Source organism: Cytobacillus sp. SAFR-174 (assembly GCF_051964675.1).
GTDB lineage: Bacteria > Bacillota > Bacilli > Bacillales > Cytobacillaceae > Cytobacillus.
In genome coordinates, this window is sequence record NZ_JBQCMZ010000015.1 from 56,237 (window position 1) to 112,682 (window position 56,446).

A 56,446-nucleotide genomic window follows, 5' to 3' on the forward strand; every position below is an offset into this window, starting at 1 on the left:
TTACCCTATTGGGTATATATATAATCAAAAAAATTTATTTCTTATAACTTTTAAAATGAATCCAAATACCTCACAGGGTATATACTAGAGCATATTTGACTTTCTGTCAACACCTGTTCTTGGCCTTTGCAGTTCAATAATCTAATGGTCCTTCCCAGTTCATCATACCGCCAAGCATGTTAATGACTCTATACCCCTGTCCTTCAAGGAATCGTGCAGCTAATCCGCTGCGGTTTCCTGATCGGCAAACCATAACATATTCCTGATTCTTATCCAGCTCATGCATACGAAATTCAATTAATCCAAGCGGAATATGAATAGCTGAAGCTATCTTTCCTTCTTTTACTTCATCTGCTTCCCGCACATCAACGATATTTAATTTTACTCCGGCGGCTAGCTGCTGCTCTACTTCATTCACATTCATTGTTTTCATTTAATATTCTCCCCTTTATCTCCAGGCGCTTACTCCGCCTTTGATGTTTGTAATGTTCTTATATCCGGCTTTTTTTAGAATTTTACTTGCTTTGCTGCTTCTCATTCCGCTTTGACAGATAACAACTACTTCCTTATCTCTTGATAGCTGTCCCATATTCTGGTGAAGCTGATGAAGAGGCATGTTCTTAAATCCTGGAATATGGAAGCTTTTAAATTCAGCTGTTGTTCTTACATCAATGTATTGCTTTGTTTTGTCCTTCATTTCATTCTTCAGCTGAGCAGCTGTCATCTGCTTTACGCCCTTTACCGGAATCAGCTTCTGAAGGAGAAAAATAATAACCAGGGCGATAATGATTCCATTTGCAATAGTCATTTGCTTACCTCCAAATTTATGTGATAACGCTTTTGTTTTATACCTCATGGGGTATATTATAACTAAATAAAAAAAGGAAGTCAACTGACCATCATCTGCTTTTAACAAGTAAGTTGACAGCCTCTTCAATCATGATGGAACTCTCAATTCCCTTTTCAGCGTTTTCAACAATACATTGTTCAAGATTGGAACTGACAATAACTGCAATTGCTTTATCAATTGCTGATCTTGAAGCTGTTAGCTGGGTAATGACAGATTTGCAATCTTTTTCATCCTCCATCATTTTTAAAATCCCTCTAAGCTGGCCCTCTGCCCTTTTGATTCGATTTTTAGTTTTTGCATCGTATAACACAAGCTTCACCCCATTTTAGTTTTATTTTACACAGTGACAATCAGGCATTGAAAAACCAACTATTTTAAACCCTTTTTTTCGCAGCATCCTTACCCCAAAATTTTTCTCTAATGAGCTGGAGGCAACTAAATGGATTTGGTTATATGGTATATCGTTTATATGCCGATTTATATATGGAATGGGCAGATTGATCGCTCCGGGTATTTCACAATGACAGGAATCATTATAATCCCTGACATCCAGCAGAGCTATGCCTTCCTTGGGCAGGCATTGATCTAAATGATAACAAGGGATATTTCTAATAGGATAATACCTTTTAAATAATGGGAAACTAACTAGCAGCAAGGTTAAAAAAATCAGCAGCATATTTCTCTCCTCTGCGTAAATAATTCAATTACAATTCATATAATATACCCTATTGGGTATATAGTCAATACTTTTTTTACAAATAGAAAAACACCCGCGTGGGTGTTTTTGATTAGCAGCAGCCGCTGTCATTGCCTAACAGAACCAGTCTTTCATTTTCCTGATCATGGTCAAGAATCATACTTTCTGTATGCGGCTTGATCTCCGGGTCGACTGCCACCTGGATTCCATTTATAGTTTCGATTATATCATCTGCTTCCGGCTCATCCAGAGCCAGTCCAATTTGATGGCCTCCTCAGCCAAAGCCTGCAAAATAAACTCTAATTCCGCCAGTATTTTTCTCTTGAAGAATCTGTTTCAATAGATCCCGAGCTGAATCTGTAATTTTCAAGATCATCATCCTTTCCTCAGTTTATCCATGGCTGTAAAGAAAATATTAATATCCGGGAGTCATCTAGTTACCTTTTCAATACCCCCGCCTGTACACGTTAATATTACTTCAATACTCCTTGAGAAGGAAAGTATTTAGTTTTATTCTGTCCATTTTTAAAAAACCTGTTTGCAGCCCGGCCAAAAAAAGACGAACCACAATATATTTTGGTTCGTCCGTCATTTTTACAAATATTTCCTGTGAATGCTCTTCCCATCGTAAGTGAAAAGCATGTTCTTGCCTTCAACAATGGTTTCCATATGGACGCCTCTGCCCCAAAGCTGGTGTACATATGGGAGTACTTTTTCAAGATATTTTAGATCAAGCTCCACACCTTCAAACCAGTGCTTTAAGTATAGTTCACCATTCTTCATATAATCTCCGTCATTAACCGTCAAATATGGGAATCCTCCATTTACACGCATGCTGACAAGCTGATCGCGCACATGCTCCCACTGTTTATCCACTACCTTATAATCCTTACCTTGTTTTTGGAACAGATACATATCTTCTCTCATGACAAGGTCTTTTGTTAAATAATTTCTTAAAAATGATATATCTGACTCGATTTCACGAACCTCGAACATTTTTTCCCGGCCTGAATTTGGCACTGCACCGCGCCTCTTCATTTCCTCAGTCGGATTGTTATATCGTTCTTCAATATCTTCAAAAATCTTCAGACCCAGATAATATGGATTGATTCCGGTTCTGGACGGCTGCACAACCCCTGCATTCAACTTTGCAAATTCCAGCGCTTCAGCAGATGTCAAATCCATTTCCCTTAAGATGCGCTGATGCCAATAAGATGCCCAGCCTTCGTTCATAATTTTAGTTTCCAGCTGCGGCCAAAAATAGAGCATTTCTTCCCGCATCATCGTTAATATATCCCGCTGCCAGTCGGTTAGCTCCCTGCTGTAGCTCTCTATAAACAGCAGTAAATCTTTTTCTGGTTTCGGAGGGAACTTCTTATTTTTTTTCTTTGGTTCATGCTTCTTGTTTCTTTCATCCAAATCCCATAAATCATCATAAGGGCTGGCCGCTGCTGTTTCACCGCTGCTTTCATATTCATCATCCGAACTCCAGGCTAGCTTCGGCCTCATTAGAGACGGATCAATATGTTCTTCAATTGCCAGCACGGCATCAAGGAAAGTTTCCACTTCCTTTTTCCCAAACTCAATTTCATACCGCCTTATTCTTTCAGCGGTGGCAGCCATGCTCTCTACCATGTCCCTCTTTGTGTTTTGAAAACGGACATTATTTTTAAAGAAATCACAATGTGCTAAAACATGCGCTACAATTAATTTGTTTTGGATAAGGGTATTGGAATCAAGCAGAAACGCATAGCAGGGATCCGAGTTGATTACAAGCTCATAAATTTTTGATAACCCTAAATCATAATGCAGCTTCATTTTATGAAACTGTTTTCCAAAACTCCAATGCGAAAACCTGGTCGGCATGCCATAAGCTCCAAATGTATAAATGATTTCCGCAGGGCAAATTTCATACCTCATAGGGTAATAGTCCAAGCCAAATCCATTTGCAATTTCAGTAATTTCCTGAATGGCATATTCCAATGATTTATTTTCTTCCTCCCGCATTGCCACTCCCCCTTTTAGTCCTTACCATAATCTATGAACCAACAAGAGGATTGATGAGTAGTCTCTTCATAAGCTTGTAACAAATCACAGCAAAAAGCGGAGCATTTCGCCCCGCTTTCCATATGGCATTAGTCATCCAATTCGACTGTTGCTACTTTACCTGTTTCAGCGTCAATATCGACATCTGCTTCGCCTTTATTTGTCTGCAGTTCAACTTCATATAGGATTTTTCCATCGTCCTTATCTATTTCGATTTCTTTCATTATTCCATTAACTTCTTTTTCAGCTATCTCAATAGCTTTTTGTTCGGAGATTATATTTTCCCCATTTATCTCTTTTTCTGACTGATCATTGTCATCATCGTCATCCCGCTCTTTATTAATTGAAATGACTTTACCATCTAAGGCGCTAATTTTAATATCGATATCTTCTTTCCCGTTATCAATATCAATTTCATAATACTGATTGCCTTTTACTCTTTCCAATTCAATGCTCTCAACGCTTCCCTCTGCTTCAGAAAGAGCAATCTTCTTCGCCTCTTCAACAGTAATAAAATCCTGCACAGCTTCTTTCTTACTCCCAGCACTTCCTTTTTCATTCGTATCTGCGGCACCAGCTGCAACAGCACCACCCAGCAATAAAGCTCCTGCCAATGAAATAACTGTAAATTTTTTGTTCATTATATTTTTCCTCCTTTTTCTTTTCTACATGTTCAATATAACCGGTGAAAATGAGAGAAAAAGGATAAGAAAATTAAAATTTGATGAGAAAGGAATTAATCATCCCATGTAACCGACATTACTTTTCCTGTTATAGCATGGATTTGGACAGCGGCCTCCCTGCCGTCATTCTTTTCTATCTCCACAAGATAATAAGATCCGCTGTCTGTTTTCTCAAAGCTTATATCATCCACCTCTCCAGGTTCAATTTTTAGAGCAATTTGAATAGCTTCCTCTTCGGTTAGATTTTTAACAGGGACTTTTGTTTCCTCGGCATAACGGGATAGAACTTCTCCAGTCAGGGCATCAACAGTAATCTTTATCTTTGCTTCACCTTTCTGAACGATTGCCTCAAAGGCTGGTTTTTCTTTATAAGTCACTTTTTTCATGGAGAGTAATTCACCAGATTCTTCTGCCCGAATAATTTCCTTTATTTTTTCTTCATCAAGCTGATTCTGTTCACCGTTAGGAATGTGTTCCTTTTTTTCAAAAAAAAGAATATCTCCTCCGTTTTCACTCAGCTTTATTTGATAAAACGCTTCGTCTTTTTTCATTTCAATCAAATAAGTGCTGTTTACTTTTTTCACATTCAGAATTTCTCCCTGATATCTGTCTTTTATTAATTCCCTGGCTTTACCTTCAGTAATTGATTCAGAAGCAGAGACATCAGTGAATTGAATTGCAGCAAATACAAGGAGCGCAGCCAGCAGAAGCCCCGAAGCTGCAATTATAAGTTTATGCTTCATTCCTTACACCTCCCACTTAGCTTATTTCTCCATTATCTATTAATAAAATGAGAAAAAGATGAGAATGGTTATGTCACTTTGATTATGATGGATGCTGCAGTTCCTACTCCTTCAGTACTTTCGAGCCTGATTTCAACTCCCAGCGCTTCTGCTATTTCTTTGGCAAGGGACAGTCCCAGTCCTGATCCCCCTGTTTTTCTATTTCTAGCCTCATCAACCCGGTAAAAACGATCAAATACTCTTGGCAGATCCTTCATAGGTATACCCATGCCGCGATCTTCAATCCGTATATAGACTTCTTGTTTCTCTGTTCCAGCAGTAACCTTTATGACATCATCACTGTATTTCCTGGCATTATCCAGAAAAATAAACAGGAGCTGCTTTAATTTATTTTCATCAGTTTGAATAAGTGTATTTTCAGACAAATCCAAATGCACAGTCCTATTAAAAGCATCTTCATATGTCCGAGTGACTTGGGTTAAAAAACTGTTTAGTTCCACCATTTTCAAATCAATCATCCAATGGTCATCATGCCGTGCAAGCAAAAGAAGCTGTTCTGTCATCTCCTTCATTCTTAGCGCCTCTGAGTGAATGGCTTCTATGGATTCATTAAATAATTCAGGTTCTTTCAGCCCCCTTCTCTTAAGCAGGCTTGAATAACTTTCTATAACAGTTAATGGAGTTTTTAATTCATGGGAAGCATTTGAAATAAAGAGTTTTTGCTTCTCATAATTGGATTCAAGAAGATCTATCATATGGTTGAAGGTTTCACCCATTTGCTGCAGCTCATCATGAGATTTCCCTTCCAGCTTAAGACGCTTGAATTGGCCGCTTTTTCTAATTTCTTTCATGGTGGCTGTCATAGTCGCTACAGGCCTTGTAATAAACTTGCTAAGGACCGCACTGGAAATCAAAACCGGAATCATTGCCGCGACTGTCACAATCCCCAGAACGAAGCGAAGAGTCTTTAATATTTTTTCCGCACTTTCCATGCTTCTGGTCAGCTGAAAACTTCCTATTTCACCATCCGGCAGAATCACAGGTGCCGACGCAAACATATAGACCCTATTATCACGTTCCATTGTTTTTATTAATTCACTGCTGATGTACTCTGCAGGAATTTCACTGAGCGCCTTTTCATCCGGGGATGTGGAGGTTACTGCCTTTTTATCCGGCTGAACAAGTCTTACCATTCCATTTGAAGGAACAAAGGCCCTAAGCAGTTCAGCTTCCGGAACATTCCCGATGGATCTTTGGGCAATCTTTGTCATATTTTCCATTTCATTCGAAATAGCGGCCCGCTCATTTTCATATACCAATTTGCTGAATACAGCATAAACAGCGAAATTCATTATAAGCAGAAGGACTGCAAAAAGAACGGTTGTATACAAATAAATTTTCTTCCTAAGATTCATTTCGTCTCCTTTAATACATACCCTACTCCGCGGATAGTGTGAATAAGAGAAGGCATCTCAGGCAAGTCTATTTTTTTGCGCAAATACCTGATGTAGACATCAACAACATTTGTGTCCCCCAAAAAGTCATATCCCCAGACAGCCTCCAAAATCTGTTCCCTGTTCAGGACCTGTTTTTTATTGGTCATTAAATAAACCAGTAAATCAAATTCTCTGGGCGTCAGTTCTATGGACTGATCTCCCCGGCTGACTTCCCTTGTTTTCTCATTGAGCTTTAAATCTGACACTTCAAGACAGTCAATAGCCGTAGTTTCTTGAACAGCTGCTGTTTTAACCCTTAGTGCCGCTCGAATCCTCGCAAGCAGTTCCTCAATCTGAAAAGGTTTTGTTATGTAATCGTTCGCCCCCAGATCTAAGCCAGATACTTTATCTTCCACTGAGCTTTTAGCCGTCAGCAGCAAAATGGGGGTCTGTTTATCCTTACTGCGAATTCTTCGCAGAATTTCAATTCCGCTAAAGCCTGGAAGCATGATATCCAGAATGATTAGGTCCCAGCTTCCAGTCCTGTATAACTCCATTGCCTGAAAACCATCCATTGCCTTTGTTACTTGATAGCCCTCAAATTCAAGCTCAATTTCCAGAAGCCTGGCGATTTTAGCTTCATCCTCCGCAACAAGAATTGATTCCCTCAAAAAACTCACTCCCCATATTTGACAGTTATATTCATAATCCAAGGTTATCAGAAAGATATGTTTTTATCATTATTTTGAATAAGGAGACAATGAAAAAAGCCCCCGAAGGAGCTTACTGAGTTTTTCTCTCTACAGATAGGCTAACCGCTTTGTTATCCTTGAGGTTATGTGTGACCATCACCAATATGGTTACCGGATTCCCGTCTTCTTTTACTGTAAATGTGAAGGTGTCTGTTACGTCTGTTTCAGTAACTTTCTTTCTTCCTCCATACTGATAATCCACTACTTCTTCCCCAGGGTAGTCTTCTTTTACAACTGCAATGGCAATTCTCCCATACTTTTCATAATCCGGTTTTTGTACAGCTCCTGCCAATGAACCTCCCCCGGCTAATAAACAAATCAGCATAAATATGGATAAATACTTTTTCATTTTTCCCTCCAAAGCATATGTCGTTACTTATATTCTTGACCCAGGCATTGATTTTATGTAACCGAATTTCCTGTAAATGAATGTGGCCAATATATACAGGTAAATGATGAAAACCCATGTATATCAACAAGTCCAAGATTTACTTTGAAATAAAATGCCGCATCATCATAAACTATAATCAACTCCTGGAAGAGGAGGAGAGGACAAATGAATAAAGTGGATTATGACCGTGCGTTATATTATACACACCGGTCTGAATGGGATAACCTGCTGATCCTGATGGTCAGGACAGAAGATCAATTTCTTTCGAAGAAAATCGAACATTTTCTTCATGCCTACAATTTCGAAAAAGACTATTCTGTCATTGAGAAACATTTATACTCACTGCTTAGATATATTGACCATGCCAATGAATTATCGGAAAAACAGCTGCCAAACACTGTATTTTATGAACTAACCTGACAAAAGAATTCCACCAATAATAAAACACGGATTTTTTGGTCCGTGTTTTTGTTTTCTTATTGTTTTAATTCCTGCTTAATTTGACCATATGCCTTCATATATATCTGAAGTTCGTTTATTAAGCCCTCAACCAATTGAGCTGGTTCTTCATAAAGGCCATCATTTTCATAATCAAAACAATGCGGGTCCAGGACAAGCTGTTTAGGTATAACATTGGCATATACGCCTCTGCCGGCAATTCTTAAATTATTCAGCGCATTGATCCCGCCTTTTCCGCCTCCTGCCACAACCAGCAGGCCGACTGGCTTATGGGCAAATTGCTCACTCCCCAGAAAATCCAGCGCATTCTTTAATGCTCCGCTCATGGCACTGTGGTACTCAGGGGATGCCAGAATAACTCCATCAGAGTCAGCAATCTGCTGGCGCAGTTTTTTAACAGCAGGCAGCCCATATTGATCTTCTGTTCCATTGTATAAAGGAATTTCTCCAAGGCTTAAGTCGATCAGTTCAGCATTATATTTTCTTGCAATATAACGGGAGGCTATTCCCGTGCGTCCTTTCATTCTCGGACTTCCATTAATAATTGTAAGCTTCATTTTTAAACTCTCCTTTAAGTTCCTATATTATTTAGTATATAGAAACATGCGCTTTTACACATCGTCAGGATGGCTGAGTTTTATAAAGCTTGTTTTAGTACTAATTCAGTAAATATTCCCTCAGACTTTTGGATGAGTTTTTATTTTGTCTCTGCAATCCCATGACGCACGGCATAAAGTGCTGCCTGAGTCCTGTCTGCCAGCTCTAACTTGGAAAGCAGGTTGGAAACATGGGTTTTGACTGTCTTTTCTGTGATAAAAAGAGAGGAAGCTATTTCTTTATTGCTTTTTCCTTTTGCGATCTCTCTCAAAACCTCGAGCTCTCTCTTTGTCAGCTCTTCAAGCGGATGTCTTTCCGTACTGTTTTTATTCGTTAAATGTGTAAGCAGATGAGAGGTGGCTTTTGGATGAAGCTGATTCTCCCCTTTCATCAGCTGGATTATTGCCTGAACAAGGATATCCGGCTCAATATCCTTCAGCTGATATCCTGATGCGCCCGCCTCAATGGCGGGTATTACATGATCCTGGTCTGAAAAACTTGTGAGTATCATGATTTTTACATTAGGATAATTCTGTTTAATCTGCCGTGTGGCTTCAATCCCATTCATTACTGGCATATCCAGGTCCATTAATACAACATCCGGCTGGTGTGTTTGCATCATCTCAACAGCTTCAAGGCCGTTTTTTGCCTCCCCGATAATTTCGATTTCCTGCTGAGTTTTGAGAAAAAATAAAAGTCCTCTTCTTACAACATGATGATCATCCGCTATTAAAACCTTGATGGCCATTTATTTCCCTCCCTTTTCCAAAGGAATGATAATTTCAATATTCGTTCCTTTGTTTGGCTCTGTTATTAATTTGAATATACCATTCAGTGCTTCTGTCCTTTTCTTCATGCTTTTGAGACCTAGAGAAGGGATATCGTTTTCACGATAGTGAAACCCCCTGCCGCAATCGGAAATCATCATGGCAACTTTTCTTTCCTCCACAGTCAGTACTACATCAGCTGTTGACTCACCGGAATGTTTCTTGCAGTTTGCCAGAGCTTCCTGGCCAATTCTCCAAAGTGTTTCTTCAACTTTCCCAGGAAGACAAATTACTCCCTTAACTTTTGAGTTTAGCTTCAGGCCAAGCATTTGACTGTAAGTCTGCATAGCACATATAATTCCATTTTCCAGTCCTCGCGGTTTGAGCTGCCAAATAAGCGCTCTCATCTCACTTAATGCTTCCTGTGCGAGATCCTGCATGTAGGAAAAGGTTTCTTTCATTTCTGGGTTATCAGTCATTTCCGCTCCTCCTCTCGCCGTCAAGCTTAAAGAGAACAAAAGCTGGTTGACAGAATCATGCAGGTCCCTTGCCAGCCGGTTTCTTTCCGCAGCAAGTGCCGTCTCCTGTTCGAGCTGTGTGAGCTTGATCCGTTTTATAGCCGTTCCAATTTGGAAAGCAACAGATTCCAGCAAAGCCAATTCTTCCGGTGAAAAATGGGTTTTAGCAGGTGAACCAACATTAAGAATACCAAACTTTTCCTCTCCCGCCCTCAGAGGTACGGAGGCATGATGGGTTAGCCCGTTAGTATCTTTTCTTTGCTCGGCAATTGCATCTTCTATTCTTTTGCATTCAATTATATTTGAAGCTTTGTTTAATCTGCCGTCATTATAGCGGTCAATGCACCAGCAATCTCCCTTGCACATCGGCCTGCAGTTATCCGCGGAAAGGGCAGGAGGCAGTTTCTCTTCTGCTGCAAGGCGGAACTCCCCATGGCTATCGATCAGAAATACCCATCCCGTTTCCAGACCGGTGATGTGAAGCAGTTTTTGCAGCACCTCTTTAAGAAGCGAATCTATTTCTGTTCCTTCATTCAATAGCTCTGCTATTTCTTTTAAAATTCCGATTTCTGATTGTCTGTTTTTCCCCAACACCCGGATCCCCCTTAGTCCTTGTCATATATGTACTTATATTATATAACTTATTTTCCCTTACTTCCTTGGCATTTGGGAGGAAGCAGCCTGCGACTAAAGATGTAGAACGAAGAAGCCAACATAAAAACACCGAAGAGCAATTCTCTTCGGTGCAGATTTTCTATCGCAGTCTAACGGGCAGTAAGACCCCCACTTCAAGACTTAGAGGAATCAAAGGAGGATAGTGGGGGTCAAAACTGCCCGATCTAGCTGCGGCTCCTAGGGGCTCGAGGTCATAAGCCAATCAGCTGATGGGAAGAAAAGCACTCACCACCATCTGCTCGACTTATGCTTGTCACCCCAAGGCAAGTCGCCTCGCTTTATAATGTAAAGGCCCGATTGGTGAGATACAGTGAAACTTGCCGACGCGCAGGCAGAGGCTTAGTTGAACCAATCGGGTTCGTAGTGTCGATTGATCGAAACGCTAGCGGAGATCTTAGCGACACGCGACTAACAATCAGTGGGGATAAGGAAAACCCCACTGATTGAAGTTTCACTTTATGCTATTGGATAATTTTGAACAAATGGATGAAGAACGATTTCGTCTATCATCATGTGTTTCGGTGCTGATGCCATGTAAACAACAGCATTTGCGATATCCTCGACCTGCAGCCAATCTTTTTTCTCTTCGAGTCCCTGCTTGGATTCTGCAAAAAACGTATCAACCATTCCAGGATTTATGGTTCCGACACGGATACCATATTCTCTGACTTCCTGAGCTAAAGATCCCGAGAAGCCTTGAACTGCATATTTTGTTGCCGTATAGGCTGATCCATTCGGGATAGTATACCTGGCTACATCTGATGAAATGGTAATGATTGTACCAGATTTCCGCTCTTTCATATGCGGCAGTACTGCCCTGCTTCCGAGAAAAACTCCCTGCACATTTACTTCAAAGACTTTTTTCCACTCATCCAGTGTCGTTTCATCAACCTGTTTAAAAAAGCCCATACCTGCATTGTTCACAAGAAGGTCAAGCTGCTGCCCGTATGTCTGAAGAGTTTTTTCAACTGCTGCCTTTACTTGTGCTTCATTTGAGATATCCGCCTGAATGGGCATTACATCTGAAAATCCCATTTTATTGAGGTCTTCTGCTGATTGATGTATTTCCTCTGAACTTCCAATCAGGGTTAGCTTCATGCCCTGCTGAGCCAGCTTAACAGCGATTTCCTTGCCGATCCCTCTGGATGCACCTGTTACTATTGCCGTTTGTCCCTTTAACATTGAATCTTCCTTTCTGTTGACACTTCTGGGTGTGAGAATTTATTTTGATACTGAAATCCCCATTCTTTCTTCGACGATGCCCATAAATGCTTTTTGAACGGAATCCAGTTTTTCTTTGCTGCCGGCTAATGAAGAGTCATTAATTCCAAAGTAAAATTTAATTTTCGGTTCTGTACCTGATGGCCTTAGGCAGATCCAGTTCCCTTCTTCGAAGAAATACTTAATAACATTGGACTTTGGCAGGCCGATATTTTCCTCTGTTCCATCTGCTTCCGTTCTGATTCCTGTTAAGTAATCTTCAACAGCCTGAACTTTCATGCCTTCAAGTTCCTTTATCGGATTAGTGCGGAAAGATGCCAGTGTCTGCTGGATTTTTTCAGCTCCTTCAATTCCTTTGAGAGTCATTGAATTCAATCCTTCAAGGAAATAGCCAAACTCATCAAATAAGCTGAGCAATGCCTCATAAAGGGACATGCCTTTCTTTTTATAATAAGCCGCCATTTCAGTTGCAAGCAGGGCTGCCTGGATAGCATCCTTGTCCCTTGCAAAGTCGCCGATTAGATATCCATAGCTTTCCTCATAGCCAAACAGGAAGCTGTATTCACCCGACTCTTCATATTCCTTGATTTTTTCTGCAATGAATTTGAAGCCAGTTAAAACATCAATGGTTTCTACTCCAAAAGACGAGGCAACCCTGCGGCCAAATTCAGATGTAACAATCGTTTTTAGCATGATGCCATTGTCAGGCAGTGTATTCTTTTCTTTCTTCTGAGAAAGTATGTAGTGAAGCAGCAGCGCCCCTGTCTGATTTCCTGTCAGAAGAACATACTCACCTTCTTTGTTCTTCGCTGCGATTCCAAGCCGATCGGCATCCGGGTCTGTAGCAATTAACAAATCTGCATTGGTTTCTCTTCCATCTCTCATTGCCAGCTCAAAAGCATCTTTTTCCTCTGGATTAGGACTCTTTACTGTTGAGAACTCAGGATCCGGGAGCTCCTGTTCCTTTACCACATGCACATTTACATAGCCCAGCGCTGACAAAGCCTCTCTGACAGGCTTGTTGGCCGTACCGTGAAGAGGCGTAAATACTACGCGCACATCCGCTTCGTTTGCGGCACCGGGATTTTCGGAGATGGTAAGGAGCTGCTTCTGATAGGCCTGATCAACTGTTTTGCCGATCATGGTGATGAGCCCTTTTTCCTTCAACACATCTTCATCCATTACTTCTATCAGCAATTCGTTTTCTAATTCATTTACTTTGCTTATAACAATGTCAGCTTCTGCGGGAGTCAGCTGAGCCCCATCAGATCCATACACCTTATAACCATTGTATTCCGGAGGATTATGGCTGGCTGTTATGACAATACCTGCATACGCATGAAGGTACCGGACTGCGAATGAAAGTTCAGGAGTTGGACGAAGCTCGTCAAATACATACGTCTGTATGCCCCTGCTGGCAAGTGTTTTAGCCGCTTCCATTGCAAATTCCGGAGACATGTGGCGTGAATCATAAGCAATAGCCACTCCCCTGTTTTTTGCTTCCAGTCCTTTTTCCTCTATGTATGCCGCTAATCCTGCAGATGCCTTTCGGACAGTATAGATATTCATGCGGTTTGTTCCCGGGCCAATTTCCCCGCGCATGCCGCCTGTTCCGAATTCCAGTCCCTTATAAAATGCTTCTTCAAGGAGCTTTTCATTTCCCTGCAAACGTTTTAGCTGTTCTAATAATTCATTGTCCAGATCCTCATGGTTTATCCATCGTTCTGCTGCTGTTTTCCATTCCATTGTATGACCTCCTAAAAAAAGCTTCTGCATATCCTTTTCGAGTTCCAAATGGATATTCCTTTTAAAAATATCCGAGTTATTTTGACAATTTCCACCCAGAGATTATGTATGCCCGATAAATGCGTTTGAGCGCCAAGTGAAAGGCGCTCAAGCTGCAACTATATATTACTTCTTATATTTAATGCTGTAAATATCATGCCGGCGGTCTTTTAACTGGCGCACTGTGCCATCCTGCCTCTGGCGGCGAAGGATTTCCAGATCAACATCACCAATCAGAACCATTTCAATATTTGGATTTGTTTCCCCCACAATACCATCCCTTGCAAACTCAAAATCGGATGGTGCAAAAATGGCAGATTGTGCATATTGAATATCCATATTCTCTGTTTGCGGAAGATTGCCGACCGTACCTGAAATAACCGTGTATATTTGATTTTCAACAGCCCGCGCCTGAGCACAATAGCGTACCCGTAAATATCCCTGGCGATCTTCGGTGCAGAAAGGGGTAAATATTATTTTGGCACCTTTATCTGCCGCAATTCTCGCAAGCTCAGGGAATTCGATGTCATAGCAGATTTGAATGGCTATTTTTCCGCAGTCAGTATCAAATACCTTTACTTCATCTCCGCGGCTGATTCCCCACCATTTGCGCTCATTTGGCGTAATATGGAGCTTATACTGCTTTTCAATTGTTCCATCCCGGCGGAACAGGTAAGCAATATTATAAATCTCATCGTCATCTTCTTTCACAAAATGAGAGCCGCCAATGATATTGATATTATATCTGACTGCCAAATCCGTAAATAACTCGATGTATTGCTCAGTGTATTCTGTCAGCTTTCTGACCGCAAGGCTTGGTGAACGTTCTTCCAAAAAGGACATCAGCTGGGTGGTAAATAACTCGGGAAAAACCGCAAAGTCGGACCCTGAGTCAGAAGCTACATCTGTAAAATATTCCACCTGATGGGCAAATTCATCGAAGGATTTTATCTGCCGCATTAAATATTGAACCACGCATATACGTACCGGGTAGCTCGTTTTATAAAAGCGTTTGCTCATTGGTCTGTAGTCGACATTATTCCATTCCATCAGGGTTGCATATTTATTTGACTGCACATCGTCAGGCAAATAGTTGGGATTAATCCTCATCAGGGTAAATCCATTCAGGAGCTGAAAGGATAAAACCGGGTCATAGATTTTATGAAGCGACACTTCGTTAACATACTCTCGCGGGTTCATTTCATTGGAGTATTTATGATAGTTTGGAATTCGTCCGCCTATGATGATGCTTTTTAAATTTAAAGACCTGACAAGCTCCTTCCTTTCTTCATACAGGCGATGGCCGATTTTCATTCTGCGGTAATCAGGATGAACCATTACTTCAATTCCATAAAGGTTATAGCCTTCCGGATTATGGTTCGTTATGTATCCTTTATCTGTCACATCATCCCATGAATGACGGTCATCATACTCATCAAAATTTATAATAAGGCTTGAACAGGATCCAATAATTTCCCCGTCATATTCTGCAACAAACTGGCCTTCAGGGAAAATTTCCAGATGGCTTTCAAGCTGATCCTTCTTCCAGGGAACCATGCCGGGAAAACATAACTCCTGAAGGGCAATGATATGATCTATATCTGAATGCCGGGTATTTCTGATAATCATTTTCTTCTCAAATTTCGTTAAATCAAGCTTTGTCAATGGTGGTGCACTCCTTTGGAAATAATAATTATCCTGGGAGCTAAATGGAGCTTAGTCTCTCAGTAATATTCAAGTCTTTTCCCTTTTTTGCTGCATTCGTAACTTCTTAAGTAATTTCCCTCTTATTATCTTGCGTCTTTTCCTTTGTATATATTTCTATAAAGGTGTTAAATGTCTTCTTTTTATTTGTAACCTGTTAATATCTTTGCCACAAAAGCCCCATTTCTGCTGATTGTCTGCACATGTTGATTTACAATGGATGTCCAATAGCTTTATAATTTTAGAGTACATATTAATAAGGAGATTATTATGGAGAAAACACAAACAGACGGGCGGGAGAATTTGCTGTTTATTGCCTGGGCAGCTTCGATTCTTGCTATGTTCGGCAGCCTTTATTTTTCTGAAATCAGGCAATATGAACCGTGCGAGCTTTGCTGGTATCAGAGGATTGTCATGTATCCCTTTGCTGTCATACTAGGATTGGCTGTGGTTAAGAAGGATTATCGCATCAGCTTATATACAATGGTGTTATCTGCTGTTGGAGCCGGCATTTCCATCTACCACTACTCCATTCAGAAGATTTCATTTATGGCTGATCATGCAGCAGCATGCGGGAGAGTTCCCTGTACGGGGCAGTATATTAATTGGCTGGGATTTGTTACAATTCCATTTTTAGCATTAACAGCTTTTATTATTATTTTTATTTGCAGTTATCTTGTCTGGAAGAAAACGAAGGAGGCAGCAGAATAATGAAAAAGGTCATTATATTTCTTGCCATTATCGTTGCATTATTTGCAGCAGTTGGAATGTTAACTAAAATGCAAAACGAAGAAAAAGTGTCAGAGAAAAATCCGTATGGAAAGGATTCGCTTCATCCTGAAACAGTCAAACAGCTTGAAGACCCGAATTATCAAAACCTGATCCTTCCCGAAGAATTGGATAAAAAGTTAGATAAAAAAGAAGATGTAACGGTTTATTTTTATAGCCCGACATGCCCTCATTGCCAAAAGACTACTCCTGTGGTGGCTCCGCTTACAGAAGATATGGGTATTGATCTGGTGCAATTCAATCTGCTTGAATTTGAAGACGGCTGGGACAATTACGGAATTCAGGAAACTCCAACAATCGTTCAATACAAGGACGGCAAAGAGGTTAACAGGATTACCGGTTCTCAGGAAAAAGAAGTTTTTGAACAGTGGTTTAATGAGAATTCCAAATAACCAAAAAACGCCTGCAGCAGCAGGCGTTTTTTCATACAAGCATTTCATTTGCGGCTTTAGCATAAACACTGAATACATCACTCCGGGGCATTCTCTCTCCGCAAAAATGGCTGTAATCAAACGGAAATGATAAGCCGAATTCTTGAAGTATTTGAACATTTTTGAAGAATATCGTTTTATATTTGCCGCTGATTGGGCGGGATTCAAGAATAGCCATAAGCGTCTGCAGCCCTGCTATAACCTGATATGCCTCCTTTAATGTTCCAAAGTATTCAAAGTGTCTGGTAGAAGTATGTAAAATCTTCTGCTGTTCAAAATCTCTTATATCATCGTCTGTGAAATATAGAGGAAACACATTTGAATAGAATCTTCCTATTAATTCTTGAATTTTTTGTTCCTGATCAGGAGTTGATGCAAATACAACCTTCACTGATAACCCACCTTTGTAATCCTTGTAATCAGTTCGTAATATATACTTAAGAATATCATATTCTAAAAGCCCTTTAGGGTGGTAATTATACCCATGGAGCAGGGATTTGCTGGTATTTATTCCTCCTCCGGAAATAGATGGAACAGGAATAATGCAAAATAATTAGTTCTAAAGGTCTATAATAACCTCATTTCCAGTAAAATAAAAGGTGATTTTTAATATTACAATAATTTTCGAGGACCACTATTCCTTTTATCAGCTGTCTTTAAAGGCTAAAATATTATTGTCATTAATTTATATGTAATAAAGGTAAGATTATTCAATCTGGATAAGGAGTAATTTATGGTAAAACTAAAAAGGTTTGGTGAATGGTGTGAAATAGAAGTACCTGCCCACTGGGAAGGATATTCAATCGAATATATTGTCCGGACATTATGGGGAGCACCAAAGAAACAAACACACAATATGAGAATGAAAAAACAGGTATTATCCAATGATGATGCTGCTAATTGGACAAAACCTGTGCATACAGGAGATAAATTAAAGTTTCAATTTTTCGAGGATGAAGATCCAGGCGTTATTCCATCATATTACGAGATTGGTGTTCTTTTTGAAGATGACCATATGCTTGTTTTGAATAAACCTGCCGGCATGGACACGCATCCTAACTCACCGGATCAAACGAATACCCTCGCCAACGCCGCAGCTTTTCATATGCAAATGCACGGGGAATATAGAGGCATAAAACATATACATCGCCTGGATCGTGATACAACCGGTGCCATATTATTTGCGAAGCATGCATTAGCGGGTGCAATTCTGGATAAAGAGCTGGGTGAAAGAAGAATTAAGCGCACCTATTTGGCTTTAGTTCATGGCAAAATTTTAAAGAACAAAGGAACCATAAGGGAACCAATTGGGCGGGACCGGCATCATCCAACCAGGAGAAGAGTATCCCCCGGCGGTCAGCCTGCTTCAACGAACTATGAATTAATTGAGTACTATCCTAAACAAAATCTTTCACTTATTAAGTGCCGTTTGGATACAGGCAGAACACACCAGATCCGTGTTCATCTAAGCCATATTGGACATCCTCTTGCGGGGGATACTTTATATGGCGGGAAACCTGTTTTTGCACGGCAGGCACTGCACGCAGTAAAGCTTGAGATTCCGCACCCATTCTTAGAGGAGCCTATTGTCTGTCATGCGCCTTTCCTGGATGATCCCGGGATTTTCAAGGGAATTGACCCATATCGTTTTTAACTTAGAGCTGCCCTGTCTTAAGGCAGCTTTAGTTTTCTGCTGAAAAGCAGAGTGATTAATGCAAAAAAAGAAGCCCCAAACGGGACTTCTTTGGATTAATTAATTAGTCATGAGATTTACGCATAGCCTTCATGATGAAGCCTACGATGAATACAAGCACGATAGCACCAATTAAAGCAGGAATAATAGCAAAGTCAGCTACGACTGGACCCCAATCACCAAGAATTAATGAACCTAACCATGCACCAATGAAACCAGCAATGATGTTACCAATAATTCCGCCTGGAATATCTCTTCCTAAAATCATACCTGCTAACCAACCAATGATACCACCTATAATTAATGCCCATAAAAAGCTCAACATTGAAAATCACTCCTCGTTATAATTTAATTTAGCTTTTGCTCAGATAAAGAATTTCATTCAGCTGCGCAGCTTTTGGTGATCTTATCTGCTTGTATAATTAAATTACCCAGGATTCATTATCTAAAACCAAAAATTTAAAAACTATTCTTCTGGAAAAATTTTATAAAACAAAAAACACCCGTTAGGATGTTTTTTTCAAGGGGAGTTTAAAAGTTAAAATTGTCCGGATCGGCTCCAAAGCGATGGTTATTATTTAATGCATTCATTTGTCTGATGTCGTCTTCAGTTAATTCAAAATCAAAAATATCTGTGTTTTCCCGCAGTCTCTCTTTTTTCACCGATTTAGGAATGACCATTATGCCGTTTTGGAGATGCCATTTAAGAATAATCTGGGCTGCGGATTTACCGTGCCTTTTGGCAATTTCTTTTATGGTATTGTCCTCGAGCACTCTCCCCCTGGCAATTGGAGACCAGGCCTGTACTTTTATATTGTATTCACCGCAAAATGCCCTCAATTCTTCCTGAGAAAGAAGCGGATGCAGCTCAACCTGATTGACTGCAGGCTTTTCAGAAGAGTTTTCCAGAATGTCCTTTAAATGATGAATTTGAAAGTTGCTCACCCCTATGGCTCTTACCTTTCCATCCTTATAAAGCTTTTCAAGCGCCCTCCAGGTTTCCACGTATTTTCCCTTAACCGGCCAATGAATAAGGTATAAATCTATGTAATCCAAACCCAGCTTTTTCCTACTATTATCAAAGGCATGAAGGGTCTGATTATATCCCTGATCCGTATTCCATACTTTTGTCGTAATGAACAACTCTTCTCTGGGCACTCCGCTTTCTTTTATTGCCTTTCCAACGCCCTCCTCATTTTCATAAAAAGCCGCAGTATCAATCAGCCTGTATCCTATGTTAATGGCATCTTTTACTGTTTTTTCAATCTGCAATCCCTTTTCGACTTTATATACTCCGAGCCCGAATTGAGGCATTTCAACTCCATTGTTTAAGGTTAAAGTGCCGCTGATATCCTTCATCTGATGGAATCATCTCCTTCCATGTTTTAATTCATTTTATCATTTCCAGGAAAAGGAGACCTACTGTTTACACTTCAATACAAAAGCGATTGCCTTAGAGAAGCAATCGCCCATCTATATAAACGGCAGATGCCGGGATTTTTTCATTCCGCATCCCTTTCCATTTTTTCTCATATAAAAATGATTTTCCCGGTGAAAAATTGTCCTAAACAAAGGACAGGATTATTTCCCCCCATAAAAATAAGCAGCTGACAAATCAGCTGCTGAAGTTTTAAACTACTATGAAATTGCCTTGTTTCAATCCAAAAAAATATAATCGGTGAAGAGGCCTTGTCATGGCGACATAAAGCAATTTAATGTCCAGTTCAGAATTTCTGGAAAACTCCTCTTCCATGGACAGAATCATAACGGCATCAAATTCAAGTCCCTTGGCCAAGTATGATGGCACGATGACGATTTCATCCTTCGGTATGCTTTCCTGTTCCTGCAGCAGTTTAAAAGGAAGCCTGGCATGCTTTTCAAAAAGGGTGTGAATGAGCTGACAGTCCTTCATCGTTTTCCCGATCACCGCAAATGTTTTATAATCTTCTTCTTTTAAGGAAATGACCTGTTTTTCAAGCTGTTTTACCAGCTCGCCCCCATCTTTCCTCCTAATAAACTCAGGATTTCTGCCATGGCGGACGACCGGCTCCACCTCGGGAAATGAATAAGGGAGAAGTTTAAGTAATTCATTTGCTTTTTCCATAATTTCCACTGTAGTACGATAGCTTTTTTGAAGCTCTGTATATGTTGCACGGGGAAAAATATAGTCCAGAACCTCCTGCCAGCTTGTGAGCCCCCTGTAGGAGTGAATTCCCTGAGCAAGGTCCCCCACTAGTGTAAACATATCTGTATCAAGTGACTTTTTTAATGAGAGAAGCTCCATAAAGCTGTAGTCCTGGGCTTCATCAATGACGATATTCTTCGCCTTCAGCTCTTTGGGAATGCCAAAAAGGCTTTCCTGCAGGTAAAGCATCAAAGCTAAGTCTTCCCTCTCATACACTTTTTTCCTGAACAACTCCCGGCAATATTCACAAAGTTTATGTGTATCATCAACAGGCAATTTTCCGCCTGATAACCTTGAAAGACGTACAGGATCTTCAAATAGGTCTTTGTAATACCGGACCAGACTTTTCTTCGGGAATTGCTTCATGTATTTTGGCACAGCTGTCCTGAAGCTTCTTTTTAGTTCTTCCATTCTGGATGCTTTTTTATCAAGAGCATCTGAAACATATTGTCTTCTTTTCTCAGGATCCCTGCCTCTATAGAGGGCCCTTTCGATTCTCTCGTCATAATATATTTCGATTTTCTTAATGATATTTTTCTTTTTCTTAGCAAGATCGTTTTGAAGCACAGCCTTTAACTTTTCCAGCCTTCGGTATAGAGGCATGTAATTGTAATCCTCCAAAAAAAGCTGAAAGAATTTTTTGCTGCTGAAAAGCCTGAATTTATCTACCATAAAATCATCACTGGGGGAGAAGCTATTATATATTTCTCTGAGGTAATTAGTAAGAATGGTGTGAAATACAGGCGAACCTTTAATGGACGATGCCCAGGCTGCAAGGTTTACTTCTTCACTTCCCTGGTTTTCAAGCAGGTTCACAAGCTTGCTGTCAGCAGCCATTTTTAGATCCTCGCCAAGACATGCCAGAACATATTCCTGGTAGGTTGTCTGACGGACTCTCTCCACCCCAAGTTCAGGGAGCGCCTCTGAAATATAATCAATGAAAAGCCTGCTCGGCGCCAGTATCATCAGCTGTTCAGGGGCAAAATTTTCTTTGTACTGATAAATGAAATAACTTATTCTATGCAGGGCAATGGTTGTCTTGCCGCTGCCTGCCGCCCCCTGCACAATGATGGGCTTATTCAAATCGGCACGTATTATTTTGTTCTGTTCTTCCTGTATGGTTGAAATAATTTCAGTGAGGCGGTTGCTTGAGCTTTTGGACAATGATTCCTGAAGCAATTCGTCTGTGGTCGTGAGGTCAATATCCCGTATTTCATCCAGAATCCCGTCTTCTATCATATATTGCCTTTTCAACGACAGGTGTCCCGTAAAGCTTTCTTCATAGGAATGGTATTGAACCTCTCCCAGCCTGCCTTCATAGTATAGATTGGCTATCGGAGAACGCCAGTCAACAATAATCTGCTCCTGATTTTCCCTTGAATACAATGAAGTTTTGCCTATGTACAGTATCTCTTCTTCGTTTAAATCCTGCCGCAAAAAATCAATTCTGGCAAAGTAAGGCTTTTTCCGGGCTTTTTTCAGCAGCATTAATTCATCTTTGGACATTTCAAAAAAAAGGGCATTCGTCAGGAGAGAAGAGTAACTTAAACTGGATTCAAGCCAGTCAACGTCCTCGAAAGCTTCTTTCATATTTTCCTGAAACTTATCCTTGCTGGATTCCGATGTTTTAATCACAACATCAATATAACGTTTCGTAAATTCAAGCCGCTGAACTTCCTTTTGAAAATCGGGGTGTTCAAATTCAGATGACATATGTTTCTCCTTTCAAATTTTTTCAGCCGCAATGGAGAAATACATATGAGCGTACGCGTGGGCAGAAAAATATATTATCAGAAAAGTCTGCAAGAATCAAGTGGTGACAGGCACCGCCCGATATTTGTCGAATTGTGCAAGTGTATACATCGGCATTCATTTTAATTTATAATATAAAAAAATACATTTTAGGAGGTGATGGGAATGGCCATTGCAGCTGCAAGGCCTGATAATGCAACGTCTCATGCAAAGCCTGATATTGGTGGCGATACTTTGCATGAGGCGGTAATGGACTAAATATTATCGCCCATTCAGCTAAAACCATTTCTGATATCGGCTTTGCACCTTATTCATTTTTATTATCAAAATAAATAAGGAGCTGGCAGAAATGAGTTATGTAAAAGCTAATGCCGTTTTACCGGAGAATCTAATCGCAGAGATTCAAAAATACGTTCAGGGTGAGGCTATTTATATTCCCAAACCGGAAAAGGACTACCGAAAATGGGGTTCCCGCTCTGGAGCAAGAAAAGCTCTGGATGAAAGGAACCATTCTATAAAAGGCGCCTTTCAGAACGGCAAAACCATCACCCAATTGGCGGAGGAATATTTTCTTTCCGCTGAAACAATCAAAAAAATAGTTTATAAAAAATGAATTTTCCGCACTGAACTTTGTTCAGTGCTTTTTCATATGCCAAGTTCGTTTCCTAATCATTTTATCCATTTACATTTTTATGCCATTCTTATAAAGTGAGGTTGATATATAAAGGTGCTGAAAGTATAGGAGTGTGTATAATGGAACCTTTTATCAGGAATGATCAATATAATTTTATTAAATATCAGACGCAAGTGCTAATTAATGGCCATGCATCTGTCAATGATACAGGGGTGCTGAATGCACTGAAATCACTTTCTGCTGAAAAGGTATTGGGTCTTTTTGCAGAGCTGAGTGAGGAACAAAACCAGCTTCTTTCCCCAGTCAGTGATATTAAAGAAAGAGATCAGGCAGATGCCTTCTTAGCGCATATAAAGGAATATGTAATACCCTTTCCGTCTATAACTGAACAATCGATCAAAAAACTGTTTCCCAAGGCAAAAAAACTAAAAATGCCAGCACCTGAAAATATCGATTTCAGGGAAATAAGTTACTTGGGATGGGACGATAAAGGTACAAACAGGAAATATATGATCAGCCTGCTGGATGGCAAGCTGACAGGAATATATGGAACATTTAAACCGCTAGGCAAAAAAGGAATCTGTGCCATCTGCTACAAACTCGAAGAAACAGGCATGTTCTTAACTGAGACTAAGGGTTCTCAGTTAGGCACCTATACCAAAAAAGGAAATTATATTTGCCAGGACAGCCGCAAATGCAATGAAAATTTGATTACACTTGATAACCTGCATGATTTTATTGGAAGGCTGAAAGGGTAGATTGTCATTCCCCCATAATTAAGGCACCGCCGAGTTTGGCGGTGTCTTTTTTTCAGCTGAAAATAGTCTTTTCGTTTATTCTTATTAAACTAGGGAATATTACTGTAATAAAAAAAACTATCATATTTTGTCGATTTCGTATAAAATAATTACGTTTGATTGAAGTTTTCCTAAAATATTGGGGGTAAAAAAATGGTTTTTAAGAAAAAGGACAAGTTTAACACGCTGTTAAGCAATATTTCCATGAATTTAAAGGATAGTGCAATTTATTTTGCCGACTATAAGATCAACAATGTCAGTGATTTAAAAACCTTTTCAAAAACTATGAAGGATTATGAAACAAAAGGCGATTCCTATGTCCATGAAGTCATTAAGGAGTTAAATAACGCTTTTATTACGCCGATTGAAAGAGAAGATATTCTTCACCTCGCCATGAGCATGGATGATGTGCTGGATGGATTTGAAGAATGTGCTGATTTATTTGAAATGTATTCCATGACACAGGCTGATGAATTCATGCTGAAGTTCGTGGATGCGATTAAGAACTGTGCAATTGAAATTGAAAAATCTGTTGAACTTCTTTCAACTAAGAAATTACTGCAAATAAGAGATCATGCAATCAAAATCAAAGATTACGAATCCAAATGTGATGGAGTCCGCCGCCAGTCAATCAAGCATCTGTTTGCCACAGAAAAAGACCCTATCCGCATCATTCAGTATAAAGAAATTTATGAAACACTTGAAGATATTGCGGACAGCTGTCAGAATGTCGCCAATACGCTTGAAACCATCATCATGAAAAATGCTTAAGGGGCGATAACAATGGATGCAGTTTTAATTATAACAATCCTGATTGTCATTGGAGCTCTGGCATTTGATTTCATCAATGGATTTCATGATACGGCAAACGCAATAGCAACCGCTGTCTCCACTAAGGCGCTTAAACCAAGACATGCAATCATTTTGGCGGCAGTCATGAACTTTGTTGGTGCCATGACATTTACTGGGGTTGCCAAAACCATAACAAAGGATATAGTGGACCCCTTCACTTTGCAGAATGGTTCTCTTGTCATTCTGGCAGCTTTAGTTGCTGCGATATTCTGGAATCTGCTGACTTGGTATTATGGCATTCCAAGCAGCTCTTCCCATGCAATCATTGGTTCGATTGCCGGAGCTGCGATTGCGGCAGCAGGATTTTCAGCTTTAAATTATCAAGGTTTTTTAAAAATTCTGCAAGCACTTATCTTTTCGCCATTAATTGCTTTTGCAGTCGGTTTTATCGTATACAGTATTTTTAAGATTGTCTTTAAACATAACAACCTTACAAAGACAAACCGGAATTTCAGAGTTTTCCAGATTTTCACAGCTGCTCTTCAATCTTATACACATGGAACAAATGATGCGCAGAAAGCCATGGGGATTATTACAATGGCGCTTATTGCAAACAACTATGTCACTACAGATGATATACCATTTTGGGTACAGTTTTCCTGTGCATTAGCAATGGGGCTCGGGACATCCATCGGCGGCTGGAAAATTATTAAAACAGTCGGCGGGAAGATCATGAAAATCCGTCCAATAAATGGAGTTGCAGCAGACTTAACTGGTGCAATGATCATTTTTGGCGCAACCTTTATTCATTTACCAGTAAGTACTACACATGTTATCTCTTCTTCTATCCTGGGTGTAGGATCTGCCCACAGACTTAAAGGTGTTAAATGGGGAACTGCACAGAGAATGCTTATCACATGGGTAATCACATTGCCGATATCAGCAACATTAGCGGGTATTGTATACTTAATCTTGAATGCAATTTTTTAATTTAAGAGGAGCGGGCTTAGCCTGCTCCTTTTTTTATCTGCCGCTTTGCTCCATTATCAGTTCATCAATGGGTATTTCAGAAAATGCCTTGTACCGCATAACCTTCTCATGAAAGGAAAGAAAACGCGTCACATCATTAGGAACAGCCACACAGTGCATTCCTGCCTGAACAGCAGCAATTGACCCATTTACGGAATCTTCGATGGCCAGACTTTCTTCCGGTTCAACGCCCATGTCTTCAAGGGCTTTTATGTAAAGAGCAGGATCAGGCTTTACCTTGTCAACATCCTCTTTTGTTTTGACCGTTCGGAATAAAGCCTCGATTCCAAAATGTTTTAAATAATGCTTAACCCACTCTCTTCCTGAGCTGGACGCGACTCCAAGCTTAAGGCCTTTTTCAATGCATTTGTCTATCAGTTCCTGAATCCCTTCTCTCAGAATTAAAATATCCCTTTGGCTCTGGAATGCTCTTTCTGTTTTTTCCTGTATAGATTTACGATTAACTTTAATACCTAATTTATCATCAATATAATCAAATAGAATATCATCTGTGGTGCCTATGCCCTTCGCAAAATCCTCCAGTCCAAGTTCAAATCCGTAATCTTCAAACAGGATTTGTTTAAAGACCTCATACCATAAAGATTCTGTGTCTACAATAGTTCCATCAAAATCAAAAATTACAGCCTTTATCATTCTGTCACCGCCCCCGAATTCTCTCCATACATTAGACGCCATTTTCCAGTTAAAGTTACTTCTGACTCCAAAGGCGAGAAACTCAATTTCCCGGCTTTTCAAGGATTCTTTTTGTAAGCTTTCGGATAACCTCAGGCAAAATGTCAAATGTATACGGTTTATAGACCCGCTCAGTCCACTTGTGGCCAGCTTTGCCATAAACACCAAGGTTAATTACAGGTATATTCAAATCCCTCATCGCCTTTAATGGAATCGGAAATAGGCTGTTCAATGCCGGAAAATTCTTTTTAAGAGATTGTATGTCCTCATCCGAACCGTCAAAAGATAAAAAGCTTCCATCCGATAAGTAAGGGAAATATTTACGCACCTTGAATGTCTCGCCTGTTTTCTTAGCCTCTTCAGCAAGAACTTCCTCCAGACAACTTTTTAAAAAGATGCCTCTTTCTGCAGTCACATCAATCGTGTTGGCAGGAAGAAAGGGTGTTCCATAGAAAAGAATCACCCTGGGTTTCTTCTCAGGGTCTGATTGGTGGAGAGCTTCTACAATATCAAAAGCAATCATTCTGGCATCAGTTTCATGAAGCGAGCTCTTTTTCCTTGCTTCTTCCATAACACTTGCCGTATCGATGCCCTTTTCTTCAAGATAGACAAGGAATTCATCTAAAGCCGTCACTTCTGTTCCCCAGTCCAGCTGTCTTTCCGGCAGCTTATTGACGGTCCGAAAGTCCTTATAGGCACCTTCCAGTCGGTGCTCAACAGCGATGGCCGCATCTTCTGCAATCATTCTAAGTTCTTTCGAAAGCTGCTTCAGAGGTTTCTCATAGAAAAAGTAATTGAAGTAAACCCTGCAGCCAACTGCCGTCTGAACGTCATATCGTTTTTTATCATCCCTCATATATAAACAGCTTGGCGGAAGCACAAGTTCTCCTTCCAGCTTCTCAGTCAGCTGAAAATTCTGGCTGATACGCGCAGTCAGCTCTGCAGCAATCAATGTAGGATCAATTCCCGCAAGACTTTCACCGGCGTGGGTCTCTCTTCCGAAAATGGAGAAACACGGCAAAATCTTGCCTGCTGTACCCGTGTAGATATACTTAGTGGCATCTCCGTCATACAATGGAGAGATAAAATCATTATTTATGGCAGCCATATATTCCAGGTCCATTTTTTCTTTCAGCCTCAGCAATTCCGAAAGGGCTGCTCTGCTTCCTTTATGCTCACCCTCCTCATCAGCGTTGAACATAACCAGCAAATTCCCGTCCAATTCGCCGGGATTTTCCGAGAAATACAGGAGATTGGCCAGATGGACAGCAATTCCGCTCTGCATATCCAATGCCCCTCTACCAAAAAGCCACTCATTGGACCGGGCATCTTCCTGCACTTCCGGATCAGAGCCGTATTGTTCAAAAAACTCCTGCAGCTTATCGGGATCATGGGCCATGCCTTGAATGGGACCAAAATCCTCTGTGCCAACGGTGTCCAAATGGGCCAGATATATAATGGTCTTTTTGCTCACCTCCCTCCCCTTGAGGAAGGCAAACACATTCTTGCGGCCCAATTCATCTCCGGGGATTTCCTGGGTCCATACTAAATGATCATTATCCTGAAAAGATGGATACGAACAGATGACTTCCTTTAGAAAGTCAGCTTTATGCCCTTCTCCATCTGAATGGTTATAGCTCTCCATCTGTACAAGGGCCTTCGTTAAATATTCGGCCTGCTGACTAAGCTTCATGGTTTTAAGATTTGCAAACATTGGCCAACCCCATTTCGTTGTCGTTTGACCTTAGTGTATAAGTATACTCTATTGATAATCAACACATTTTTATCTCGGAAAGTAAATTTCCGCAGCAGTAATAGGGAAGCTTTTTTCTATATATTAGGATGAAACAGCCAATATATAGAATAATAATATTAAGGTCTTGAAATTTTCATCAAAAACGAATATTATATTATTTGTGCTTTCTAAACGTTCGTATTTATCAATTACACATATAACCTGAAAGAAGTTATAGTTTATGGGGGACTTTTTATGTTCAAATTAAAAGAAAATCAAACAAACGTAAAGACTGAGGTCTTGGCAGGCATCACAACTTTCTTAACTATGGTTTATATTGTGGTTGTAAACCCTGTTATCTTATCTGATGCAGGTGTGCCTTTTGAGCAAGTCTTTTCTGCAACCATTATTGCAACTGTCGCAGGTACTCTATGGATGGCACTGTTCGCCAATTATCCGATTGCCATCGCACCGGGAATGGGCCTGAACGCCTATTTTGCCTACTCTGTTGTCGGCACCCATGGAAATATTGATTACATGACTGCATTCTCAGCAGTATTTATTGCTGGTATTATCTTCATTATATTGTCACTTACGCCTTTCCGGGAAAAGCTGATTATTGCAATACCGGATAATTTAAAGCACGGAATTACTGCCGGAATCGGATTATTTATCGCTTTTATCGGCTTGCGCTTAACCGGGCTGATTACAAGCCACCCAACAAATCTTGTGGCACTCGGAGACTTGCATTCTCCTCAATCCATTCTTGCGCTTATCGGTCTTGCTGTAACATTGATTCTCATGACGCTCGGGATTAACGGAGCTTTATTTTTCGGCATGATTATCACTGCCCTGATTGCCTTCTTTACTGGACAGCTTTCTTTTGAACAAGGATTTGTTTCATTGCCTTCGCTTCCGGATGGAATCATCATTTTAAATCCATTTGAAGCAATTGGAGATGTTATCCAGCACAGTTTATACGCCGTTGTTTTCTCCTTCCTGCTTGTAACGATTTTTGATACGACTGGAACGATGATCGGCGTAGCCCAGCAGGCCGGATTAATGAAAGGCAAAACGATGCCCAGAGCACGTGAGGCCCTTTTGTCGGATTCCATCGCTACTTCTATCGGTGCCATGTTCGGTACAAGTCCGACTTCGGCCTATATTGAATCTTCAACAGGTGTGTCAGTCGGCGGAAGAACTGGATTAACAACCTTAACTGTTGCAGGTTTGTTTCTTCTTTCAGCTTTCTTTGGACCTCTTGTCAGTGCGGTATCAGGTCTTGCGGCCATTACTGCACCTGCCCTGATTATCGTTGGAAGCCTGATGATGGGCAGCATTTCTCATATTAAATGGAATGAACTTGATGAAGCATTCCCTGCATTCCTGATTATCTTAAGCATGCCGCTGACATCCAGCATTGCAACAGGTATTGCACTTGGCTTTATTGCTTATCCGCTTATGAAAGTGGTAAAAGGGAAATGGAGAGACGTTCATCCCCTTGTATATTTATTTGCAGTATTATTCTTTTACCAGCTTGCGTTCCTGCCTCACTAACCGGAAGCCCCAAACTGAACCAGATCAAAAGCTTGTCCAATCCGGACAAGCTTTTTTTGCATGAAACCGCTTCTATTTCATCCCTATCCATTCATATTCTAGAAGTAAAGAATGGACAAGTTAGGGTGATAGGCTTATGTTTGAAAAGCTGCTTGTAACTTTAATAGGAAGTTTATTATTAGGCATTGGCATTAACGGCTTCCTTGTCCCCCACCATTTACTTGACGGGGGCATTATTGGCATAGGGCTGATCCTCCATTATTACTACGAATACCCCACTGGGTTGAGCATGATTGTCCTGAGCATTCCATTATATGTACTTGCCTGGTTTTATGAGAAAAAATACTTCTTCTATAGCCTGCATGGCCTTCTGATTTCATCCTTCATTATTGATTTGCTTTCTTCTTTGCGAGGGCATTTTGAGCTTTCCATATTGCCCAGCTCCATTTTAGGAGGCTGCCTGGTGGGTTTTGGGATCGGTCTTATGCTTCGTTATGAAACCAGCACAGGGGGCACAGACCTGCTGGCACAGCTGATGACAAAGCTCCTTCCTATTAACATCGGCGCTTTAATATTTGCAATTGATGGATTGGTTATTTTAAGCGGAATAAAAATAGTCGGTATTGAAAAATTCCTGTACTCGTTTATAACCATATTATTTGTGGGCGCCATGACCTCCTTAACGGTTATAAAAAAGACGGTCAAATGAAAAAAATCGACAGGTGCCAGGCACCTGTCGATTTTTCTTATGCTTCTGCTTCTATTTTTTCATTCATATCGTTATAAAGGTTTCCATCCATTTCACCTGTGACTCTGCTCGTCAGGATACCGGAGGTCATGGATCCGCTGACATTAAGGGCTGTGCGTCCCATATCGATTAGCGGTTCAATGGAGATCAGCAAGCCAGCCAGTGCAATAGGCAGGTCAAGGGCAGATAATACCAGGATCGCTGCGAATGTCGCACCGCCTCCGACCCCTGCCACACCAAAGGAGCTGATCGCTACAATAAGAATGAGAGTAAAGATAAATCCCGGTGACAGCGGGTTAATGCCCACAGTCGGAGCAATCATTACAGCCAGCATGGCCGGATAGATACCCGCACATCCATTTTGGCCAATGGAAAGGCCGAATGATCCTGCAAAGTTGGCAATTCCTTCTGGAACACCGAGTGACTTTTGCGTTTTAATATTCAAAGGCAACGCACCGGCACTTGTTCTTGACGTAAAAGCAAAGGTCAATACCGGAAATGCTTTTTTCAAATAAGTGATTGGATTTAATCCGCTTAATGTTAAAAGCAGCAGGTGAATCAGGAACATAATGGCAAGTGCGACATAAGAAGCAATAACAAACTTACCTAAATTCAAGATGGAGTCAAAGTCACTCATCGCGACTGTTTTCGTCATAATTGCCAAAACTCCATATGGTGTTAAGCGTAATATTAATGTTACAACTCGCATGATGATTGCATAGAATGCATCCACAATTTTCGCAAAGAGTTCAGCCTGCTCTGGTGATTTCCTTCTCACACCAAGATAAGCAATCCCTAAAAAGGCTGCAAAGATAACGACTGAAATCGTTGATGTTGGTCTTGCCCCTGTAAAATCAAGGAATGGGTTGGCCGGAAGCAAATCAAGCATTTGCTGCGGGAACGTTCTTCCTTCAATGCCCTGATATGTTTCTTCAAGCTGCTGCCCGCGGGCAGTCTCAGCGTCGCCTCCGCTGATTTGGACAGCCTCCAGGTCAAAACCGACAGCTGTTGCAATTCCGACAGCAGCAGCAACTGCAGTGGTACCTACAAGCAGTCCAAGGATTAGCACACTGATTTTCCCAATATTATTTGTTAATTTAAGCTTAGTAAAAGCCCCTAAAATTGAAATGAAGACAAGAGGCATGACGATCATTTGCAGGAACTTCACATAACCTCCGCCAACTAAATTAAACCAGTCTGCAGATTTGGCAATAACCTCAGCACCAGGTCCATATATCAGCTGAAGTGCAAAGCCAAACAGGATCCCTAAACCAAGCGCTGTAAACACACGCTTTGAGAATGAGATATGCTTTTTCTGCATAAAGAACAATGCGCCTAAAAGCAGAAGCATTACAATAATATTTAAAATTAAAAGTCCTGTACTCATCGGACTGAATCCTCCCCAAAAGATGTTATTATAATGACTTACTATAATACATGTATTCCTATGAGTCAAGTCGGAATTAAAATTTAAATTTTCTTATTATATATTCCATTTCGCTGCCGAATGTTCTTGTTTTTCTTTATTTTTGTGCCTAAAACCATTGAAGAACCCGGCATTATAAAAGTGCCGGGTCTGGAAAAATAATTCTTGTCTAATTATTTTTCCGGGAAAGTGCCTTTGTCTTTTCAAAGCATTGTTCCATCGCACTCATGACCGCTGAACGGAACCCTTTTCTCTCCAGTTCTGCAACGGCTTCTATTGTTGCACCTCCCGGAGTACAAACCTCATCCTTCAATTCCGCAGGGTGTCTGCCTGTTTCCAGCACCATCCTGGCTGCCCCCAAAATAGCCTGTGCTGCGAGCTCATAAGATTGATTACGGGGCAGTCCGGCTTTTACACCGCCATCTGCCAATGCTTCAATGAACATATAGGCATAAGCGGGCGAAGAACCGCTGATAGCGGGAATTGCGTCCATCATCTTTTCTTCCATAACCGCTGCTCTGCCAATACATGAAAATATTTTGATTACATCTTCCATCTCCTCAGGAGATAGTGATTCATTCGCTGAAAGAACGCTCATGCCTTCACCCACCAAAGAAGGAGTATTAGGCATGGAACGGACTGCTTTAATCTTTCTGCCAAATGACTTTTCCAGAAAAGAAAGACTTATGCCGGCCGCAATCGTTATGATAATGGCATGTGATTGGATGCAATCTTTAATTTCGTCAATAACTGCAGCATGAGCATCAGGCTTAATAGCCAGAAACAGTATATCAGCTTCCTCCGCTGCCTCACTATTAGAAAAGCGTGTTTGTATATCCCACCTATTTTTAATGTCAACAAGCGTTTTCTCCGTTTTCGCTGAAGCAATAATCTGCCTTGCATTCACCAGATCAGATTTTAATATACCCCCGATTATCGCCTGAGCCATTTTTCCGCTTCCGATAAAACCGATATTTTTATTCATTAATGCACACATCCTGTCTTGTAATCCTTTTGCTATTATACTGCAGGTATGGTTATGAAAAAATAGCACAGGGTAAAAACATAAGACCGAACCTCATAAAATACTTATTGGAGAGATTGACTATGAAAGAGATAACACAATATGCTCCTCTTCCAGACAGCTTTTACCGGCAGCCGACGCTTCTGCTGGCTGAAGCTCTTCTGGGCTGCTTATTGATCAAAGAAACTGAAGAAGGAATTGCCTCAGGCTATATTGTCGAGACGGAAGCTTATATGGGCCCGGAGGATAGAGCAGCACACAGCTTTGGGAACAGGAGAACAAAAAGGACCGAAATCATGTTTAATGAACCAGGTTTTGTCTACACTTATGTGATGCATACCCATTGCCTCGTTAATGTTGTGAGCGGTCAAAAGGAAAAGCCGGAAGCTGTATTGATCAGAGGGATTGAACCTGTCGACGGAATTGAGTTAATGAAGAAAAGACGTAAGATGGAAGATCTTAAAAACCTCACTAATGGGCCAGGTAAATTAACTAAAGCTCTCGATATAACAATAGATGATTATGGCCGCCATTTTACCAGCCCTCCTCTAATGATTGCTAAAGGAATCCCTCCCGGGGAAATCAAACGGGGAACACGAATAGGCATTGATAATTCCGGTGAAGCACGGGATTATCTCTGGAGATTCTGGATGTCCGATAGTCCTTATGTATCACGGAACAGAAAATAACAGCTATATTAAAAACGACCGGAAAGCCCCCTTCTGATTGGGTTTTCCGGTTATTTATCTGCCTTAACCTGCTTAGTTTTTTTATTTTTTCTTAAATTGGATAGGATAGGAATAACTGTGCGCTCTGGGAAGAGGTGAATGGAATGAATGCTCTATATGCTTTTTTGTGGATTTTCGCTCTATGGAAGTGGGGTGACTGGAGAAATTGGAAAATGTATTATCCCACCATCCTTTTTTACATATTAGGGGACTTTTTATATTTATATCTGCTCTCAGACTTTTATCCGATGTGGACATATGATCCACAGGGGGTCGATGAGAAGGTGAATCTTACAAATACCCATGTCAGTTTTTCCATTATGGCTGTAAAGTATCCGGCAACTATTTTGATCTATCTATACAGATTCCCTGGAGGAAAATTTATTAAGAAACTGCTTTATATCTCAGGCTGGGTCCTTCTCTATACGGTAAATGAGGTGGTTGATATCAAATTTAATCTGATAAAGTACGATAATGGCTGGAGTTTAAAATGGTCGATTCTTTTCAATACTGTTATGTTTACCATCCTTTGGGTGCACCACAAGCGGCCAGCTGCCGCATGGGGACTTTCCATTCTTTTCATCCTCTTCCTATGGAGGCAGTTCGATGTGCCATCAGCTGTTTTTAGATAAGTGTCTAATTTCATTGCAATTTGTCGATAAAAAAACAAGCTATTTTACTGGACTTTTTTTATTAAAGCGTTTATTTTACTATAAAAAGGCAATATTCTATGTATAAGTTTCAATAAATTGGAATGGGATGGTGTTACGATGGCAAACAAGAAAAATGTTAAATCTCCCGGCAAAGATCTCAATATTGGTGCGAATGTTTCATTAAACGGCCTGGTAACAGCTGTTTTTGATAATATGGTCCATGTCCAGATTGGCGCTAAGATAGTAACAGTTCATGTTAAAGACCTGTATTCCGGATTAAATAATCCTTTATTTAATAAACAGCAGGCTTAGTATCCACCATCTCTAAACATACTTCAGGAGGGGCAGCTCAAAGGCTTGCCCCTTCTGTTTTTCAGACCGTCTGTACCTGCTTATACTTCCCTGCCGTGACTGCATAATCTCCAAGCACTTGATAAGCCTTCAAATCGGATTTGTCTAATAATGACACAGCCTCTGCAGCTCCCTTAACGATCAGGGCCTGCTCTGACACTTTGCTGACGATTTCAACTCCCTCAAGGAATTCATATCCTTCAACATCACCCAATATAACCCAGAGCTGCTGTTCAGGGACCTTCTCTTCCAATGCAGCTTCCTCATATGCTGAAGGGAAATCGGCTTTGCCCACATGAATTAAATCTTCAATAATCGCACTCGCTGTCGGGAACATGCCTGCTCCAGGTCCCTGCAGACTGATATTCCCGACAATATCCGCATCGATTGAAACGGCATTCTGCACGCCTTCTACTCTGTATAGAGGATGCGATTCACCTGTCAGGACCGGCTTTACTGTACAGCGGACAGAATCTTTTTCCCTATGAATCGATGCTGCATGCTTGAATTTCAACCCCAGCGAATCAGCCAATCGGATTTGCTCAATCGTAATATCAGTAATGCCTTCTCTTACAGAGTATTCCTGTGCAGGCGCTTTCCCGAATACAAGCTCGCTCAGAACAACTGCTTTGTAAAAGGCGTCATATCCTTCGATATCATTTTTAGGATCGGCTTCTGCATAGCCTTTTTCCTGAGCGATTTTCAATGCTTCTTCAAATGATAAGTTCTCTTCGCGCATACTTGTCAAAATGAAATTGGATGTGCCATTTAAAATTCCTTCAATCCGTTCGATCCTGTTGGCATTCAGCAGCTGCCTGATGGTCTGAATGATGGGGATACCGCCGCCGACTGTTGCTTCATATCCCAGTGATACATTCTTTTCTTTTGCCAGCCTCGCAAGCTCACTTCCATGAAATGCAAACATCTCTTTATTCGCTGTAATGACATGGCATCCTCTCGATATGGCCTGGCGCAGATACGTATAGCCCGGCTCCCTGCCAACAATGGCATCAATTACGACATCAAGCTTTGGAAGCTCAATAATATCCTGAAAGTCATCTGTTAAAAGCACCTCATCATCAGGCAAAGAATGTTTATTTACATTTTTGACCAGGATAGCGGAAACCTTCACTTCTTTCCCGAGTATCGCCTGTAGCCTTCCCTGATGCTTTCTGATTGTTTCATACACTCCTTTTCCAACAGTTCCAAACCCCAATAGCCCGATCGTTATTGCTGACATTATTTATTCCCCCTGGATAAAATTTATTGTGCCTGCCGTAAAAAACAAAAAACCCCTTCCGTCCATTACAGACAAGAAGGGGTTTGAATTAATATTCCGTTCATTCCGCCTTCTTATCTTCGGAAAATGTATTCCTCTGAATTTGGCACCGTGCATGAATGCTGGTTGCCGAGGCATCATAGGGTCAGTCCCTCCGCCTCTCTTGATAAGAAGTTTCTAAGTATTCAATTTATATGAATCATAAACATTTATCAGGACTGCGTCAACCTTTTTGAAAATTATTTTCTTCAGACGCTTTCACTTTCATTGAAATCTTCTGTTATGATCTCAAGAAAATGTTTAAGGATTCTGGCAGTCAGCCCCCAGATGACCTTGTCCTGGAAATAGTAAAATACCTCTTCCGCTCTCCTTGTCTGCCAATTGTAATTTTCACCTCCGGCAATTAAATCAAAAGGAAAATTTTCTTCAGGCTCTACTTTAAAATTTACGTGATATGTTTCAGGCTTTACTTTTTTCAGAAATGAAAGGGGGACGGTAAAAACCTCTTCTACTTCATCAGGGTTCGGGACAATCTTGTCCGGGTTTTGGATAATGCCTGCATAAGGGTAAATAATTTGACCGAAGGAGATCATGTAATCCAGCGGGGAAACATTTGTGATGCTGTCTTCGCCCACACCGAGTTCCTCAGAGGTTTCACGGACGGCCGTATGCTCTTCATCCCTATCTTCCGGATCTATCCTTCCGCCGGGGAAACATACCTCCCCAGGCTGCCTTCTCATTTTAAGTGAACGCACTTCAAATAGGACATGTACCTCATTATTGATTTCAACCAGCGGAAGCAAAATAGCGAACTTGGAAAATCGCTCACTTCCCAAAATAATTGGGGTTCTGTTCCCTAACCTTTTAGCCAGTTTCTCAATCTCCATATCTGCCCACCTCCAGCAGCAATTCAATTCAGTTATTATACCTTTATCATACTGTATTCTTTGTGTTTTATTAATTTATACGGCTTGTGCCATATAATGATTCAGGACTAAACGCTATTGCATCCAGCCCTTCAAAAGCAAAAGAACGTTTCTCCGCCAGCAATTCAGGGAAATAAAAAAATATCATACTACACTGGGAGTGAAAAATATGCAGAAGAATATATTAATAGGCGGATTCGATACTCAGCAAGAGCTTAAAGAAGCCATTGAAGGTGCAGGGTCAAATGGATATCAGAAGGAAAATCTTGTGATCGTCTCAAAGGATGGCGCAAATCTTGAAAGCTTTGCAGACAATTACGGAGTGAACTTGCGGATAGTCGGTTCCCAGGAGCTGGGCAATCAGCGTTTTCTTGATTCTGTTAAAGCTCTATTCATGGGGGAAGATCCGGCCACAAGTTCAGGGATTGATCCCGATAAAAAAGATGGTACACGATTTGATGAACATGACCTGGATCGATACGCAAGCATGGTTTTTGACGGAAAATATGTCTTAATCGCTGACTATTATGGGAAATATCCAAACTCCACGCAGGACAATCAGAGAATCACTGCCGAAAACTCTGAAGGATATATGGAGAGTGCTTCAGCCCGGGAGGTTGTCCATGAATCGGATATCAAAACACTGGCAGATAAATCCGCTGATCCATGCTGTGTCAGCGAGAATCCCAGTCGTGTTCAGCATTCACATACTTCAGCAGAGATGAAAACCAGTGAAGTAAATCGGCAAGAATTGCTTACAAAAGACAGGCTTAAATAGCATCAGCCCCCTGAAAATGGGGGCTTTTTGCTGAAATAAAAAGAGAGGTTTCCCTCTCTTTAGGCATATTTCTTCTTATCCTCTTCCTGTTTGAAAAAGCTTTTCATCGCATGGAATACATCTGCTTTTTGCTTAAGAATATAATATCGGAAATCATCATTTTTGATATTTTTATAGGCGGACATCAGAGTCGAGTGGCGGTTGTACTGGTTGACCTCACCGTATCCAAACATATTGGACACCTTCATCAGGTCTTCCACCAGCTTGACACAGCGGGCATTATCAGAGGTCAGGTTATCACCGTCTGAGAAGTGGAAAGGATAAATATTAAATTTACGCGGATCGTACTTGGCATCTATCAGCTCAAGCGCTTTTCGGTAGGCAGATGAACAAATCGTTCCACCGCTTTCTCCTTTTGAAAAAAAGTCCTCTTCTGAAACCACTTTTGCTTCTGTATGGTGGGCAATAAATTCAATTTCAACTGTCTCATATTTGGTTCTCAGGAACCGCGTCATCCAGAAGAAAAAGCTTCTGGCCATATACTTTTCCCAGATCCCCATCGATCCGCTCGTATCCATCATCGCAAGCACGACAGCCTTCGAATCAGGCTTTACAATTTCATTCCAGGTCTTAAACTTCAAATCTTCCTTATAAATCGGGTGGAACGCTGCCTTGCCCTTCATTGCGTTGCGCTTGAATGCCGACATCATGGTCCTTTTCTTATCAATATTGCCCATTAAACCTGTTTTTCTGATGTCATTAAATTCAATATCCTCTACAACATTTTCATCCTGTTCTTTTCTCTTTAAATTAGGCAATTCCAATTGTTTAAATAAAGCCTCTTCAATTTCCATGAGTGATACTTCTGCTTCAAAATAATCCTCGCCTGCCTGGTCGCCTGCTCCTTGCCCCTTTCCGGGTCCTTTCTGGCTGCCGGATCCGTCACGGGCCACTACATCTCCAATCTGGCTATCTCCATCGCCTTGGCCGACATGTTTGTTTTTATCATAGTTATAACGGATTTTGTATTCATCCAATGAGCGAATCGGAATCTTTACCACTTCCCGCCCATTCGACATTACAATGTTTTCTTCCGTTATCAAATCAGGCAAATTGTTGCGGATTGCTTCCTGGACTTTATCCTGATGACGCTGCTGGTCATCATAGCCTTTGCGATGGAGGGACCAATCTTCTTGGGAAATCACAAACTGATGGTTATTGACATTCGTCATGTTAACCCCTCCTTTTAAAATAAATTTCACACATTACAGCTTTCCAACATACAATATCGCGAGTGTCAAAAAAAGATGAAACATCCCCATTTCAGCAGTCTGCCTTCATTTCATAGATTCATTTCCCGGCAGTGATTTTAATATTCATGCACCAATACAAAGAAATGTTTATTACTCTATCATATGCGGGAAGACAAAATAATTTACAAATAATTTTGACAATAAGACATTCGAAGCATCTTTTAGACAAGCCCATTTTTTATACAAAAATAAACCTCCGCGATCAGCGAAGGTTCTTGTCTTTGTTTTTATTCTGAATGGGATCCGGATATTTATCGTAATCCTCTTTTAATTCTTTATTGGTCCGCATATTTTCCATCTGCTTGCCCAGGTTTTCCATTTCTTCAATATTTTCCGCCATTGAGCTGTTTCTCGGTGTATAATCCTTATCTAATTCTTTCTTTTTCATGAATATCACCTCTGCTGTATTTATACCCCTAATTGGGCCAATCTAAACTTTTATAATAGTTCTGAAGCATAAATATGGCCAAGTGTAAATAGGATTATACAAAAGGGGGGATTTTATGAGCGAAATCCTTTGCTGCAGCTGGTGCGGTGAATTATCGATATTTGAGCGGACCGTTTACCTTGAAAATAAGCCAGTCTGTCAGGAATGCCAGAAAAAAAAGAATGAACCCGCATTAACAATAGACAAAAATGGATGAAGAGGCTTTTCGAAGCCTCTTTTTTATATTTATTAAATCTATTAATTACATACTAAAAAATAAGCCTGGCATCAATACTGCCAGGCCCTTCATTTATCGATTCAGCAAGCTTCCCACATAGCGGAGCAGTTCGTTTGCTGATGTGGAGTTATAGCCATGTTCGTCGATCAGACGTGCTACTACCTCATTCACCTTCTTCAGCTGCTGCTCATCCGGCGTTTTTGAAGATGTGGTGATTTTCACAACATCTTTCAGGTCAGCGAAGAGTTTCTTCTGGATGGCTTCGCGCAGGCGGTCATGCGAATTATAGTCAAAGCGCTTGCCTTTTCTGGCATAAGCGGAGATGCGGATGAGGATTTCCTCCCTGAATGCTTTCTTCGCATTCTCGGAGATGCCGATTTGTTCTTCGATTGAGCGCATCAGCTTTTCATCCGGACTGATCTCCTCACCGGTTAATGGGTCGCGCAGCTTCGCTTTATTGCAGTATGCTTCAACATTATCAAGATAGTTTTCCATAAGCGTTTTTGCAGATTCTTCATAGGAGTAAACAAATGCCTTTTGGACTTCTTTCTTGGCGATATCATCATACTCTTTGCGGGCCAGAGAAATAAAATTCAGGTATCTTTCCTTAAGCTCTGGAGTGATGGATGGATGCTGATCCAATCCTTCTTTAAGCGATCGCAGTACATCCAGCGCATTGATGCTTGTGATATTTTTGCGGATGATTGTCGAAGAGATCCTGTTGATGACATAACGCGGGTCAATGCCGCTCATGCCCTCATCTGCATGCTCTTTTTTCAATTCTTCCACATCTGCTCTATTATAGCCTTCAACACTCTCACCATCATACAAACGCATTTTCTTAACTAAATCAATATCGCCTTTTTTCGGATCCTTCATGCGGGTTAAAATCGTAAACATCGCTGCCACTCTTAAAGTATGCGGTGCAATGTGCACATTGGAAACATCGCTTTCACGGATCATTTTATCGTAAATCTTCTCTTCCTCTGAAACCTTTAAATTATATGGGATTGGCATAACGATAATCCTGGAATGCAAAGCTTCATTCTTTTTATTGGAAATGAATGAACGATACTCTGTTTCATTCGTGTGAGCGACAATTAGCTCATCTGCCGAAATCAGGGCGAAGCGTCCGGCTTTAAAGTTGCCTTCCTGAGTCAGGGACAATAAATGCCATAAAAACTTCTCGTCACACTTCAGCATTTCCTGGAATTCCATCATACCTCGGTTTGCTTTATTCAGTTCCCCGTCAAAACGGTAGGCACGAGGATCGGATTCTGAACCATATTCAGCAATAGTTGAAAAGTCAATGCTTCCAGTCAGATCAGCAATATCCTGGGATTTCGGATCTGAAGGGCTGAAAGTTCCAATCCCCACCCTGCGATCTTCGGAGAAAATGATTCGTTCAATTAAAACATCTTCTATGCGGCCGCCATACTCCTGTTCGAGACGCATACTATTCAATGGCGATAGGTTTCCTTCAATTCTTATTCCATACTCATCATAAAAGTCCTTGCGGAGGTGATGCGGAATTAAATGAAGCGGATCTTCATGCATTGGGCAGCCCTTAATAGCATAGACCGCGCCCCTTTCAGCGTGGGAATATTGCTCCAAACCCCTCTTTAGCATTGTCACTAATGTTGATTTACCGCCGCTGACCGGACCCATTAATAAAAGGATCCTTTTACGGACATCAAGGCGTTTGGCAGCAGGGTGAAAATACTCTTCTACCAGCCTTTCCAATGCTTCTTCTAATCCAAAGAGCTGGTTGCTGAAAAATTGGTATCGTTTTTGCCCTTTCACTTCTTCGACACCGGCATCCTTAATCATATTATATACCCGCGAATGTGCTGACTGGGCAACCCATGGCTTCTCTTTGACAATTTCTAAATACTCTCCAAAAGTCCCTTCCCATTTAAGCTTTTCTTCCTCGTGTCTGTACATCTCAATTTTTTTTAGAATATCCATAAGGACCTCCCCCTGTCGCATTATCAGAGACGATTAATATACTCTATGCGCACCTGCAATCGAACATGCGTAAACTATTGAGAAGTTTGGTTTGTACTTTTTCCGGGGATCAATTAATATTAGAATTCCTCGAGGCGTCATCGAACTGTAAAAAAAACTCCATACTTTTCATTCACAGTATTTCATTTTTGGGCTATAATAAGCTTATATTTACATGCATGCTTATTGAGATAACACTAAAGGAGGATTACATATATATGGGTACAATTATTATTATCGGTGTAATGGTTACTTTCCTTGCTGCTATTTTCACTGCCGGCTATGATGACAAGCCAGGCGTAAGCAAAAAATAAGCTGCTGATCTATTCAGCAGCTTTTTTCTTATTTCCATATACTCCTACCTTAAATCCATCTTGTTCTTCTGTACAAAATCCTTCATATACATGCGTGTCTGCTTTTCGAGCATGCCGGCAATTTGACTGGTCCAAGTGTCCTTCCGCTTGCCGCCTGTACGCTCATCATAATACTCGGAAATGATTTTATTATACACTTCCAGCTCTTGGCGGTAGGCTGTTTCATCCTGATTATACTCATTTTCATGATAAATGTGCTGAAGAGGGAGCCGCGGTTTTTTATCGTTCTTTTTAGAAGGGCAGCCAACAGCCAGTCCAAACAAAGGAATCACACGGTCTGGTGTTTTTAATAGCTCAGCCACTCCCTCCAGATTGTTTCTTATTCCGCCAATATAGCAGATTCCAAGTCCCAATGATTCTGCAGCAATGGCAGCATTCTGCGCAGCCAAAGCAGCATCAATGACAGCAACCATAAACTTCTCTGTGCTTTCGATTGATGCAATTACATTTTTATTTTCCATATGTCCGATGACTTCATGACGATGCAGATCAGCACAAAATACGAAAAAATGGCCATTTTCAGCTACATAATTCTGATTGCCTGCCATTTCAGCAAGCTTCGCTTTCTTTTCTTTATCTGTCACTCCGATTATTGAATAGGCCTGGACAAAACTTGAAGTGGAAGCAGCTTGAGCAGATAGTACAATTGTTTCAATCTGCTCTTTTGACAGAGGCCTGTCTTCAAAATTCCGGACGGAACGATGGTCCATCAGCAAGTTGGTAACTTCATTCATTACATCTCATCCTTTCCATATGTACTTTTTCATTTTACCCAGAGAAGAAAGTTTTCTCCAAAGAAAAAGGCCTGATAATCATTCAGGCCCTGTGTTTTCCTATGTTAAATGTAAGTATTCCTGCTGTCGCAGTGCTTCATAGACAAGAATGGCAGCAGTGTTGGATAAGTTAAGCGAACGGATATTATCGTTAATTGGAACCTTTAATAAGCGCTCTTTGCTGTTTTCAATAACAACATTGGGAAGACCGGTCGTTTCCTTGCCGAAAATAAAATAATAATCCTTCTCGACTTTGCTATAGTCAAAAGTGGAATATGACTTGGTGCCATCCTTCGTTAAGTAGAAGTATTCCCCATGTTCAGTGCTTTTAAAGAAATCGTCCAATGAATCATGATAAACAATTTTTACAAATTGCCAGTAATCCAAGCCTGCCCGCTTCAGCATTTTATCATCTGTTGAAAAGCCGAGCGGCCGGATCAGATGTAATGTCGTATCAGTAGCCGCGCAGGTACGGGCTATATTGCCTGTGTTGGCCGGAGTTTCCGGCTGATATAATATTACATGCAATCCCACTTTTTTCACCTCTAAAATTAAATCTGCATGTGTTATTATATCACGTTGAAATCACCATACAAATTACTGATCATCAGTAATTGTCAAAAATTTATATTTAATATTTGGTGTATAAGCTGTTGAATCTTCATAAGCCCAATAGCGCATTCGGCTGTTATAGGTGTGGGCATTGACGAGGGGCATTCCTGAAGCATCTTTGCCCGTCACGATCGTGGTATGGTCAAAGCGCCCGTCTCCCTGGAAATCATAGCAAATGACATCTCCTATTAAGAGCTGATCCGGACTGGAGACTTCCTCAGCCCTCAGCCCTGAATTTGAACTGGGCAGATACCACCGCATTGAATTCGCTACTGTCCAGCTGTAGCTCCAATTCCCGCTTCTCATCCACCAGCCTTTACCGCGGTTGGGATATCCCCTCATTGGGCCTCCGCCCACATGAAGACACTGGGAAATATAATTGGTGCAGTCCACCTCAAATTTCTTATAAGCCGGATTATAGCTGTTCCACCATTTTTCTGCATACTGTACTGCCTTCATGCGGTCATATTCATACTCGTATCTTTCTTCCTCTTCAAATTCCCGGGTTGGAAACGCTTCTTCCTTGATAATTTCTTTAAAAGGATTTTTCTCCCGGTCTTCAACAAATACTCCTTTATAGAAGTCGGCTATCCGCTCTTCAATCTCTTCTTCCAAATAAAATATGCCTTTTTGTTTAATTAGATATTTGAAGTGAACTCTATATTCGACCGGAGTCACATCTTCCTTCTCCTGGCCGACTCTGATCACATTTCCGGTTGCCTGTGCTTTCACAATCTCACCGGAGCGGCCGGAAAGAGATTCTTTCTTTTTTTCAATCTTAGGGCATGTATGAATTGAACTTCTTGAATGGGAAACGCACTGCTGCACCCTTTTCCTTAACAGCTCATGAAGCTGGTCCCTCACGCACCTCACTCCTCTCCTATTCAATACATATGAGAGGAAGCAAAGGACATTGCTTAATTTTTCGCGTAATCCTGCAGTAAATCCGTCGGGCTGGCCAGTTTCTGCGTTCATAAAAGAAAAAGGCCATAAAAAAGGAGGGAGTTCCCTCCCCATCATCATTGTTCAAAAAAACTCAAACCTTTTTCAATTTCAGCAATGACTTCTCCGTCTTTCTCCTGCTGCAATGCCTGTTTTAGTGCAGGGAGTGATTTTTCCCCGCCTATTTTCCCGAGCGCCCATGCGGCCGTTCCCCGTATTACCGGCCTCGGATCTTCTTTCATAACTTTAATCAGGTCTTCTGCCGCTGTCTCATCTTTGTAGTGAGCCAGGGCGATGATGGCATTTCGCTGGATCGGCTTTTTCCCTCTCCAGGAACCTGAGACCGGGCCATATTTTTCTTTGAAATCACGGTTGCTGATAAAAAGAAGCGGCCTTAAAAGCGGCTTTGCCACTTCCGGATCCGGCTCCATTTCATTATGAAGATGAAAATCCTTGCCTTTATTTTCAGGACAAACAGTTTGACAGGTATCGCACCCATAAAGCCTGTTCCCCAGTTTTTCTCTATATGGCTCTGCGAGAAAGCCCTTTGTCTGTGTCAAAAAGGCAATGCATTTCTGTGCATCAAGCTGGCCTCCCTGAATTAAAGCTCCTGTCGGGCAGACCTCAACACATTTATTGCAGCTTCCGCATCTGTCTTCCATTGGCTTATCAGGCTCAAAAGGCAGATTTGTTATCATTTCTCCAAGATAAACATACGAGCCGAATTCCGGTGTGATGATAGAACAGTTTTTTCCGCTCCAGCCGATTCCGGCACGCTGGGCAACGGCCCGATCCACCAGCTCACCTGTATCCACCATGGATTTGCATATTGCCTCAGGAATTCTTGACTGAATGAATTCCTCAAGCTTCTGAAGACGTTCTCTCAGGATATGATGATAGTCCTTCCCCCAAGAAGCCCGACAGAAAATCCCCCTTCTTTCACCTCTTTTGCTGACAACCCTTACCTTCATTTTGGAAGGGTAAGCAACCGCAATGGAGATAATGGATCTGGGCTTGTCCATTAGAAGGCCGGGATTTACCCTCTTCTCAATATCAGGCTCTTCAAATCCTGACTGATAGTGAAGCTCCTGCTGGCGAATCAGCCTATTTTTCATTTCATCAAATGTGCCCGCTGTCGTAAAACCGATTTTATCAATGCCAATTGTTTTGCTGTATTCAATCACTTCCTGCTTGAATTGTGCAAAGTCCATTGTATGACCTCCTTTCGCCCGAAAGTAAATGTATCGCAGTCTAACGGGCAGTAAGACCCCCACTTCAAGACTCAGAGGAATCAAAGGAGGATAAGCGGGGGTCAAACTGCCCGTAAAGGCCCGATTGGTGAGATACAGTGAAACTTGCCGACGCGCAGGCAGAGGCTTAGTTGAACCAATCGGGCTCGTAGTGTCGATTGATCGAAGCGCTAGCGGAGATCTTAGCGACACTAGAACGCGACTAACAATCAGTGGGGGATAAGGAAAACCCCCACTGATTGAAGTTTCACTTTATATGAAAGTCTTTAATTTATTGAATCACCGATTATTATGATAAACTATTTTAAAGTAATTTTGGAGGTGGAAAGCTTGGAAATTATGATAGATCCAGAGCTGTGCAAATTATTGCCCCATTTTAAAGTCGGATTTATTACATATAAGAATATCGAAGTCGGACAATCTCCTCAAATGGTAAAGGGCAGACTCCAATTATTTCAGGAATCTATTTATTTTGACTTAGAGGACAAGAGTGTTACAGAATTTGAAGGGATCAAAGAATGGCGGCAGATCTTCAAAACGGCAGGCAGGGATCCCAACCGCTATCGCCATTCTGCAGAAGCACTGTACAGAAGAATTAAAAAACAAAATTATCTGCAGCCGGTCAACAGCTCCATCGATATTAACAATTTCTTTTCCCTGGAATACCAAATACCAATCGGCGTATATGATGCCGATAAGCTTTCAGGCCATCTGACTATCAGGTTAGGCAAAGTAGGCGATGAATATAACGGCTTAAACGGAAGACCTAATTCGCTTGCCAATTTAATAATCAGTGAAGATGCGGAAGGGCCATTTGGCAGTCCGTTTGTGGATTCTGAAAGGACAGCTGTCACCGAACAGACTAAAAATGCCGTTCAAATTGTTTATTTGCGCCCTTCTCTGGAAACGGATAAGGCTGAAAAAATGACAGAGTCATTAATGAACATGTACACTCAAGTGCATGGCGGAGAAGGCAGCTTTAAGGTAATTGAATGTTAGTCACTTCTAAAGAAATCGAGTGGAATCTGCGGATGCCGCCCGATTTTTCATTTAATAGCCAAAGAACATGAAAAAACGCAATACCTCGTTCTTTTTGAACGAAACACTGCGTTGGCTATGTATGGAGCGGGTGAAGGGAATCGAACCCTCATCATCAGCTTGGAAGGCTGAGGTTTTACCACTAAACTACACCCGCATTTATATATAATTATCAGCTGCTGACTTCTTTCCCGTTCTTGCATGCCTCTTCCTCTAAAAGCTTACTCATGGTAGCCTATGCGTCGAGGCAACTCGAAGCTGATTCATGAATGTGTCGCTCGTGGCTGAGGTTTTACCACTAAACTACACCCGCGTTTATGAATGTATATTCAATCACAAATGCAAATATGAATCTGCATTTTGTCGAATCAACTATTTAATAGTACTAAATTCAGCGTAAATGGTCAACCCTTTTTGAGAAATTTGTCGAAAAAACAGAGAGGGGCCAGTTCCCCTCCCTGTTTATACCCACCACATTTCCGAAGGCTGCTCTTCGATTAAGATCGATTTAAGGTTCCTTACTGCTCTTGTAAATCCTTCTTCAATCGACATAAGCGGATCTTCGTGCTCAATGCTGACAACATAGTCATAGCCAAATGTGCGCAAAGCGCTCATCATATCAGACCATTCCTGCAGGCTGTGTCCGCACCCGACTGACCTGAATGTCCACGCCCTGGTCTGGACATTGCCATACGGCTGCATATCCGTTAACCCGTACATATTCACATTTTCCTGATCAATATAGGTATCTTTAGCATGAAAATGATGAATGGCATTTTCTCTTCCCAGTATCTTGATTGCTGCCACGGGGTCGATGCCCTGCCACCATAAATGGCTTGGATCCAGATTGGCCCCAATGGCGTCACATGTTTCTTCCCTTAATTTTAAAAGTGTGTAAGGAGTGTGCACTAGAAATCCTCCATGCAGTTCGAGACCAATTTTCACATTATGGTCTTTGGCAAATTGTCCTGCTTTCTTCCAGTAAGGAATGAGCTTCTCCTCCCATTGCCATTTCAGCACTTCTCCATACTCATTTGGCCACGGTGCAACCGGCCAATTCGGATGCTTTGCCCCTTCCCCGTCACCAGCAGTGCCGGAAAAACAGTTAACAACCGGAACATTCATTAAGCTGGCTAACTTAATCGTGTCGTATAATACACGGTCCGATTCCTCTGCAAATGCTTTATCAGGTGAGATCGGATTGCCATGACAGCTGAATGCACTAATTTCAAGCCCCCTCGACAAAATCTTGTTCAGGTAATCATCACGGAGCTCGTTGCTTTCCAAAAGCTCCTGCAGGCTGCAGTGAGCGTTACCGGGATAGGCTCCCGTTCCGATTTCGACAGCCTTAAGTCCTGCAGCTTTCACATGATCGAGCATATCTTCAAAATTTTTATCAGCAAATAATACGGTAAATACGCCGAGCTTCACAAAATCCCCTCCCTAATATAATTCTCGTTTGCTGCTGCTGTAAATTGCATCAATAATCCTGGTTGTCTGCAGTGCTTCTTCTGCTTTAACCATAAATTCTTCGCTGCCCAAACAGCTGTTGATAAAGTTCCGTGCCTGTGTTAAAGCATAGTCTTCCTCTCCCGGGAGCCACTCTGAATGTGTATTCAGGAGCATCCCATATTTAGATTGATTTAACCTGAATGGAAATAAATCAATCCCTCCATGCTGCCCTGAAAGGCTGAGGCTTTTATCATCCCTTTCAATATTGGCTGACCAGGAAGTCTCAAAAAGAAGGGAAGCGCCATTTGCAAATTTTATGTAAGCTGTCACATGATCGTCTACATCAAAGGATTGATGGTCAAAGCTGCCCCATAGATTCACCTGATCAGGCATTTTGCTTAATGTATTATAAGCTGTACCGGATACCTCCGTTTCCGCCGGGTTTCCCAGAAGCCAAAGAGAGAGGTCGAGCAAATGGCAGCCGTAATCAATCAAGCTTCCGCCTCCCTGGAGTTCCTTATTGGTAAAAACACCCCACCCCGGCACCTTTCTTCTTCTCATCGCTCTTGCTCTGGCTGCAAACGGAGTGCCTATTTCATTTTCTGAAATTAGTTTCTTGGCAGCCTGTGCCTCTTTCATAAACCGGTAGTGATAAGCAATGGCCAATACCTTCCCGGACCTGTCTCTTGCATCGATCATTTTTCTGCATTCTTCTTCTGTCATGGCCATCGGCTTCTCACACAAAACATGCAGCCCGGCCTCCAGCGCAGCAGCAGTAATTTCAGCATGAAACTTATTCGGTGTACAAATAACCACGGCATCTGTTTCATTGAAAACTTCTTTATAATCTGTAAAAACGCTGCTAATCCCAAACTTCTTTGCAGCCTGCAGTGCAATATCCTCATTCACATCGCAGATAGCTGTTATGGAAGCACTGTCCGATAATTTCATTAAAACGGGAATATGCCGGGATTGGGCAATTCCTCCAGCACCGATAATTCCGATCCGAAGTTTCTTCATGGATGCACCTCAATTAATTTTGACAATCTGCTTTGTTTCGCTGGACTCCAGGGCAGCAAGAATCACTTGGAGCGACTTCATTCCCTCGGAACCGGAGATCACAGGTTCCTGTTCATTTAAAATACTTTCAATGAAGTGGTCAATGACACCTGAACTCTTTTGCCCGCCTTCTTCATTTGTCTGGATTCCGCCGAGCTCGTACTTCACTGTTTCACCGTTTGCATAGTGAACAATGAGAGAGTTCACCGGATCATCCTCCAGTCTCAAAATCGCTTTCTCACCATAAATAATTGTAGAATTGTCTTCTTTAGATACGTAAGACCAGCTTGCAGCCAATGTACCGATCACACCGCTTTCCGTTTTTAAAACGCATACGGCTGTATCATCGACATCAGCACCGGCTTTGGCACTCGTTTCGACAAATGCTCCGACCTCAGCAAACTCTTCACCCAGCAGGTAACGCAAGAGGTCGGTCTTATGGACACCAAGGTCACCCATCGCACCAATAAAAGCCTGATCCTTTTTGAAGAACCAGCTTTCTTTGCCATCTGCACTCCATCCCTCCGGCCCGCCATGACCAAAAGCTGTCCGGAAACTGTAGATTTTTCCTGCATCGCCACTTACAATCAATTCCTTTGCTTTTTTATGAGACGGAACAAAGCGCTGATTATGAGCAATCATTAATTTCTTCCCATTTTTACGTGCTGTTTCAATCATTTCAAGCGCTTCTTCCTTAGAAGTGGCCATTGGCTTTTCACATAAAACATGCTTGCCCGCGTTCAATGCCGCAACTGAAATTGGGGCATGCAGATAATTCGGAGTGCAGACACTCACTGCATCTATATCCTTGTCAGCTAACAATTCCCTATAATCGGTGTACGCCTTCGCCTCGTAAAGATCAGCAAATCCTTTTGCACGCTCTTCATTAATATCACATACCGCTGCAATGACAGCACCGCTGCTTGCATGATATTCAGGCATATGCCGATGTTTGGCTATACTTCCGCATCCAATGATCCCGATCTTAAGTTTTTTCATCTTAATTCTCCACTCCTTCATGTTTCACACTGATTCTCTCAAGCGGTTTCGCATTTCCATAGACCGGTACCGGAAGATCAGCCTGCTTCGCCCACTTAACAGCATTTTTAATAACCTGCTGAACGTCCTTATGATAATAGGTTGGATACGTTTCATGTCCCGGGCGGAAATAAAAGATTTTTCCCTTTCCCCTCTTGTATGTACAGCCGCTCCGGAAAACTTCCCCGCCTTCAAACCAGCTCACCATTACAAGCTCGTCCGGTGCAGGGATATCGAAATGTTCTCCATACATCTCTTCTTTTTCCAGTTCAATATATTCTCCAAGTCCTTCTGCGATCGGGTGGCTCGGGTCTACAATCCAAATTCGTTCCTTTTCATCCGCTTCTCTCCACTTTAGATCACAGGAAGTTCCCATCAGCACTTTGAAAATTTTAGAAAAATGGCCGGAATGAAGGACAATCAGCCCCATTCCATCAAGAACTCTTTGTTTTACTTTTTCGACGATTGCATCCTCAACTTCCCCATGCGCGAGATGCCCCCACCAGACTAGTACGTCTGTTTCCTGTAAAACAGCATCACTGAGTCCATGTTCGGACTCATCCAATGACGCTGTCTTCACCTTAAAATCTTCTCCATTTAAAAAATCCGCAATGGCACCATGGATGCCATCTGGATAGACTTCCCTTACCTTTTCATCCTTTTGCTCATGGCGATTCTCATTCCAGACAAGCACGTTAATCATGGATCTTCCTCCTTCTTAATTCATACTTCTATATTCATTTGGGGAAATTCCCTCTATCTTTTTAAAGACTTTGCTAAAATACTTTTCATCCTGATAGCCAACCTGAAAAGCAATTTCATAGATTTTCAGTTTATGGTTCTGCAAAAGCTCCTTGGCCTTGTTCATTCGGACATTCGTTACAAAGTCTGTAATAGTAGCCTGATATTCCTGTTTAAACTTCCTGGAGATGTACTCCCTGCTTAAATAAAATTTGTCTGCAATTTCCTGCAGGTTAATATCTTTGTAATAGCTTTCCAGCAGAAACTGTTCTATTTGCTGGATCACATTCATTTCCCTGTTTTGCTCCTGATGGCATTCTACTGGAGAATTTTGCTGTTTCCATTCATTAATGGCTTTCTCCAGGATTTCATTCAAAATGTCCGGATCGATAGGCTTTAAGATATAATCAAAGCTTTTATAACAGATGGCATTCCTCATATAGTCAAAATCATCATAGCCGCTGACAACAATCGTCTTGCTAGATAGATCTGAAGAATGTATCCATTTTAATAGGCTTATGCCATCTCTCTTTGGCATGCTCATATCTGTGAATATGATTTCCGGGCGATGCTCTTTAATCAGCTTTACGGCCTCATTACCATCTGCCGCCTCCATGATCGTGTCAATTCCAAAGCGGCTCCAATCTCCAAGAAGCATTAAGCCTTCCCGCACATGCTGTTCATCATCCACAATAATTGCTTTCATCTTTTCCACCTTCCATCCTTTTTGGAAGTTTAATAGAAACCAGCAGCCCGCCCTGCTCCAAGTTCTTAAGCTGCAGGTAAGCCCGTCTGCCATAATAAAGTTTTAACCGGACATAAACATTCTTCAGTCCGATATTCATTGACTCACCCTTTTGCCCTATCCTGTCATTCATCAAATGCATCCGGATTTCCTCCAGCCTGCTCTCCGAAACGCCTGTGCCATTATCCTCAATAAGAAGATCCAGGTAAAACTCATCCTGTCTGCAGGTTATTTTAACCTCTCCAGTTTTTTCTCGTACATCAAAGCCGTGTTTAAAGTAATTCTCCACTAATGGCTGTAATATCATTTTCGGAACAGGAAACCCCATTGCTTCTTCATCAAGCTGAAAATTGAACTGAAGCTGTTCACCAAATCGTTCCTTTTGGAGCAGAAGGTAGGCCTTGGTATGATCAATCTCTTTTTGAAGAGGAACCATCCCCTCCTCCATATTCATGCTGTACCTCATGATTTTTGAAAGGCGGGTAACAGAAGAATAAATTTGCGGGCCCTGATTTTTCAAGGCCGCAGTTCCAATTGACTGCAATGCATTGTATAAAAAATGCGGATTAACCTGTGACTGCAGAACCTTAAGCTGATTTGTCCTGTTTTCAAGCTGAAGCTTATACTCCCGATTAATCAGATCATTAATTTTATCGATCATTTGCCTGAATCGATCACCGAGATAACCAATCTCATCATTGCCGAAAGATTTAAAACGCACATCAAGATTTCCCTTTTCAACCTGATCGATATTTTTGAGGAGAATTCTGATGGGAGAGGTAATTCTGACAGAAATAAATAACGTGGCGAGAATAACCAGGCACAGCCCGATTACGCCAAACATGATATTGATTTTCGCCACACTGAATGCACTTTCATATAAAGTGGTATATGGGACTCGCTTGACAAGATACCAGCCGCCTGAATTTTGCGATAATTGATCGTATATCATTACACCGCTGAATGTATCTTCCTCCCATTCAGTCGTGCCATTTTCTTTATTCGTCCCTATCACCCAATGAATCCAATCAGGCGTTTTGTCTCCTTCGTCAGCTTCATCCGTTGAGCGGTAGATCATATCACCTTCAGGAGATATAATATAAAATTCTTCATTTTCCCCTGAATAAAGATTACGGCTGATATTGGTTATTTGATCCGGTGAAAACTCCAATGAGATATAGGCCAATAGATCATCTGCTGGAATATTGATTAAAGCCCGGTGTAGCGTAATTACATTCTCAGGCTTCTTTTCATCAGGATCCTTTATCTTATGGACGGGCTCAAGAAACATATTGTTTGGACTTTCTTTCGCTTTTTCGTAATATTCCTGATTGGCATTTGTCAGCCTCTTTGAAAAAACAACAGTAGAGCGGCGGGACGCTGTTATGAGCCGATCTTCCTTTGCAACGGCAATATTAACCCGTTTGATATTTTCCTCAGCATACAATATGGTCGAAATTACATTTCTAACAGCTTCGACAGCCTGATAATTATTTTCCTTCCTGGGATCTTTTAAAAAATTTATAAAACCTGGATTATTGTAGAGAGATAGTGTCAGCCCATCCAATTCATTTATGTACCCCTCCAGGTTCACTTTTCCTTGATATAACAGGTTGCTATTTTCTTTAATGGCCTGGTCCTTCAAGGACTCGGCTGTATGGTAGTAAGTGATGATAATGGACGCCCCAAATGGAACGATTGTGGCAACCATTAATAGAACAATCAGTTTATTCCTAATGCTCCTTTTGAACATTTACATCCCCCGCTGCTATCTCTTTTACAATAGTATAAAGCAACTTCCCTTTTTGGGGATGCCTTTTTTGATATGAGATTTTCCAGATTATAAAAATAGAAAACAGAAAGCATATCTTTCGCAGACATGCTTCCCGTTTCACCAAATTTATTTCAAGTTATCCCAGGATGCCTGGAAGCGTTCGACAACCGTATCATAATCAATCTTTCCGGCAGCATATTCCTGGATTGTTGCAGCAAACTCTTTGTTTGCACCATCCGGCCATCTGAACCATGTCCAAGGAATCGTTTTCTCTGCCTTAGAATACTCAAGAATGTGCTTTCCAAGTGGCCCTAAACCGGTTGGCTCAATATTGTCAAAGGCTGGTATGAAAGCAAACTCTTCTGTGATATAACGTTTGCCTGTTTCAGATGAAACCATCCAGTTAAGGAATAACTTGGCTTCTTCAAGATGCTCAGAGTTTTTGTTAAGAACCCAGTTGTTCGGTACGCCTACTGGTAAACGGTCTGCCTCAGTTTCATCATCAGTCAGAGGAATCGGGAGGAATCCCATATTAATGTCAGGGTCAATTTCAAGAATCATGTTCTCTGTCCAGTTCCCCTGCTGAAGCATAGCTGTTTTGCCGGAAGCAAATAGTGTAACTTGCGTATTGTAATCAGTTGTTAACGGATTGTCATTTCCGAAGTTAATTTCAGTATCAAGAACTTCTTTAAATTCTTTAAATTTATCATTGCCGGTTAACTTTTCAGATCCATTGTATAAGCCTTCGATAAAGGCAACAGGATCCTCCTGCTGTGCAAATGGAATGTTTAACAAATGCTGCCCAATGACCCACCACTCACCGTAACCGGCAGAGAAAGGGGTAATTCCTTTATCTTTGAGCTTTTTAGCAGCATCCTTCAGTTCAGAAATCGTATTAGGCGGTTCAGTAATTCCCGCTTCTTTAAATAAATCCTTGTTATAAATAAACCCGTATCCTTCCAGGTTTACCGGCATTCCATAAAGCTTGCCATCTGTATCGGTCGTTGGAACCTTACCAATTGGAAGCACATGCTCTGCCCACGGCTCATTTGAAAGGTCAGCAAGATGCTCTTTCCAAAGCTCCAGTTCCTTAAAACCGCCATTGTTAAAAATGTCAGGCTGTTCTCCGGAAGCAAACTTCGCTTTTAATGCGGCACCATAATCAGCTCCGCCTCCGACTGACTCAAGTTTAATTTTAATATTTGGATGCTCTTTTTCGAATTCGCCAATCATTTCCTGAAGCTGATCGGCAATTTCCACTTTAAATTGGAACATGTTGAGTGTTACCACTTCATCACCATTTTTTGAATCATCCTTTGGCTTTTCATCCCCTGAAGAGCTGGAAGAAGAACAGCCCGCTATAATGCCGGCCATCAGAATCAATGACAGCAGTAATAGAGCAAAGCGTTTCATTTTGTTTCCCCCCTGAATAATTTTATATAAACTTTCACAGCCTCTTTGGATGTAAAAGTCTCTACCGCTACTTAATGGAGCCTTGTGCAATGCCTTTTATAATATGTTTCTGCAGGAACAGGAAGAAAATGATGACCGGTGTAATGCCCATCACAAGGGCAGCCAGTCCCATATCCCACTGCTTTGTATATTGTGCGAAGAATGAGCTTGTGGCCAAAGGAATCGTCCTTAGCTCTGCATCCTGAAGCACCAGAAGCGGAAGCAGATAGTCATTCCAGATCCACAATGTATTCAAAATGACAACCGTTACAGTAATTGGCTTCAGAAGCGGAAAAACGATTCTCCAAAAGACGCCAAACTGGCTGCACCCATCAATTCGGGCCGACTCTTCTATCTCGATTGGAACTGTTTTAATAAAACCGTGATAAAGGAAAAGTGATAATGGTACACCAAAGCCAAAGTACATAATGATGAGTCCAGGTATGCTGTTTGTCAGATTCAGCGTGCCTCCGAGTTTCATCAGAGGAATCATAACTGTCTGGAATGGAATAACCATCGCAGATACAAATAAAACAAACAGGATTTTGCTGAATTTCCCCGGAGTCCTGACCATTTTCCAGGCAGCCATAGAACTGATGACAACCAGTCCAATATTGCTGATTACCGTTATTATAAGCGAATTCCAGAAGGCCCGAGGGAAATTAATGATATCCCATACCTTCAGATAATTGGAGAATAAAAATTCCTTCGGCCATGCTGCAGCATCAATCAGGATATCTGCAAAACCCTTTACAGAATTAATAATCACGAAGTAAAAAGGAATGAGGAATATGATTCCTAATACGATTCCGATGATCTCCAGCAGCAGCGTAACCTTCGTATATCTGGGATTCATTATGCCTCAACCTCCCTTTTCTTCGTCATCATCACCTGAACCGTTGTGAAAATAGCTACCACAAGGAAGAATAAAATCGATTTTGCGGTACCAAGACCATACCGGTTATTCTGGAATGCCTCCTGATAAATGTTAATCGCTACCGATTGTGTCGAGTTAAATGGCCCGCCGCCTGTCAGTGAAATATTCAGGTCAAAAATCTTAAATGCCATTGATATCGTTAAAAAGAAACAAATCGTGAATGCCGGTAAAATAAGCGGAACGATTATTTTTGTCAGCAGTGTCCAGCTTGATGCTCCATCGATTCTTGCCGCCTCAAGCAGTGTCTGATCAACCCCCTGCAGTGCTGCAATATAAATAACCATCATATATCCGCTGATCTGCCAGGCAAACACAATTACAATGCCCCAGAATGCTGTTGTCTCATCTCCAAGCCATGGAAGCTTAAAAACTGAAAGATCCGTTAGATTACCGATAGCTGCAAACCCTTTTACAAAAATAAACTGCCAGATGAACCCAAGCAATAATCCCCCGATAACATTCGGAATGAAAAACACAGTCCTCAATAAATTCCTGGACTTCAAGGCTGCGTTCAATAATAATGCAAGTCCAAATCCTAGTAAATTACTAATAATAACCGAAGCTAACATAAATTTAGTAGTAAAAATAAAGGAATCAAAAAACTTAGGATCACTCTTAAAAATCTTTATATAGTTTTCAAGCCCAACCCACTCAACCACAGAACTAACGCCATTCCAGGACGTAAACGAATAATAAATCCCCATCAGGAAAGGAATGATCTGTATCACCAGGAAAAAAATTAATGCAGGCCCTACAAAAGCAAGGTATGTTAAAATCTTTTTCAAATTTGCTTTTTTCCTGGAAACTGTTTTAATCTCTGACTTAATTGCCGGTTCCCCGATCTCAACCTTTGTCTCCAATTCTCTTCACCGCCTCCTCATTTCCTGCAAACGCTTTCCTACATTATATTTGAAAGCGTTTGCCTATATAGGTGACTGAATTGACTAAAT

At 41.2% G+C, this 56,446-nt stretch carries 58 protein-coding genes, 1 tRNA gene and 1 riboswitch; of the genes, 17 read left to right on the top strand and 42 right to left on the bottom strand.

Annotated features, from left to right (window positions below; genetic code table 11):
- Nucleotides 1-133: 133 nt before the first annotated feature.
- The 3 genes from ACTHRG_RS15670 to ACTHRG_RS15680 all read right to left on the bottom strand — a co-directional run bounded on the left by ACTHRG_RS15670 (nucleotide 134) and on the right by ACTHRG_RS15680 (nucleotide 1,160).
- Nucleotides 134-433 (bottom strand): rhodanese-like domain-containing protein, encoded by a 300-nt coding sequence (locus ACTHRG_RS15670; RefSeq protein ID WP_440231577.1) that lies wholly within the window; start codon nucleotides 431-433, stop codon nucleotides 134-136.
- Between the two features lie 15 nt (nucleotides 434-448).
- Entirely contained in the window at nucleotides 449-808 is a 360-nt protein-coding gene (locus ACTHRG_RS15675) for a rhodanese-like domain-containing protein (RefSeq protein WP_076263398.1), read from the bottom strand.
- A 91-nt stretch (nucleotides 809-899) separates the two neighbouring features.
- Entirely contained in the window at nucleotides 900-1,160 is a 261-nt protein-coding gene (locus ACTHRG_RS15680) for a metal-sensitive transcriptional regulator (RefSeq protein WP_048011895.1), read from the bottom strand.
- Nucleotides 1,161-1,289: 129 nt separating this feature from the next.
- Here ACTHRG_RS15680 and ACTHRG_RS15685 point away from each other — a divergent pair, with 129 nt between their 5' ends.
- Nucleotides 1,290-1,439: a hypothetical protein gene (locus ACTHRG_RS15685; RefSeq protein ID WP_175609185.1), complete on the top strand. Its 150-nt coding sequence runs from the start codon at nucleotides 1,290-1,292 to the stop codon at nucleotides 1,437-1,439.
- A 702-nt stretch (nucleotides 1,440-2,141) separates the two neighbouring features.
- Here the strand turns inward: ACTHRG_RS15685 and ACTHRG_RS15690 are convergent.
- From ACTHRG_RS15690 to ACTHRG_RS15715, 6 genes are all read right to left on the bottom strand, one after another.
- Nucleotides 2,142-3,554 (bottom strand): SpoVR family protein, encoded by a 1,413-nt coding sequence (locus ACTHRG_RS15690; protein WP_076263393.1) that lies wholly within the window; start codon nucleotides 3,552-3,554, stop codon nucleotides 2,142-2,144.
- Nucleotides 3,555-3,682: 128 nt separating this feature from the next.
- The gene (locus ACTHRG_RS15695; RefSeq protein WP_076263391.1) at nucleotides 3,683-4,234 is read right to left on the bottom strand and encodes a PepSY domain-containing protein; all 552 of its coding nucleotides are present in this window, start codon (nucleotides 4,232-4,234) and stop codon (nucleotides 3,683-3,685) included.
- A gap of 95 nt (nucleotides 4,235-4,329) precedes the next feature.
- Nucleotides 4,330-5,019: a PepSY domain-containing protein gene (locus tag ACTHRG_RS15700; protein WP_076263389.1), complete on the bottom strand. Its 690-nt coding sequence runs from the start codon at nucleotides 5,017-5,019 to the stop codon at nucleotides 4,330-4,332.
- A gap of 68 nt (nucleotides 5,020-5,087) precedes the next feature.
- The gene (locus ACTHRG_RS15705) at nucleotides 5,088-6,434 is read right to left on the bottom strand and encodes a HAMP domain-containing histidine kinase (RefSeq protein WP_076263387.1); all 1,347 of its coding nucleotides are present in this window, start codon (nucleotides 6,432-6,434) and stop codon (nucleotides 5,088-5,090) included.
- Complete coding sequence (locus ACTHRG_RS15710) at nucleotides 6,431-7,126, bottom strand: response regulator transcription factor (protein WP_076263384.1); 696 nt, start codon at nucleotides 7,124-7,126, stop codon at nucleotides 6,431-6,433. Before ACTHRG_RS15710 ends, ACTHRG_RS15705 begins: the two co-directional genes overlap by 4 nt.
- A 112-nt stretch (nucleotides 7,127-7,238) precedes the next feature.
- Nucleotides 7,239-7,556, bottom strand: coding sequence for a DUF3889 domain-containing protein (locus ACTHRG_RS15715; protein ID WP_076263381.1), 318 nt, complete (start codon nucleotides 7,554-7,556; stop codon nucleotides 7,239-7,241).
- 207 nt (nucleotides 7,557-7,763) lie between these two features.
- Here ACTHRG_RS15715 and ACTHRG_RS15720 point away from each other — a divergent pair, with 207 nt between their 5' ends.
- On the top strand, nucleotides 7,764-8,018 hold the full coding sequence (locus ACTHRG_RS15720) for a YhdB family protein (protein ID WP_035326734.1): 255 nt from the start codon (nucleotides 7,764-7,766) through the stop codon (nucleotides 8,016-8,018).
- 56 nt (nucleotides 8,019-8,074) lie between these two features.
- On the opposite strand, the gene ACTHRG_RS15725 is transcribed toward ACTHRG_RS15720, so the two are convergent.
- The 6 genes from ACTHRG_RS15725 to ACTHRG_RS15750 form a co-directional block, all read right to left on the bottom strand.
- The gene (locus ACTHRG_RS15725; RefSeq protein ID WP_076263378.1) at nucleotides 8,075-8,614 is read right to left on the bottom strand and encodes an NADPH-dependent FMN reductase; all 540 of its coding nucleotides are present in this window, start codon (nucleotides 8,612-8,614) and stop codon (nucleotides 8,075-8,077) included.
- A 140-nt stretch (nucleotides 8,615-8,754) separates the two neighbouring features.
- The gene (locus ACTHRG_RS15730; RefSeq protein WP_076263375.1) at nucleotides 8,755-9,402 is read right to left on the bottom strand and encodes a response regulator; all 648 of its coding nucleotides are present in this window, start codon (nucleotides 9,400-9,402) and stop codon (nucleotides 8,755-8,757) included.
- On the bottom strand, nucleotides 9,403-10,533 hold the full coding sequence (locus ACTHRG_RS15735) for a GAF domain-containing sensor histidine kinase (RefSeq protein ID WP_076263372.1): 1,131 nt from the start codon (nucleotides 10,531-10,533) through the stop codon (nucleotides 9,403-9,405). It abuts the gene before it with no gap.
- A 537-nt stretch (nucleotides 10,534-11,070) separates the two neighbouring features.
- The gene (locus ACTHRG_RS15740; protein ID WP_076262725.1) at nucleotides 11,071-11,796 is read right to left on the bottom strand and encodes an SDR family oxidoreductase; all 726 of its coding nucleotides are present in this window, start codon (nucleotides 11,794-11,796) and stop codon (nucleotides 11,071-11,073) included.
- Nucleotides 11,797-11,835: 39 nt separating this feature from the next.
- Nucleotides 11,836-13,581, bottom strand: coding sequence for a phospho-sugar mutase (locus ACTHRG_RS15745; protein WP_076262723.1), 1,746 nt, complete (start codon nucleotides 13,579-13,581; stop codon nucleotides 11,836-11,838).
- 165 nt (nucleotides 13,582-13,746) lie between these two features.
- Complete coding sequence (locus ACTHRG_RS15750) at nucleotides 13,747-15,249, bottom strand: bifunctional GNAT family N-acetyltransferase/carbon-nitrogen hydrolase family protein (protein ID WP_076262727.1); 1,503 nt, start codon at nucleotides 15,247-15,249, stop codon at nucleotides 13,747-13,749.
- A 345-nt stretch (nucleotides 15,250-15,594) separates the two neighbouring features.
- Between ACTHRG_RS15750 and ACTHRG_RS15755 the strand changes: the two genes are divergently transcribed.
- Together ACTHRG_RS15755 and ACTHRG_RS15760 are read left to right on the top strand one after the other, a co-directional pair.
- A complete protein-coding gene (locus ACTHRG_RS15755) occupies nucleotides 15,595-16,035 on the top strand; it encodes a disulfide oxidoreductase (protein ID WP_076262721.1) in 441 nt (146 codons plus the stop codon).
- Entirely contained in the window at nucleotides 16,035-16,505 is a 471-nt protein-coding gene (locus ACTHRG_RS15760; RefSeq protein ID WP_076262719.1) for a thioredoxin family protein, read from the top strand. The genes ACTHRG_RS15755 and ACTHRG_RS15760 overlap by 1 nt, the downstream gene beginning before the upstream one ends.
- Nucleotides 16,506-16,536: 31 nt before the next feature.
- Here the strand turns inward: ACTHRG_RS15760 and ACTHRG_RS15765 are convergent, their stop codons facing one another.
- Complete coding sequence (locus ACTHRG_RS15765; RefSeq protein ID WP_076262717.1) at nucleotides 16,537-16,935, bottom strand: YhcU family protein; 399 nt, start codon at nucleotides 16,933-16,935, stop codon at nucleotides 16,537-16,539.
- 342 nt (nucleotides 16,936-17,277) lie between these two features.
- Between ACTHRG_RS15765 and ACTHRG_RS15770 the strand changes: the two genes are divergently transcribed.
- Nucleotides 17,278-18,198: an RluA family pseudouridine synthase gene (locus tag ACTHRG_RS15770; RefSeq protein ID WP_076262714.1), complete on the top strand. Its 921-nt coding sequence runs from the start codon at nucleotides 17,278-17,280 to the stop codon at nucleotides 18,196-18,198.
- Nucleotides 18,199-18,301: 103 nt separating this feature from the next.
- On the opposite strand, the gene ACTHRG_RS15775 is transcribed toward ACTHRG_RS15770, so the two are convergent.
- The 3 genes from ACTHRG_RS15775 to helD form a co-directional block, all read right to left on the bottom strand.
- Complete coding sequence (locus ACTHRG_RS15775) at nucleotides 18,302-18,562, bottom strand: GlsB/YeaQ/YmgE family stress response membrane protein (protein ID WP_035326710.1); 261 nt, start codon at nucleotides 18,560-18,562, stop codon at nucleotides 18,302-18,304.
- A gap of 206 nt (nucleotides 18,563-18,768) precedes the next feature.
- A complete protein-coding gene (locus ACTHRG_RS15780) occupies nucleotides 18,769-19,596 on the bottom strand; it encodes an aldo/keto reductase (RefSeq protein ID WP_076262712.1) in 828 nt (275 codons plus the stop codon).
- A 271-nt stretch (nucleotides 19,597-19,867) separates the two neighbouring features.
- A complete protein-coding gene (gene helD / locus ACTHRG_RS15785) occupies nucleotides 19,868-22,135 on the bottom strand; it encodes an RNA polymerase recycling motor HelD (protein ID WP_076262710.1) in 2,268 nt (755 codons plus the stop codon).
- 388 nt (nucleotides 22,136-22,523) lie between these two features.
- Here helD and ACTHRG_RS15790 point away from each other — a divergent pair, with 388 nt between their 5' ends.
- From ACTHRG_RS15790 to ACTHRG_RS15805, 4 genes are all read left to right on the top strand, one after another.
- Nucleotides 22,524-22,787, top strand: a complete 264-nt coding sequence (locus ACTHRG_RS15790; RefSeq protein ID WP_076262708.1) for a CD3324 family protein — start codon at nucleotides 22,524-22,526, stop codon at nucleotides 22,785-22,787.
- Between the two features lie 140 nt (nucleotides 22,788-22,927).
- On the top strand, nucleotides 22,928-23,566 hold the full coding sequence (locus ACTHRG_RS15795) for a FusB/FusC family EF-G-binding protein (RefSeq protein ID WP_076262706.1): 639 nt from the start codon (nucleotides 22,928-22,930) through the stop codon (nucleotides 23,564-23,566).
- A 192-nt stretch (nucleotides 23,567-23,758) separates the two neighbouring features.
- Nucleotides 23,759-24,376 (top strand): DUF47 domain-containing protein, encoded by a 618-nt coding sequence (locus tag ACTHRG_RS15800; protein ID WP_048011739.1) that lies wholly within the window; start codon nucleotides 23,759-23,761, stop codon nucleotides 24,374-24,376.
- A 12-nt stretch (nucleotides 24,377-24,388) separates the two neighbouring features.
- A complete protein-coding gene (locus ACTHRG_RS15805; RefSeq protein ID WP_076262703.1) occupies nucleotides 24,389-25,387 on the top strand; it encodes an inorganic phosphate transporter in 999 nt (332 codons plus the stop codon).
- A gap of 33 nt (nucleotides 25,388-25,420) precedes the next feature.
- Here the strand turns inward: ACTHRG_RS15805 and ACTHRG_RS15810 are convergent, their stop codons facing one another.
- Together ACTHRG_RS15810 and ACTHRG_RS15815 are read right to left on the bottom strand one after the other, a co-directional pair.
- A complete protein-coding gene (locus ACTHRG_RS15810) occupies nucleotides 25,421-26,080 on the bottom strand; it encodes an HAD family hydrolase (protein WP_076262700.1) in 660 nt (219 codons plus the stop codon).
- A gap of 82 nt (nucleotides 26,081-26,162) precedes the next feature.
- Entirely contained in the window at nucleotides 26,163-27,833 is a 1,671-nt protein-coding gene (locus ACTHRG_RS15815) for a M20 family metallopeptidase (RefSeq protein ID WP_076262698.1), read from the bottom strand.
- Nucleotides 27,834-28,109: 276 nt separating this feature from the next.
- On the opposite strand from ACTHRG_RS15815, the gene ACTHRG_RS15820 reads away from it, so the two are divergent.
- Nucleotides 28,110-29,411, top strand: coding sequence for an NCS2 family permease (locus tag ACTHRG_RS15820; protein ID WP_076262695.1), 1,302 nt, complete (start codon nucleotides 28,110-28,112; stop codon nucleotides 29,409-29,411).
- Nucleotides 29,412-29,547: 136 nt separating this feature from the next.
- Nucleotides 29,548-30,120, top strand: a complete 573-nt coding sequence (locus tag ACTHRG_RS15825) for a YitT family protein (RefSeq protein WP_076262693.1) — start codon at nucleotides 29,548-29,550, stop codon at nucleotides 30,118-30,120.
- 37 nt (nucleotides 30,121-30,157) lie between these two features.
- Here ACTHRG_RS15825 and ACTHRG_RS15830 read toward each other — a convergent pair whose 3' ends face one another.
- Nucleotides 30,158-31,546 (bottom strand): L-cystine transporter, encoded by a 1,389-nt coding sequence (locus ACTHRG_RS15830; RefSeq protein ID WP_076262690.1) that lies wholly within the window; start codon nucleotides 31,544-31,546, stop codon nucleotides 30,158-30,160.
- Between the two features lie 208 nt (nucleotides 31,547-31,754).
- Nucleotides 31,755-32,570 carry a pyrroline-5-carboxylate reductase gene (proC, locus tag ACTHRG_RS15835; protein ID WP_440231580.1) on the bottom strand — a complete coding sequence of 272 codons (816 nt, stop codon included), beginning with the start codon at nucleotides 32,568-32,570 and terminating at the stop codon, nucleotides 31,755-31,757.
- 122 nt (nucleotides 32,571-32,692) lie between these two features.
- Here proC and ACTHRG_RS15840 point away from each other — a divergent pair, with 122 nt between their 5' ends.
- From ACTHRG_RS15840 to ACTHRG_RS15850, 3 genes are all read left to right on the top strand, one after another.
- Entirely contained in the window at nucleotides 32,693-33,298 is a 606-nt protein-coding gene (locus ACTHRG_RS15840) for a DNA-3-methyladenine glycosylase (RefSeq protein ID WP_076262684.1), read from the top strand.
- 143 nt (nucleotides 33,299-33,441) lie between these two features.
- Nucleotides 33,442-33,969, top strand: coding sequence for a CBO0543 family protein (locus ACTHRG_RS15845; RefSeq protein ID WP_076262681.1), 528 nt, complete (start codon nucleotides 33,442-33,444; stop codon nucleotides 33,967-33,969).
- A gap of 138 nt (nucleotides 33,970-34,107) precedes the next feature.
- Nucleotides 34,108-34,302 carry a hypothetical protein gene (locus ACTHRG_RS15850; protein WP_035326689.1) on the top strand — a complete coding sequence of 65 codons (195 nt, stop codon included), beginning with the start codon at nucleotides 34,108-34,110 and terminating at the stop codon, nucleotides 34,300-34,302.
- Between the two features lie 61 nt (nucleotides 34,303-34,363).
- Here ACTHRG_RS15850 and ACTHRG_RS15855 read toward each other — a convergent pair whose 3' ends face one another.
- Together ACTHRG_RS15855 and ACTHRG_RS15860 are read right to left on the bottom strand one after the other, a co-directional pair.
- Nucleotides 34,364-35,581 (bottom strand): homoserine dehydrogenase, encoded by a 1,218-nt coding sequence (locus ACTHRG_RS15855; protein WP_076262679.1) that lies wholly within the window; start codon nucleotides 35,579-35,581, stop codon nucleotides 34,364-34,366.
- A gap of 110 nt (nucleotides 35,582-35,691) precedes the next feature.
- Nucleotides 35,692-35,793, bottom strand: a riboswitch (SAM riboswitch).
- Nucleotides 35,794-35,868: 75 nt separating this feature from the next.
- Nucleotides 35,869-36,507 (bottom strand): NUDIX hydrolase, encoded by a 639-nt coding sequence (locus tag ACTHRG_RS15860; RefSeq protein WP_076262677.1) that lies wholly within the window; start codon nucleotides 36,505-36,507, stop codon nucleotides 35,869-35,871.
- 208 nt (nucleotides 36,508-36,715) lie between these two features.
- On the opposite strand from ACTHRG_RS15860, the gene ACTHRG_RS15865 reads away from it, so the two are divergent.
- Complete coding sequence (locus tag ACTHRG_RS15865) at nucleotides 36,716-37,324, top strand: general stress protein (protein ID WP_076262674.1); 609 nt, start codon at nucleotides 36,716-36,718, stop codon at nucleotides 37,322-37,324.
- Between the two features lie 59 nt (nucleotides 37,325-37,383).
- On the opposite strand, the gene yhbH is transcribed toward ACTHRG_RS15865, so the two are convergent.
- The gene (gene yhbH, locus ACTHRG_RS15870; protein ID WP_076262671.1) at nucleotides 37,384-38,556 is read right to left on the bottom strand and encodes a sporulation protein YhbH; all 1,173 of its coding nucleotides are present in this window, start codon (nucleotides 38,554-38,556) and stop codon (nucleotides 37,384-37,386) included.
- 283 nt (nucleotides 38,557-38,839) lie between these two features.
- On the bottom strand, nucleotides 38,840-39,025 hold the full coding sequence (locus ACTHRG_RS15875) for a hypothetical protein (RefSeq protein ID WP_076262668.1): 186 nt from the start codon (nucleotides 39,023-39,025) through the stop codon (nucleotides 38,840-38,842).
- 115 nt (nucleotides 39,026-39,140) lie between these two features.
- On the opposite strand from ACTHRG_RS15875, the gene ACTHRG_RS15880 reads away from it, so the two are divergent.
- A complete protein-coding gene (locus tag ACTHRG_RS15880; protein WP_175609171.1) occupies nucleotides 39,141-39,281 on the top strand; it encodes a hypothetical protein in 141 nt (46 codons plus the stop codon).
- 93 nt (nucleotides 39,282-39,374) lie between these two features.
- Here the strand turns inward: ACTHRG_RS15880 and ACTHRG_RS15885 are convergent, their stop codons facing one another.
- The 5 genes from ACTHRG_RS15885 to queG all read right to left on the bottom strand — a co-directional run bounded on the left by ACTHRG_RS15885 (nucleotide 39,375) and on the right by queG (nucleotide 45,221).
- Nucleotides 39,375-41,270, bottom strand: a complete 1,896-nt coding sequence (locus ACTHRG_RS15885) for a PrkA family serine protein kinase (RefSeq protein ID WP_048011724.1) — start codon at nucleotides 41,268-41,270, stop codon at nucleotides 39,375-39,377.
- Between the two features lie 397 nt (nucleotides 41,271-41,667).
- On the bottom strand, nucleotides 41,668-42,417 hold the full coding sequence (gene nfsA / locus ACTHRG_RS15890) for an oxygen-insensitive NADPH nitroreductase (RefSeq protein ID WP_076262665.1): 750 nt from the start codon (nucleotides 42,415-42,417) through the stop codon (nucleotides 41,668-41,670).
- A 99-nt stretch (nucleotides 42,418-42,516) separates the two neighbouring features.
- Nucleotides 42,517-42,990, bottom strand: coding sequence for a tRNA (uridine(34)/cytosine(34)/5-carboxymethylaminomethyluridine(34)-2'-O)-methyltransferase TrmL (gene trmL, locus ACTHRG_RS15895; RefSeq protein ID WP_440231583.1), 474 nt, complete (start codon nucleotides 42,988-42,990; stop codon nucleotides 42,517-42,519).
- Between the two features lie 63 nt (nucleotides 42,991-43,053).
- Nucleotides 43,054-43,932 (bottom strand): amidase domain-containing protein, encoded by an 879-nt coding sequence (locus tag ACTHRG_RS15900; RefSeq protein WP_076262661.1) that lies wholly within the window; start codon nucleotides 43,930-43,932, stop codon nucleotides 43,054-43,056.
- Between the two features lie 155 nt (nucleotides 43,933-44,087).
- A complete protein-coding gene (queG, locus tag ACTHRG_RS15905) occupies nucleotides 44,088-45,221 on the bottom strand; it encodes a tRNA epoxyqueuosine(34) reductase QueG (RefSeq protein ID WP_076262658.1) in 1,134 nt (377 codons plus the stop codon).
- Between the two features lie 369 nt (nucleotides 45,222-45,590).
- Here queG and ACTHRG_RS15910 point away from each other — a divergent pair, with 369 nt between their 5' ends.
- On the top strand, nucleotides 45,591-46,259 hold the full coding sequence (locus ACTHRG_RS15910) for a B3/B4 domain-containing protein (RefSeq protein WP_076262655.1): 669 nt from the start codon (nucleotides 45,591-45,593) through the stop codon (nucleotides 46,257-46,259).
- A gap of 122 nt (nucleotides 46,260-46,381) precedes the next feature.
- Here the strand turns inward: ACTHRG_RS15910 and ACTHRG_RS15915 are convergent.
- The 10 genes from ACTHRG_RS15915 to ACTHRG_RS15960 all read right to left on the bottom strand — a co-directional run bounded on the left by ACTHRG_RS15915 (nucleotide 46,382) and on the right by ACTHRG_RS15960 (nucleotide 56,356).
- Nucleotides 46,382-46,455: transfer RNA gene (locus ACTHRG_RS15915), tRNA-Gly, on the bottom strand.
- Between the two features lie 305 nt (nucleotides 46,456-46,760).
- Nucleotides 46,761-47,729 (bottom strand): sugar phosphate isomerase/epimerase family protein, encoded by a 969-nt coding sequence (locus ACTHRG_RS15920; RefSeq protein ID WP_076262652.1) that lies wholly within the window; start codon nucleotides 47,727-47,729, stop codon nucleotides 46,761-46,763.
- A 12-nt stretch (nucleotides 47,730-47,741) separates the two neighbouring features.
- A complete protein-coding gene (locus ACTHRG_RS15925; RefSeq protein WP_076262649.1) occupies nucleotides 47,742-48,770 on the bottom strand; it encodes a Gfo/Idh/MocA family protein in 1,029 nt (342 codons plus the stop codon).
- Nucleotides 48,771-48,779: 9 nt separating this feature from the next.
- Nucleotides 48,780-49,808: a Gfo/Idh/MocA family protein gene (locus ACTHRG_RS15930; protein ID WP_076262646.1), complete on the bottom strand. Its 1,029-nt coding sequence runs from the start codon at nucleotides 49,806-49,808 to the stop codon at nucleotides 48,780-48,782.
- 1 nt (nucleotide 49,809) lies between these two features.
- Entirely contained in the window at nucleotides 49,810-50,550 is a 741-nt protein-coding gene (locus ACTHRG_RS15935; RefSeq protein ID WP_076262644.1) for a ThuA domain-containing protein, read from the bottom strand.
- Between the two features lie 15 nt (nucleotides 50,551-50,565).
- Complete coding sequence (locus tag ACTHRG_RS15940; RefSeq protein ID WP_076262641.1) at nucleotides 50,566-51,294, bottom strand: response regulator transcription factor; 729 nt, start codon at nucleotides 51,292-51,294, stop codon at nucleotides 50,566-50,568.
- Nucleotides 51,272-53,086 carry a sensor histidine kinase gene (locus ACTHRG_RS15945; protein ID WP_076262638.1) on the bottom strand — a complete coding sequence of 605 codons (1,815 nt, stop codon included), beginning with the start codon at nucleotides 53,084-53,086 and terminating at the stop codon, nucleotides 51,272-51,274. Before ACTHRG_RS15945 ends, ACTHRG_RS15940 begins: the two co-directional genes overlap by 23 nt.
- Nucleotides 53,087-53,233: 147 nt before the next feature.
- Nucleotides 53,234-54,520 (bottom strand): ABC transporter substrate-binding protein, encoded by a 1,287-nt coding sequence (locus tag ACTHRG_RS15950; protein ID WP_076262636.1) that lies wholly within the window; start codon nucleotides 54,518-54,520, stop codon nucleotides 53,234-53,236.
- A gap of 67 nt (nucleotides 54,521-54,587) precedes the next feature.
- Nucleotides 54,588-55,415: a carbohydrate ABC transporter permease gene (locus ACTHRG_RS15955; protein ID WP_076262634.1), complete on the bottom strand. Its 828-nt coding sequence runs from the start codon at nucleotides 55,413-55,415 to the stop codon at nucleotides 54,588-54,590.
- Nucleotides 55,415-56,356, bottom strand: coding sequence for a carbohydrate ABC transporter permease (locus ACTHRG_RS15960; RefSeq protein ID WP_076262631.1), 942 nt, complete (start codon nucleotides 56,354-56,356; stop codon nucleotides 55,415-55,417). The genes ACTHRG_RS15955 and ACTHRG_RS15960 overlap by 1 nt, the downstream gene beginning before the upstream one ends.
- Nucleotides 56,357-56,446: the final 90 nt, after the last annotated feature.

What these genes read in the sequence shown, in the direction of transcription:
- ACTHRG_RS15805 (WP_076262703.1), top strand. Translation starts at nt 24,389, where the DNA reads ATGGATGCAGTTTTAATTATAACAATCCTGATTGTCATTGGAGCTCTG.
- ACTHRG_RS15700 (WP_076263389.1), bottom strand. Translation starts at nt 5,019, where the DNA reads ATGAAGCATAAACTTATAATTGCAGCTTCGGGGCTTCTGCTGGCTGCG.
- ACTHRG_RS15760 (WP_076262719.1), top strand. Translation starts at nt 16,035, where the DNA reads ATGAAAAAGGTCATTATATTTCTTGCCATTATCGTTGCATTATTTGCA.
- ACTHRG_RS15695 (WP_076263391.1), bottom strand. Translation starts at nt 4,234, where the DNA reads ATGAACAAAAAATTTACAGTTATTTCATTGGCAGGAGCTTTATTGCTG.
- ACTHRG_RS15930 (WP_076262646.1), bottom strand. Translation starts at nt 49,808, where the DNA reads ATGAAAAAACTTAAGATCGGGATCATTGGATGCGGAAGTATAGCCAAA.
- ACTHRG_RS15725 (WP_076263378.1), bottom strand. Translation starts at nt 8,614, where the DNA reads ATGAAGCTTACAATTATTAATGGAAGTCCGAGAATGAAAGGACGCACG.
- ACTHRG_RS15820 (WP_076262695.1), top strand. Translation starts at nt 28,110, where the DNA reads ATGTTCAAATTAAAAGAAAATCAAACAAACGTAAAGACTGAGGTCTTG.
- ACTHRG_RS15840 (WP_076262684.1), top strand. Translation starts at nt 32,693, where the DNA reads ATGAAAGAGATAACACAATATGCTCCTCTTCCAGACAGCTTTTACCGG.
- ACTHRG_RS15715 (WP_076263381.1), bottom strand. Translation starts at nt 7,556, where the DNA reads ATGAAAAAGTATTTATCCATATTTATGCTGATTTGTTTATTAGCCGGG.
- ACTHRG_RS15790 (WP_076262708.1), top strand. Translation starts at nt 22,524, where the DNA reads ATGAGTTATGTAAAAGCTAATGCCGTTTTACCGGAGAATCTAATCGCA.
- yhbH (WP_076262671.1), bottom strand. Translation starts at nt 38,556, where the DNA reads ATGACGAATGTCAATAACCATCAGTTTGTGATTTCCCAAGAAGATTGG.
- ACTHRG_RS15850 (WP_035326689.1), top strand. Translation starts at nt 34,108, where the DNA reads ATGGCAAACAAGAAAAATGTTAAATCTCCCGGCAAAGATCTCAATATT.
- queG (WP_076262658.1), bottom strand. Translation starts at nt 45,221, where the DNA reads ATGGACTTTGCACAATTCAAGCAGGAAGTGATTGAATACAGCAAAACA.
- ACTHRG_RS15940 (WP_076262641.1), bottom strand. Translation starts at nt 51,294, where the DNA reads ATGAAAGCAATTATTGTGGATGATGAACAGCATGTGCGGGAAGGCTTA.
- ACTHRG_RS15675 (WP_076263398.1), bottom strand. Translation starts at nt 808, where the DNA reads ATGACTATTGCAAATGGAATCATTATCGCCCTGGTTATTATTTTTCTC.
- ACTHRG_RS15815 (WP_076262698.1), bottom strand. Translation starts at nt 27,833, where the DNA reads ATGTTTGCAAATCTTAAAACCATGAAGCTTAGTCAGCAGGCCGAATAT.
- ACTHRG_RS15780 (WP_076262712.1), bottom strand. Translation starts at nt 19,596, where the DNA reads ATGAAGGATATCAGCGGCACTTTAACCTTAAACAATGGAGTTGAAATG.
- ACTHRG_RS15875 (WP_076262668.1), bottom strand. Translation starts at nt 39,025, where the DNA reads ATGAAAAAGAAAGAATTAGATAAGGATTATACACCGAGAAACAGCTCA.
- ACTHRG_RS15855 (WP_076262679.1), bottom strand. Translation starts at nt 35,581, where the DNA reads ATGTCAGCAATAACGATCGGGCTATTGGGGTTTGGAACTGTTGGAAAA.
- ACTHRG_RS15825 (WP_076262693.1), top strand. Translation starts at nt 29,548, where the DNA reads ATGTTTGAAAAGCTGCTTGTAACTTTAATAGGAAGTTTATTATTAGGC.
- ACTHRG_RS15860 (WP_076262677.1), bottom strand. Translation starts at nt 36,507, where the DNA reads ATGGAGATTGAGAAACTGGCTAAAAGGTTAGGGAACAGAACCCCAATT.
- nfsA (WP_076262665.1), bottom strand. Translation starts at nt 42,417, where the DNA reads ATGAATGAAGTTACCAACTTGCTGATGGACCATCGTTCCGTCCGGAAT.
- ACTHRG_RS15690 (WP_076263393.1), bottom strand. Translation starts at nt 3,554, where the DNA reads ATGCGGGAGGAAGAAAATAAATCATTGGAATATGCCATTCAGGAAATT.
- ACTHRG_RS15795 (WP_076262706.1), top strand. Translation starts at nt 22,928, where the DNA reads ATGGAACCTTTTATCAGGAATGATCAATATAATTTTATTAAATATCAG.
- ACTHRG_RS15865 (WP_076262674.1), top strand. Translation starts at nt 36,716, where the DNA reads ATGCAGAAGAATATATTAATAGGCGGATTCGATACTCAGCAAGAGCTT.
- ACTHRG_RS15730 (WP_076263375.1), bottom strand. Translation starts at nt 9,402, where the DNA reads ATGGCCATCAAGGTTTTAATAGCGGATGATCATCATGTTGTAAGAAGA.
- ACTHRG_RS15880 (WP_175609171.1), top strand. Translation starts at nt 39,141, where the DNA reads ATGAGCGAAATCCTTTGCTGCAGCTGGTGCGGTGAATTATCGATATTT.
- ACTHRG_RS15945 (WP_076262638.1), bottom strand. Translation starts at nt 53,086, where the DNA reads ATGTTCAAAAGGAGCATTAGGAATAAACTGATTGTTCTATTAATGGTT.
- ACTHRG_RS15925 (WP_076262649.1), bottom strand. Translation starts at nt 48,770, where the DNA reads ATGAAGAAACTTCGGATCGGAATTATCGGTGCTGGAGGAATTGCCCAA.
- ACTHRG_RS15950 (WP_076262636.1), bottom strand. Translation starts at nt 54,520, where the DNA reads ATGAAACGCTTTGCTCTATTACTGCTGTCATTGATTCTGATGGCCGGC.
- ACTHRG_RS15750 (WP_076262727.1), bottom strand. Translation starts at nt 15,249, where the DNA reads ATGATTATCAGAAATACCCGGCATTCAGATATAGATCATATCATTGCC.
- ACTHRG_RS15705 (WP_076263387.1), bottom strand. Translation starts at nt 6,434, where the DNA reads ATGAATCTTAGGAAGAAAATTTATTTGTATACAACCGTTCTTTTTGCA.
- helD (WP_076262710.1), bottom strand. Translation starts at nt 22,135, where the DNA reads ATGTCATCTGAATTTGAACACCCCGATTTTCAAAAGGAAGTTCAGCGG.
- ACTHRG_RS15955 (WP_076262634.1), bottom strand. Translation starts at nt 55,415, where the DNA reads ATGAATCCCAGATATACGAAGGTTACGCTGCTGCTGGAGATCATCGGA.
- ACTHRG_RS15800 (WP_048011739.1), top strand. Translation starts at nt 23,759, where the DNA reads ATGGTTTTTAAGAAAAAGGACAAGTTTAACACGCTGTTAAGCAATATT.
- ACTHRG_RS15830 (WP_076262690.1), bottom strand. Translation starts at nt 31,546, where the DNA reads ATGAGTACAGGACTTTTAATTTTAAATATTATTGTAATGCTTCTGCTT.
- ACTHRG_RS15935 (WP_076262644.1), bottom strand. Translation starts at nt 50,550, where the DNA reads ATGATTAACGTGCTTGTCTGGAATGAGAATCGCCATGAGCAAAAGGAT.
- ACTHRG_RS15685 (WP_175609185.1), top strand. Translation starts at nt 1,290, where the DNA reads ATGGATTTGGTTATATGGTATATCGTTTATATGCCGATTTATATATGG.
- ACTHRG_RS15720 (WP_035326734.1), top strand. Translation starts at nt 7,764, where the DNA reads ATGAATAAAGTGGATTATGACCGTGCGTTATATTATACACACCGGTCT.
- proC (WP_440231580.1), bottom strand. Translation starts at nt 32,570, where the DNA reads ATGAATAAAAATATCGGTTTTATCGGAAGCGGAAAAATGGCTCAGGCG.
- ACTHRG_RS15845 (WP_076262681.1), top strand. Translation starts at nt 33,442, where the DNA reads ATGAATGCTCTATATGCTTTTTTGTGGATTTTCGCTCTATGGAAGTGG.
- ACTHRG_RS15770 (WP_076262714.1), top strand. Translation starts at nt 17,278, where the DNA reads ATGGTAAAACTAAAAAGGTTTGGTGAATGGTGTGAAATAGAAGTACCT.
- ACTHRG_RS15745 (WP_076262723.1), bottom strand. Translation starts at nt 13,581, where the DNA reads ATGGAATGGAAAACAGCAGCAGAACGATGGATAAACCATGAGGATCTG.
- ACTHRG_RS15885 (WP_048011724.1), bottom strand. Translation starts at nt 41,270, where the DNA reads ATGGATATTCTAAAAAAAATTGAGATGTACAGACACGAGGAAGAAAAG.
- ACTHRG_RS15810 (WP_076262700.1), bottom strand. Translation starts at nt 26,080, where the DNA reads ATGATAAAGGCTGTAATTTTTGATTTTGATGGAACTATTGTAGACACA.
- ACTHRG_RS15755 (WP_076262721.1), top strand. Translation starts at nt 15,595, where the DNA reads ATGGAGAAAACACAAACAGACGGGCGGGAGAATTTGCTGTTTATTGCC.
- ACTHRG_RS15775 (WP_035326710.1), bottom strand. Translation starts at nt 18,562, where the DNA reads ATGTTGAGCTTTTTATGGGCATTAATTATAGGTGGTATCATTGGTTGG.
- ACTHRG_RS15740 (WP_076262725.1), bottom strand. Translation starts at nt 11,796, where the DNA reads ATGTTAAAGGGACAAACGGCAATAGTAACAGGTGCATCCAGAGGGATC.
- ACTHRG_RS15670 (WP_440231577.1), bottom strand. Translation starts at nt 433, where the DNA reads ATGAAAACAATGAATGTGAATGAAGTAGAGCAGCAGCTAGCCGCCGGA.